We start from the raw sequence: 57,671 nt of genomic DNA, 5'->3' as shown, positions 1-57,671 counted from the left end.
ATCGACTTCAACCACAACCCGGCGTCGTCGAACTTCGATTCGACCCTGACCAAAGTGTCGGGCCGCCTGGTAAAAGTGTCGTCGTGGTATGACAACGAGTGGGGTTTCTCGAACCGCATGCTCGACACCACCGTTGCACTGATGTCGGCCAAGTAATTCCTGGCTAGCATACAAAAAACGCCCTTCGGGGCGTTTTTTTTCGTCTGTTGCCAGCTTATTCCTTGGGTTCACACTGGTTGCGCCACTGCTCGCACGACGCCTCGACGCCCTGGTCGCACATGTTGAGGATGTAGTCGCAGTTTTCCGACGGAATCCACGCGCGCACGGCGGCCGTGCTGGAGAACGAAGGTGCGGCGCCGACGGCGATGGCAAAGATAAACAGGGATTTTTTAATGGAAATCATTTTTCTCGCTTTCATCATTGGACAACGGTAGGGTGTCAAATCAAAAGGCCGCCACGGCAGGCATGGTGAACCGGCCAGACGCAGAAAAATATTAGCATTAAAATCAGTAATTTATTGTCATAAAGAAAAATATTCCTGCTAACGCCAGGCGTGCAGGCGGCGCCGGTAAAAGCGCCATAGAAGACGCAGGTCGCGCAGCACGGGCACGCCCGACAGCAGGGTCAGCGCGCCGGCGAGCAGGATGGTGGCGGCAGGAAATCCGATGTGCTTGAAGGCCAGGGCGCCGCTGACGCCGCCGATGAAGAAGCAGGCGATCAGCAGGCTGTGGGTTCTCAGCTTGCCGCGGTTGACCTTGACCATCCGGTCCGGCAGGTGACGCCGGTTGTAATACGCCATCTTGCCCAGTTCGATGCCGATGTCGGTGGACAGGCCCGTCACGTGCGTGGTGCGGATGACGGCGCCCGAAATCTTGGTGATGATGGCGTTTTGCAAACCCATCACAAAGCACAGCAGCAAGATGGTGACGGGGCCCAGCACGTCGGGCATGGTGGCCAGGTAATTGCCCGTCAAGCCGAACAGCAGCAACAAGGCCGCTTCCAGCAGCAGGCTGGCGGCAAACTGGCTGTGCAGGCGGCGCCGCTTGCCCCAGTTCACCATGATGGCCGTCACGGCCGCGCCGCTGACAAAGGCCAGCCATGCGCCCAGCGCCGCCAGGGCCAGCGTGATATTGCCCAGCGCCAAGTCATCCGCCATGCCCGAGACGATGCCCGTCATGTGCGAGGTATAGCCGCCGATGGCGAGAAAACCGCCTGCATTCACGGCGCCGGCCACCAGCGCCAGCACGCAGCCCAGCTGCAGATTGGCTTGCGTATCGCGCGCCGATCCGCTCAGGCGGGACAGGTAATGAAGCGGCATGCCCGGGCCGGCCTCAGGCGGTGGCGCCGAAGATGGCTTGCCACAGGCGCATGACGTTGTCCGCATGCACGCGCACTCTTTCCGGTTCCACGCGGGCCAGGTCCTGTCCTTGCAGGCGCAGCTGGTGCTGCAGCTTGCGCAGCGCGCGGTAGGCGTCGGCTACCAGGGCGGCCAGCTGGGCGTCGATCAACCCCAGTTCGCCGCACAGGCGCAGCAGGGCGATATTGCCCGAGTTGGCCGTCAGCTGCGGGTACTGCGCCGCATGCTGGAGCACCAGGTATTGCACCATGAACTCGATGTCGATCATGCCGCCCGGATCTTGTTTCAAATCAAAGTTGCCGGGGCGGGATGGGTGGGCGTCCAGCATCTTCTTGCGCATGGCCACCACTTCGCCCTTGAGGGGGCCGTTTTCCGGCCTTTCCTTGCGCAGGATCGTGTCGCGGATGCGCTCGAAGTGCTTGCCGATGCCGACATCGCCGGCGCAGAAGCGCGCGCGCGTCAGCGCCTGGTGTTCCCACACCCAGGCCGCGCTGCCCTGGTAGCGCTCGAACGCTTGCACGCTGGAAACCAGCATGCCCGAGGCGCCGTCGGGACGCAGGGCGATGTCGATATCGAACAAAATGCCGGCCGAGGTGTGCGAGGTCATCCAGGTAATGAAGCGCTGCGCCAGCTTGGCGTACAGGCCGGGCGCTTCCTGGTCGTCGTCGTCGAACAGGAAGATGACGTCGAGGTCCGAGACATAGCCCAGCTCCTTGCCGCCCAGCTTGCCGTACGCGATGACGGCGAATTTCGGCACCTCGCGGTGGCGCGTAGGCAAGGTTTGCCAGACGGCTTGCACGGTGGCGGCGACGATGATGTCGGCCAGCTGGGACAGGTAATCGGCCAGCTTTTCCACGCTCAGGTCGCCTGCCAGGTCTTGCGCCAGGCACTGGAACAGCTGCGCGTGGTGTGTTTCGCGCAGGATATCCATCTGCCGCTCCGTGTCGCCGGGCGCGTCGTCGAGCTGGCGTTGCAAGTCCAGCGCCAGCGCGGCCGGGTCAGGCACCGTATTGCGGATGCGCTCGTCCAGCAGCTCGTCGAGCAGGATCGGGTGCTGCGTGAGGAAGGTGGCGGCCCAGCCGCTGGCGCACACCATGCGCACGACGCGCTCGAGCGTATGCGGGTATTCCGTCAGCAGCGACAGATAGGCCGAGCGGCGCGCGATCGCCTCCAGGAAATCGAGCAGGCGGCCCAGGGTGGCCAGCTGGCTGGCGTTGCCGTTGGACACGGAGCAATCGGTGATCAGGGGCAGGGCGGAATTGACGAGGGCCACCAAACGCGTGCGGCTCGCCTCGGGCAAGGATTGCAAACGGGGCGCCTGCCACGTGGCCAGCAGGCGGCGCGCGCAGGCGGCCGGTTCATGGAAGCCGAGGGCGGCGAAGCGCGCCTCGATGGCTTCCTGCTGATCCGAGGCGGCGCAGTCGTTCGACGTTTGCGGGTCGATGCCCGTGTCGGCCGGCGGCGTGCCGCTGCTCTTGTCGCTGAACATTTCGTCAAATTGACCGGCAACAAACACGCGGTGCGCTTCCAGCTGGGCCAGCAGGGTGGGCGTGTCGGGTAAACCCATCATCTGCGCCACGGTCAGGCGGTCGGCCTCGTTCGCGGGCAAGGTATGGGTTTGCGCATCGTCAAGATACTGCAGCCGGTGTTCCAGGTTGCGCAGGAAAGTGTAGGAACCCAGCAATTGTTCCACGATGGCCGGCTCCAATAGCCCCTTGTCCGCCACCGTGCGCAGGGTGGCGCGCGTGGAACGTTCGCGCAGCTCGGCGTCGCGCCCACCCCGTATCAATTGAAACACTTGCGCGAGGAACTCGATTTCGCGGATGCCGCCACGGCCCAGCTTGACGTTATTGCTGCGGTCCGGGTGCAGCCGCTCCTGGCGGTTGACCTCGGCGCGGATCTGGCCGTGCATGGTGCGGATGGCATCGATGACGCCGAAATCGAGGTAGCGGCGGAAGACGAAGGGGCGCACGATGGCGTCGAGCGCGGCGATGTCTTCCGGCTTGCCCGTCACGGCGCGCGCCTTGACCCAGGCGTAGCGCTCCCATTCGCGCCCTTGCACGATCAGGTACTGTTCCACCATGCCCAGGCTGGCGGCCAGCGGGCCGGAATTGCCGTTCGGACGCAGGGCCATATCTACACGGAAAGTAAAACCGTCTTGCGTGATCTCCGCCAGGGCGGCGATCAGTTTCTTGCCCATGCGAATGAAAAACTCGTGGTTGGACAGGCTGCGCTGGCCCGGCAAGGTGACTTGCGTATCGCCATCTTCCGGGTAGACAAAGATCAGGTCGATGTCCGACGAGACGTTCAGCTCGCCGCCGCCCTGCTTGCCCATCGCCAGCACCATCAAGGCTTGTTCCTCGCCCGATTCCTCGCCGACGGGCATGCCGTGCAGGGCCACCATCTCGGCCATGATGGCGTCCACATGCGTGCGGATGGCGAAATCGGCAAAACCCGTCATGGCGGTCACGACTTCGTTCAAGTCGGCCTGGCCGCCAAGATCGCGCGCGATCAGGCCGCAGACGAGCAGGTTGCGCAGGCGGCGCATGGCCCGTTCGGGCGGCAGCGGCGGCGTGGCGGCGTTCGCCTGGGCGGCCAGCTCGGCGGCAAAGTCGAGCCCGTCCAGCGGCGCGCGCACCAGTTGCGCCACCTGCGCGGCGCGCTCGGGGGCGGCGTCCAGCCAGCGCTGGTAGAAACGGGAGGCGGAAATCAAAGGCTGTGTGCTCATGGTATCGGTAAGGGTCTCGTGGATGCTGCGTGCATGTTCTTGTTTAACTTGGCTGCGAACGGCGGGGGATGCGGTAAAATTGTGCCGCTGGCCGTATACCGCCGGTAGTGCGTGCTCTTCCGGACGATGGTAAGGGAGGCTTTGCTCAGACGCAAGCGCAAGGATGCAGGCGCGCACCACGAATGCAGACGATTTTTGCCATTATTTGACGCCGGGCCAGTTTATTAGCTTATTGATGCAAAAACCGCCAGAAGCAAGCGTGACAGAACATGTGCCATTGGCCCTGCGCTGGCAGAGGCTGCGTGCCGCCTATCGCATGGCCAACCTGGCCACCCACCATGTATTGGGTTTTACCATCAAACTGGTGCTGCTGGCGTATTTCGCCTTCGCCGTGCTGTTTTTATTCCTGCGCTACGCCATCTTGCCGAATATCGACTATTACAAAGGCGATATCGAGCGGGCGGCCAGCCGCGCGCTGGGCAACCCTGTCAGTATCGCGCGCATTTATGCTTCCTGGCATGGTGTGCGGCCGAACCTCTTCCTCGGCGACGTGACCCTGCGCGACCAGGCGGGGCGCCAGGCGCTGAGCCTGCCGAGCATTTCGGCGACTGTGTCATGGTGGAGCGTGCTCGGTTCCGTGCGCTTCACTACCCTGGAAATCACGCGGCCCGACCTGGACGTGCGGCGCAGCATGGATGGCAAGCTGTATGTGGCCGGCGTGCTCGTCGACAGCAGCCAGGGCAGCGACGGCAAGGGCGCCGACTGGCTGCTGTCGCAGCATGACATCATCATTCGCGACGGCAAGGTGCGCTGGACGGACGAAGCGCGCGGCACGCCGGAGCTGGCTTTAACCCAGGTCAACTTGCTGCTGCGCAACCGCTGGCGCAGCCACCGGCTGGGCTTGCAGGCCACGCCGCCCGCCAGCCTGGCCGCACCCATCGATGTGCGCGCTCACTTCACGCATCCGCCTTTCAGCACGCGCATCTCGGATGTGTCGATGTGGAAGGGCGAGCTGTATGCGGACCTGAAAAACGCCGACTTGGCCGCCTGGCGCCGCTACCTCGATTACCCGTTCGAGCTGAGCCAGGGCAAGGGGGCCTTGCGCGCCTGGTTGAGCCTGGATCACGCGCGCCTGGCCGGCTTCACGGCCGACGTGGGCTTGACGGATGTGCAGGCGCAGCTGGGCGAGCATATCGCCCCGCTCGACTTGCTGTCGGTCAGCGGGCGCATTTCGGCAAAAGAAGAGCTGTCGGCGCAGGTGCCGGACGGCAAGCCCACCTTTGGCGCGAATGGCCATCAGGTGGAGTTGACGAATTTCGCGGTAGAAACACGCGACGGCCTCAGCCTGCCACCCACGACCCTGTCCGAACGTTTCATTGCCGCCACCAAGCGCAAGCCGGCGCGCACGGAAATCACGGCCAAGTCGCTCGATTTGCAAACCCTGGCCGCGCTGGCCGACAAGCTGCCGCTGGGCGAGCAGCAGCGCCAGCGCCTCGACGCCCTGGCGCCGCGCGGGCGTTTGCAGGATTTCTCGGCACAATGGGAAGGCGAGATGGCGACACCGGCCAGCTACCGGCTGCGCGGCAAGCTCATCGACCTGGGCCTGAATGCGCAGCCAGCGCGCCTGGCCGTGGCGAAGACGGCCAGCAGCCCCGCGCAGGCAGCCGCACCGGCCATTCCCGGCTTCGACAAACTCAGCGGCACCATCGACGCCAACGACAAGGGCGGCAGCATCGCTATCGATGCGCAAGACCTGGTACTGCAGTTTCCATCGTATCTGAGCGAACCGGCCATGCCGTTCGAACAATTCGTCATGCAGGCGCGCTGGACGTTTGAAGCGGAGAATATGCTGCAAGTCGAGCTGGACAAGCTCGACTTCAATCAGCAAGGCTTGCGCGTCGCCTTGCAAGGCACGCACCGCATGCCGCTCGACGGCAAGAACCTGGGCCAGGTCGACTTGACGGGCACGATAGACAATTTCCAGATCAACACCATCGGCCGTTACCTGCCGCTGCAAACGCCCGAACACCTGCGCCACTGGCTGACGGGGGCGCTGGAAGGCGGCGTGGCGCGCGACGTCAGCCTGCGCCTGCGCGGCGAACTCGAGCATTTCCCCTTCAAGGCCGACACGCCCGCCCAGCGCAATCGGGGCGATTTCCGCGTGGCCGGCAAGCTCGAGAATGGCACCCTGAACTACGCGCCCGGCGAATTTGCGGAAAGCGGCCCGCTGGCCGGCAAGGCGCCCCTTTGGCCGCAGGCGGACAAGATCAAGGGCAGTTTCGTGTTTGAACGGGCGCGCATGGAAATCCGCGGCGACACGGCCACCACGGGCGGCGTGGCCTTGACGAATGTCAAAGCCGTGATCCCCGACCTGACCGTGTTCGACACCTTGCTCGACATTGAAGGCAACGCGGCCGGCCCCATGCAGGAATTCCTCAAGTACGTGACGGCCAGCCCCGTGCTGGGCTGGATCGAGCATTTCACGGATGAAACGACGGCGACGGGCAACGCCAGGCTGGCCCTCAAATTGCACTTGCCGATCGAGCGCATGCTCGAATCGACCGTGCAGGGCAGCTTGCAGCTGGCGGGCAACGACGTGGTGCTGTTCCACGACATGCCGCCCGTATTGGGTACGCAGGGCAAGATCGAATTCAACGAAAAGGGCGTCAACCTGAACGGCTTGAACGGCAGCCTGCTGGGCGGGCCGCTGGCCATCTCGGGCGGCACGCAGGCGGACAGTTCCATCCAGGTCAAGATTGCCGGCAACATGACCATCGACGGCTTGCGCAAGACGTATCCGGCGCCCGTGCTGCAGCGCCTGGCGAAACATTTGAACGGCGGCGCGCGCTACAGCGGCTTGATCACGGCGCGCGACCACCAGGTGGTGGTCAATGTCGAATCGCCGCTGACGGGCCTGGGCCTGGATTTCCCCGCCCCCCTGAAAAAGCCGGCCGGCGACAGCCTGCCCGTGAAATTCACCTTGACGGGCAATGCGGCCAACGGCGCGGGCCTGCGCACGGACGATATCCGCATCGCGCTGGGATCCGGCATTGCCGCGCGTTACCAGCGCCAGAAGCAGGGCAAGGACGCCTGGCGCCTGGTGCGCGGCGGCATCGGCGTGAACGTGCCGGCGCCGGAACCGGACAGCGGCATGATGTTCAACGTCAACATGAAAACCCTGGACGTGGACAGCTGGATCGCCGCCGGCAGCGAGATCGCCGGCAGCGGCTCGGCATCCGCCGACAGCGGCGCCGCCGACGATGCCCCCGATATCGCGCAATACGTGGTGCCGGACATGATGGCCGCCCGTGCCAGCGAACTGATGCTGGGCGAGCGCAAGCTGGAAAACGTGGTCGTGGGCGCCACGCACCAGAAGGATGTGTGGCAAGCTAATATTGATGCAAAACAAGTGTCAGGCTATGTGACCTGGCTGGAAACGCCGTCCGGCCTGGGCAAGATGACGGCGCGCCTGTCGTCGCTGATCATTCCGGAGTCGGCCGCCAACGATGTGAAGAATTTGCTGGAGGGAAAGAACGGCGCCCAGTCGATTCCTTCGCTCGATATCGTCGCCGAGCAATTTGAACTGTTCAACAAGAAGATCGGCCGGCTGGAGTTGCAGGCCTATAACACCATGGCGGCGGGCGGGCGCGAGTGGCGCGTGGGCAAGCTGCAACTGTCGAATCCCGATGGCGCCCTGAGCGGCAATGGCAAATGGGTCATCAAGGATGGGCAAAGCACGACCAGCCTGCGTTTCGGCCTCGATATCGTCGATGCGGGCAAGTTGCTCGACCGCTTCGGCTTTGCCGACACGGTGCGCCGCGGCAAGGGCCGCCTGAGCGGCGACATCGCCTGGAACGGCTTGCCGTATTCGCTCGACATCCCCACCTTGTCGGGGCAGATCGAGATGAACGTGGAATCGGGCCAGTTCCTCAAGCAGGATCCGGGCGCGGCCAAGCTGTTGGGCGTGCTCAGCCTGCAAGCCTTGCCCCGCTTGCTGAAACTCGATTTCCACGACGTGTTTTCCGAAGGCCTGGCCTTCGACGGCATCACGGCCAACGCCAGCATCAAGCGCGGCGTGGTGAGCACCGATAACCTCAAGATGCATGGCGTGGCGGCAACCGTGCTGATGGATGGCACGGCCGATATCGCCAATGAAACGACGAATTTGCACGTGGTGGTGATTCCGGAATTCAACCTGGGTACGGGGCCGCTCGTGTACGCGCTGGCCGTCAACCCCGTCATCGGCCTGGGTAGTTTCCTGGCGCAATTGTTCCTGCGCGCGCCCGTGATGAAGGCGCTCACTTACCATATGCAGATCGCCGGGCCGTGGAAAGCGCCCGTCGTGACCAAGCTCGATGGTGGTAAATTGGACCCTGTCGCCGTGCCTGCCGCCGCAGCGGCGGAGGCCGTGGCGAAATAGGCGCGGCGTTCGAATGGAGAAGAGGTGGCAATGATGCATACAGTCGCAGCAGTACAAATGATTTCCTCACCTTCCGTGGAAGACAACCTGGCCACGGCGCGCCGCCTGGTGGCGCAGGCCGCCGCCGGTGGCGCGCAGCTGGTGGTGTTGCCCGAGTACTGGGCCATCATGGGCAAGCAGGAAACGGACAAGCTGGCCCATGCGGAACAGCCCGGCAGCGGCCCCATCCAGGATGGCATGGCGCAGATGGCGCGCCAGCACGGCATCTGGCTGATCGGCGGCACCTTGCCCCTGATTTCCGGCGAGGAGGGCAAGGTCCTCAACACCACGCTGGTGTATGACCCGCAAGGCGAACCGGCCGGCCGCTACGACAAGATCCACCTGTTCGGTTTTACGCGCGGCGCCGAGTCGTACAATGAATCGCGCACCATCGTGCCGGGCGCGCAGGTGCGTTCGATCGAGACCCCGTTCGGCCGGGTCGGCCTGTCCATCTGCTATGACTTGCGCTTTCCCGAACTGTACCGCGCCATGGGCGATTGCGCGCTGATCGTCGTGCCGGCCGCGTTTACCCATACGACGGGCAGCGCCCACTGGGAAGTGCTGCTGCGCGCGCGCGCCATCGAAAACCAGTGCTATGTGCTGGCCTCGGCGCAGGGCGGCTTGCATCCGAACGGCCGCCGCACGTGGGGCCACAGCATGCTGATCGACCCGTGGGGCGAAGTGAAAGCCGTGTTGCCCGAAGGCGAGGGCGTGGTGAGCGGCGAGATCGACCTGGTGTTTTTGGCCGGCGTGCGCGAATCCTTGCCAGCCCTGGCGCACCGCACTATGTGAGGGTACCTGACATAAGCTACTGCGCGTCGCGCTTTGCGGCCTGCGATGCTCACCGTGCTCAAGCACGGCTGCGCTTCTCGGCCACAAATCACTGCCGCTCGCTACGCTTCTGTCAGGTACTGAGAATGAGTTGAATATAATTAGCGAGTGCAAAGTTATGAAGCCATTTGAACCCAATCTGTCCAGCCTGGCCGTGGCGCGCGAGATCCTGCTCACGCCGTTCGGCCTGGACGAAGACAAGCTGTTGAAAGCCCTGGGCACGATGTTTACGCACAAGGTCGACTATGCCGACCTGTATTTCCAGTCGACCAAGAGCGAAGGCTGGAGCTTGGAAGAGGGCATCGTCAAGACGGGGAGTTTTTCCATCGACCAAGGCGTGGGCGTGCGCGCCGTGTCCGGCGACAAGACGGCGTTTGCGTATTCCGACGACATTTCCGAGCGTGCCCTGCTGGAAGCGGCTGCGGCCACGCGCACGATTGCGCGCGCCGGCGCCGGCAGGATCAAGATCGCGGGCCAGATGCAGCCGCAGGGCGGACGGTCCTTGTACCTGCCCAACGATCCGCTCGCCTCGCTGGATGCCACGGCCAAGGTGCAATTGCTCGAACGCGTGGAAAAGATGGCGCGGGCGAAAGATCCCAGGGTCGTGCAAGTGATGGCGGGCCTGGCCGGCGAATATGACGTGGTGCTGGTGTTGCGCAGCGACGGCGTGCTGGCAGCCGACATCCGCCCGTTGGTGCGCGTCTCGCTGACGGTGATCGCGGAACAGAATGGCCGCCGCGAAACGGGCTCGGCAGGTGGCGGCGGGCGTTACAGCTATGACTATTTCAGTGATGCCGTGCTGGAACAATACGCGGCGGACGCCGTCAATTCGGCCCTGGTGAACCTGGAAGCGCGCCCGGCGCCCGCCGGCCCCATGACCATCGTGCTGGGCCCGGGCTGGCCCGGCATCCTGTTGCACGAAGCCATCGGCCATGGCCTGGAAGGCGATTTCAACCGCAAGGGTTCGTCCGCGTTTTCCGGGTGCATCGGCGAGCGCGTGGCCGCCAAGGGCGTCACCGTGGTCGACGACGGCACCCTGGCTGGCCGGCGCGGCTCGTTGAATATCGATGACGAGGGCAACCCCACGCAGTGCACGACCCTGATCGAGGATGGCATCCTGAAGGGTTACATCCAGGACACCATGAATGCGCGCCTGATGAAGATGCCCGTGACGGGCAATGCGCGCCGCGAATCGTTCGCCCACCTGCCCATGCCGCGCATGACGAATACGTACATGCTGGGCGGCGACAAGGACCCGGGCGAGATCCTCGCCTCCGTCAAAAACGGCTTATATGCCGTCAACTTCGGCGGCGGCCAGGTCGACATCACGAATGGCAAGTTCGTCTTTTCGGCCAGCGAAGCGTACATGATTGAAAATGGCAAACTCAGCTACCCGGTGAAGGGGGCGACCCTGATCGGCAATGGCCCGGACGTGCTCAACCGCGTCTCCATGATCGGCAACGACATGCGCCTGGACTCGGGCGTGGGCGTGTGCGGCAAGGAAGGGCAGAGCGTGCCCGTGGGCGTGGGGCAGCCGACCTTGCGCCTGGACGGCATTACCGTCGGCGGCACGGCTTAGATCGCCATTTCAGGAACCTACTGCGCAGCCCACTCTTGAGTTTGCGTTGCTCGCTGTACCTGAAGTACAGCTGCGCTACTCAACCCAATATTGGGCTTGCTCGCTACGGTTCCTGAAACGCCTGATACGTTGAAAATATGACGAAATTCAGAACTTGTACTTCACCCCCGCACTGATGAAGCGTCCCGCCGCGCCCGCGTAGTCGAGCGGGTTGTAGCCCGTGGCGCCATACGTGAGCGGATCGAGCGGGGCGATCTTGTCGAACAGGTTTTGTATTGTCGCAAACACTTCCAGCTTGGGCGTGGCCAGCCAGCGGGCCGTCAGGTCCACCGTGGTGAACGAGGCGATGCGGCAGCCGCGCGGCGCGTCCGTGCCGTCGGCGAAGTGCGTGGCGCAGCCGTCGGGGTCGTTCTTGAACAGCACATTGTCGAGGTGGGCGCGGTAGTTGACGTTGGCCGTGACGCGCCAGTTCTGGCGTTCCCAGGTGGCGCCCAGGTTGACGCGGTCAGCCGGCGTGCCCATGCAGTTGGATACGTCGCAATTGCCATGCGTGCCGGCAAAATCGCGCTGCGTGCCGTCCTGTTCCGTGCGCAGCCATTTGTACAGATGCGTCCACTTCAGGTCGAAGGTCAGGTTGCCATAGTCGCTGCCCAGGCTGAAGCGCTGGCGCGCGTCGATATCGATGCCGCGCACCGTCGTTTGCGCCGAATTCACATAATTGGCCAGCACGGCCGTGATGGCGCCCGGATCGCCGGCGATGCCGGTGGCCGTCGACGGGTCGCGCGCCACATGGCCTTCGGCGATGGCCGTGTCCGTTTGCTCCTGGTTGATTTCATTCTTGCGGCGGATTTGCCACAGGTCGACGGAAATGCTGGTGCGCGGCAACGGGTCCCACACGGCGCCCACGGAATAGCTGCGCGAACGTTCGGGCGACAGCTTCGGATTGGGGGAGGTGATGACGGCGATGGAAGCCGGATCGCAGGCCGCTTCCACGCCCAGTGCGCAGCGCAGCGGATCGCTGGCGGTGGAGAACGCGGCCAGGCCGCCGACGCCGTTTTCCGCCGCGCTGGGGGCGCGGAAGCCCTTGGCGAAGGTGCCGCGCAGTGCCAGTTCGCGCACGGGCGTCCATTTCACGCCCACTTTCGGCGTATAGGAGTTGCCCACGTCGGTGAAATGGTCGGCGCGCAGGGCACCCGACAGTTCCACGCTCTTCAGCACGGGCGCCAGCACCTCGGCATAGATGGCCGACGCGTTGCGGCTGCCCTTGTAGGCGGAATAGCCGAGACCAATGATATTGCCCCGTTCCGTGCCCGTGGTGGGCTTGAGTTCCGTCGATTCGTGGCGGAATTCCGCGCCTACGGCCACGCCCAGGCCGCCGCCGTCGAGCTTGGCCACCTCGCGGCTGGCCTTGAAGTCGATCTGTGCGATATGCGTCTTGGCGTCGTTCGAGATGCGCGGCGACAGGGCCGCGTACAGCTCGCACGAATTGAGGCTCGCGTTTTCCGCGATGCGCCACAGGCTGCCGGCCGGCAGGGCCGCATACGCGGGGTTCAGGCTGGCCCGCTCCACATTGGTGGCGCTCGGGTTGAGCAGGGCGAAGGCGACGTCGCGCTGCAGGTAGCCGTCCAGGTCGTTCGACACCTTGTTCTGCGAGTACAGCAGGGCGCTGTCGATATCCCAGCCCGCCACGCTGCCCTTGATGCCGGCGACAAAGCGCATGAAGGTGGATGTGACTTCCGACAGGCGCGGCCCCACGTCGGCCGCCAGGTAGCGCAGCCGCGCCGCCGTGCCGAAATACGGATTGTCCGGGTGGGCGGCGCCCAGCGACACGCCCGCATTGCTGACGGGGCCGCCCGGATAGCCGACCGAGCCGCTGACCGTCGAGGGCGTGGTGGCCGAGTGCGATTCGCTGTGATACAGATTCAGCTCGGCATACGTTTGCAGCTCCGGCGTCAGTTGCCAGGCGCCGCGGCCGAAGAAATTGATGTTCTTTTGCTTGGGCTGGATCTGGCCATATTGCTGCGCGGCATCGGTCAGGCAGCCGCCGCCCGGATCGCCCTGCGGGTGAGTCGTGAAATTGCCGCAGGCGGCGCCGGGGAAGGTGCGCGTAAAGCCCGCGCCAGCGAGGTTGCCGCGGTTGTAGTAGTCGAGCGTGTCGGGATTGCGCACATTGCCGTTGACGGCGCTGCCGGCCGCATTGTTGGTGGTGATGGCGCCCGCTCCGCTGAGGGTTTCCTGCGCGCTGAAGCCCAGGTCGCGCAAGTCGCTGCGCCCGACGGCGCCCCGACCGGCCCGGTCGCGGTTCCAGATGGCGGCCTTTTCGCTGTACTCGAGGTTCAGCAACACGTTGTAGCGGTCCGTGTCGATGTCGCCGAAGCCGTGCGTGATGGCGGCGCGCGCGTCGCGCCCGTCCCACTCCTTCGTCTTGCCGTAATTGCCCTTGATGGCCGTGCCCTGGTAGTCGCGCCGCAGGATCACGTTGACGACGCCGGCGATGGCGTCCGAACCATAGATGGCCGAGGCGCCATCCTTGAGGATTTCCACCCGTTCCACGGCTTCCAGGGGAATGATGTTCAGGTCGGCAAACACCTTCTGCCCGTCGTCGGCCAGGCCATATGGCGCGACGCGGCGGCCATTCAGCAGCACCAAGGTCGAGGCCGTACCCAGGCCCCGTAGCGACACGCCGGAGGCGCCGGCGGCAAAGCCGTTGCCGAAGGTGGTGGGGACGGAGCCCTGGTTGTCGACGGCCAGGGTCTGCAGCAGTTCGGCCACGCTGGACTTGCCCGATTTTTCAATGTCGGCCGCGCTCAGGGTTTGCACGGCCGACGCCGTTTCCGCCTGCGCGCGGCGGATGTTCGAGCCGGTGATTTCCACGCGCGCAATCGGCGCGGCGTCCTGCGCCAGGACGGGTAGGCTCAGCAGTGCACTGGCCAGTGCCAGGCCCAGTCTGGGTGGTGAAAAGGCAGCGGAATGCAAGGATGGTGTAGGGATCATGCGGTTCTCCGGAAAGGTCAGGCAGTCAAAGGTCGTCGATACGTCCTTGAGTTTTGTCCGTGCGGCGACGCCGGGACTAGACCTGGATCAAGGAGTGCCCCGCTTGTCGTCGATAGAATGGCTGGCGTGGCGTGGTTGCCACGACGGGCACAACGGTGGCGCCGGGGATGCAGAGTCGCGGCGAGATTCACAGCGCGCAACTTTTTATGCTTTTTTGCGGGTTATGCAGTGTAAAACGGCAGCGGCATGCGGCTTTGCCGACAAATATGCTTGCCAACCCTTGCAATTTAGGTTTATAGTCGTTCATCACTTACGGATGACTCGCATGTTCGCTCGCCACTTTTTTACCGCTTATTTTTACTTTAGCAATTCCAACCCAAAGGCGGTGGAGTAGCGGTCGGTTCACGTAGCAGCAAAACGAGATCCCAGCAAATTCTAAAAAACCGCCACCGATGGCGGTTTTTTTTTACCCAGATGTTTTACCCTTCCTTAAATTTTGGAGAAAATGATGCCCCGCACCGATGATTTGCGCATTCGCGAAATGAAGGAACTGACCCCGCCGTCCCACCTGATCCGCGAATTTGCCTGCTCGGAGCAAGCCGAACAGACTGCCGCCAGCGCCCGCATTGCCCTGCACCGTATCCTGCATGGCCAGGACGACCGCCTGATGGTGGTGATCGGGCCTTGCTCCATCCACGACACCAAGGCGGCGATGGAATATGCGCGCCTGCTGGTCAAGGAACGCGCGCGTTTCGCGGGCGAACTGGAAATCGTCATGCGCGTCTACTTCGAGAAGCCGCGCACCACGGTGGGCTGGAAGGGCCTGATCAACGACCCGTACATGGACAACAGCTTCCGCATCAACGACGGCTTGCGCATGGCGCGCGAACTGTTGCGCGATATCAATGAGCTGGGCTTGCCGGCCGGCACGGAGTTCCTCGACGTGATCAGCCCGCAATACATCGCCGACCTGATCAGCTGGGGCGCCATCGGCGCGCGCACGACGGAGTCGCAGGTGCACCGTGAGCTGGCGTCGGGACTGTCCTGTCCGGTCGGCTTCAAGAATGGCACGGACGGCAATGTGAAAATCGCCGTGGAAGCCATCAAGGCCGCCTCGCAGCCGCACCATTTCCTGTCCGTCACGAAAGGCGGCCACTCGGCCATCGTCTCGACCAACGGCAACGAGGATTGCCACATCATCTTGCGCGGCGGAAAAACCCCGAACTATGACGCGGCCAGCGTGGACGAGGCGTGCAAGGCGATCGCCGCGCAAGGCCTGGCGGCGCGCCTGATGATCGACGCCTCGCATGCGAACAGCTCGAAAAAACCGGAAAACCAGATTCCCGTGTGTGCCGATATCGCCAGCCAGGTGGCCGGCGGCGATGGCCGCATCGTCGGCGTGATGGTGGAATCGCACTTGGTGGCGGGCCGCCAGGATTTGATTCCGGGCAAGGAACTGATCTATGGCCAGTCCGTCACGGATGGCTGCATCGACTGGAGCGCCAGCGTGGCCGTGCTGGAAAACCTGGCGGCGGCCGTCAGGCAGCGCCGCCTGCAGGGCGACGCGGAATAAGGTGGCGCGCAGCATGAAAAAAAGCCCGGAAAGCTAAGCTTTCCGGGCTTTTTCAGTTTTCAGCCGATGCAATCAGCTTAGAACTTGTAGGAACCGCTCAGGTAGAACTGGCGGCCCAGGGCGCTCGAGTACGATGGGTTGTAGCCAATTTGATGCGAACCCGTGTTGCGCAGGGTGAACGGCGGATTGCGGTCGAACAGGTTCAGGATGCCGCCCGTGATTTCCACGTTCTTCATAGGACGGTAAGCCGTCTGGAAGTCGAAGGTGGTGTAGCTCGGCACTTCCAGCTGGATGCCATAGCATTCGCCAGGGCTGCCGGCGACGATCACGGCGCAATCGTCGACCGTCTGTTCCTTGTCCGTGTAGCCATTGCGGTAGCTGGCGCTCAGCGTATGCGTGAACTTGGCCGTCTCATACGAGGTGGTGGCGCGGATGATGTTGCGGAAGCTGACCTTGTCGTTCGAACCGTAGCGATTCAGGCTGGTTTCCCACTGATCATCGGTGCCCGGCGTCGTGTAGCGCGAACGCAGCAGGTAGGTACCCATCAGGCGGCTCGTCAGACGGCCGTCCAGCAACTTCATCTTGTGGGTGAAGTCGTAGTCGATACCGCGGTTTTCCACCTTGCCGATGTTAATCGGCAGCAGCTTGATGGCCAGCACGTCGAGGCCTGTCGAGGTGATGTGCTTGGTGGTGAACAGGTTGGCATACTTGGCTGGATTGTTGAAGATCAAGCCTTCGGAGACGGCCGTGACCTGGTCGCGGATTTCCACGTTCCACAGGTCGAACGACATCGACAGGCTGTCGATCGGCTCGAACACGGTACCGATGCTCCATTGCTTCGACGTTTCCGGCTTCAGTTCAGGATTGCCGCCCTGGAAGGCTTCGAATTGCTGGCGTCCAACGCCACTGCAATAGCTGGCCAGCGGGTGACCGCCCATGCCGTTTGCCGCCGTCAATGGGCATTGGTAGTTACCGCCCGTGACGCCCCAGTCTTCCAGCGGTCCGGCGATTTCCTGCATGCTGGCGGCGCGGAAGCCGGTGCCGGCAGCGGCGCGGAACATCAGGCTCTTGGTCGCGGAATACTTGCCGCTGATTTTCCAGGTGGTGGCGTTTTCTTTCTTGCCTACCGTCTTGCCCGTCAGCTTGTCGTCGATGGCGCCGATCTGGTCATAACGCACCGAACCGGTTACTTCCAGTTTTTTCGAAATCGGCAGCATCAGCTCGGCATAGGCGCCAGCGTTGTCGCGTGCGTATTCGCTGTCGACTTGCGCATTGTCAAACAGGATTTGCGCCTGCTTGGCGACATCCGCCTGTTGCATCTTGAACGAGGTGTTGCGGTAGTCGGCGCCCACGCCCAGCATGGCGGTGCCGCCCGGCAGCGAGAACACAGGGCGCGAAGCGCGGCCGTCGACGCCCTTCATTTCCACGGTTTGCGTGTTGTAGGTGCCGCTGAAGCCAGTACCGAGCAGGGCTTGACGCATGGTGTCCGGCATGGCGCCCACGGGGTAGGCGAACGGGTCGATAGTGCCGGCGTCGAGCAGGGCGTTGAACTTGTCGGACAGCGGGAAGCCGCTGACGTAGTCCTGCGTCTGCTTGTTTTTCGAGTACGTCACGGCCGTGTTGATATCCCAGCCGAATGCACTGCCTTCCACGCCACCGACGAGGTGGGTTGCCTTGTTGCCGTAGTCGTACACGCGGTTACCCATTTCGGACAGGCGGTACTTGGCGACGCCGCTCACGGCATTGGCCAGCTGCGACGGGCTCAACTGCGAGGCAATGTATTTGCTGAACAGGGGCGAATTCGGGGAAATGGAGAAATCGGCCGGGTACGGCGCGATGCTGGCCTTGATGCTCGCTTCGGTGTAGGCGAAGTCGTAGAAACCTTGCCAGCCGGTCTTGCCCAGCTTGACGGTACCCGAACTGAACAGCGAGTCGCGCTTCGATTCGGGATTGATTTCAATGGTCGACGGCGAGTCGAAATAGCAGTTGCCATCGCCGTAGAAGTCCATATTGCCAGGCGCGCACTTGCCGCCATGGGCCAGTGCATACGGATTGGCCAGGTTGACGGTATCGACGAACGGTTTGTTGGTTTCCGGGTTGATCACCACATTGCCGTTTGCATCGGTACGGTTGTAGGTGGCTGCGGCATTGGCTGCCGACGAACGCGAGGAACCGTTGATGAATTGCAGCGCCTTGCCGGTCTTCGGATCGTTGAAATTGATGATGCCGCTTTTCGCGAAGCTGCGCTGCGATGCTTTCAGCGATTTTTGTTCGTCATGGCTGGCCGACACGAAGATGCTGTAGCCGTCTTCGTCGATATCGCCGAAGCCCTTGCTGATTGAAATCGAATTGCTGGCGCCGCCTTTTTCTTCAGGGCGCGAGTACTTGGCGTTGATTTCCAGCGGCGATGTGCCTTTTTTCAGGATGAAGTTGACCACGCCGGCGATGGCGTCGGCGCCATACAGGGCCGAGGCGCCGTCCGTCAGCACTTCCACGCGCTCGATGGCCGACAGGGGGATCGAATTCAGGTCGATGGTGGTGCCGGAATTCGATGGCGCCAAGCGGCGGCCGTTCAGCAGCACCAGCGTGTAGGCTGCGCCGATATCGTGGATTGAGGCCGTGGTGACGCCACCGCCGCCGCCGCCCACCGAATCGGCGGCCACGGAGAAGCCCTGCATTGCAGGAATTTGCTGGATGAAATCGGTAACCGTGGTAACGCCGGTTTTCTTGATGTCTTTCTGGTTGAACGACTGCACCGGCAGCGACGCTTCGGAAGCGATGCGCTTGATGCTCGAACCCGTGACTTCCACGCGTTGCATGGTGCCATCTGTTGTTTCTTGCGCATACGCGGCGTGCATGCTCAGGGCCATGCCGCCTGCAAACATCAGGCGCAGCGACCGCGATATTACATTTTCTATCATCATCTGAAATTCCTTGTTATTGTGATAAAGATGGCATTTATTTTGAAATAACATGTTGCTTGCTGACAATTTATTTGCTTATTTCAAAATTGACCAACGAAAATTCTGTAAATTTTCTTGGGCCTCATCAAAACATTCACGATTCAGATTGTCAATTTCGTGCGGACTTTTTGGACGAAATGCAACATTTTCCTGTTTTTTTTATAATCCTTCAGCAATAAAATATCGTGAACCCTTGTCAGACTTGCTCAGATGCGTAAAATAAAACGGCGCACATCATCGCTGATGGCGCCGTCTTTGGTTCCGCTGGCAAATGCCTGCCAGCGCTGCCCGTCTGATCTCGTTTCCCGCAATTCCCCCTTAAAACGTATAGCTGCCGCGCAAGTACCAGGCGCGCCCGATCGGGTCCGTGTAGCGCGGGTCATAGCCTTTCTGGAACAAGGTGCCCTGGTTCGAGAACGGTGGTTCCTTGTCGAACAGGTTTTTCACGCCGGCCGTCAGCAGCAAGCCTTTCCATGCATAGCTGCCCGACACGTTCAGCAGGCTGTAGGACGGCACATCGTGGCGGTACTGCGGATCCACCTGGTTCTGATCCGTGTAGCCGGACTTGAACGATTGCGACACGGTGGCGCCCCAGTTGCCCATGCGCCAGTTCAGCGCCGCCGTATGCTTCCAGCGGAAGACGGGATTGTTGTCCGCGTAGCGGCCCACGTTGGCGATGAATTCGCCGCCGCGCTCGTTCTGGTAGTCATACTTGTGGGTCCAGGTGCCGTCGACCGACACGCTGAAATCGCCATACGCGCCGCGTCCCAGGCGCGCATTCAGGCTGACGTCGATGCCGTCGGTCTTCACTTCACCGAGGTTGTCGTTCAGGTCGAGGATGGCGTAGGGCGAACCGTCGGGATTGCGCAGGAACAAGGCCTTGTATTTTTCATAGTTGCCGTAGATCGATTGTTCGGGCAGGGACGAAATCTTGTCCTTCAAATGGATGTTCCAGTAATCGACGGCGACGGTGACTTCCTTGATGGGTTCGAGCACCAGGCCAAAGGCGAAGGTGGTGGATTTTTCCGGTTTCAGCTTTTCATTTCCGCCTTGCAGCTTGAATTGCTGCAAGTCGCAATCGCGCAAGGGATTGGCGCCCGGTTGCGGTACGCCTCCGGGGCACAGGATCGGGTCGTCGTAGGAATCGTTGGTATCGTTCTTCGACGGCGGCGCATTCTTTTCAAACAGCGTGGGCGCGCGGAAACCCGTGCTGGCCGAGCCGCGCAGCACCAGCGCGCTGCTGGCTTGGTAGCGCAGGGCCAGCTTCGGATTGGTGGTGCTGCCCACGTCGCTGTAATGGTCGAAGCGGGCGGCCAGCTGCACTTCCAGGTCCTTGATCAGCGGCAAGTTAACTTCGCCGAAGACGGCCTGGATCGTGCGTGAACCGCTCTTCGACAGCGAGCCGGACAGGCCTGAACTGGTGGCCTGGCCGGCGATGTCGCGGTTCACGTTGAAGTCGGCCTTTTCGCGCCGTACTTCGCCGCCGAGCGCGATCGCCAGCGGGCCGCCGGCCAGTTGCATCAGGTCGCGGCTGCCCTTGAGGTCGAAGCCCGTGGTGGTGACCTTGGCGTTCTGCACTTCGCCGCGCAGGGCGGTGCTGTCCAGATAAGTCTTGCCGGCCGCATCCTGCACGCCAAACGGGTTCAGGATGCCATTGAGCACGCCGGCGGCGAACGAGGCATCCTGCACATAGCCACCCGTAAATTTCTCCGACGATTTGCTGATCGCGTGGCTCAGCCCCGTCTTGTAATCCCAGCCCGCCAGTTCGCCTTCGAGAGCCAGCACCAGGCGGTCCGCCTTGCCGTCCGAATCGATCTGCCGCTGGCCCGCTTCCACGGGGCGCCAGTTGACGCTCAGCGGCTGGCCCGACAAGCCCGGCTGCGCCGGCACGCCGCCCGCCTTGCCCGGATAATATTTGCTGCTAATTGGCAAGATCAAGCCCGTTTGCGGCGGCGGCGCCGTGCGTGCTTTCACCTTGTTTTCCGAATGCAGATATTCCACCGTGGCCAGGTGGCCGCCACCGAGCTTGAAGGCGCCCTTGCCGAAGAAGGCCACTTGCTCCTGCGCGGGCAGATCGTCGATCTGGCGCGTGTAATCCTGGCGGCAAGTGCCGTTGGCGGCCGCCACCGACAGCGGCGGCAGACAGCCGCTGGCCGCGTACGGATTGCCGGCCAGGCCCTTGCCGCCGTTGGCCGCCGCATCGAAGTAGTTGCCGGGAAAGGTGGTGCCGCTGGTGAGCGACAGGCCCCGCTCGGGAATGATGCCGGTCTTGGAAAAATCGCGGTCCTGCGACGTGAGCACATTTTGCTTGTGGTAGTCGACCACGCCGAAAATATTGTAGCCGTCCGTGTCGAGCTTGCCGAAACCCGTCGACAGGTTGATGCGGTGCTCGCCGCCGCCCTTGTGTTCAGGCGCGACGACCTCGGCGGTGATATTCGTGACGTTGACGGAGCGCTTCGTGATGAAGTTGATGACGCCGCCGATGGCGTCCGTGCCGTAGATGGCCGAGGCGCCGTCGCGCAGCACTTCGACCCGTTCCAGGGCGGCGATGGGAATGATGTTCAGGTCGACGCTGGCGCCGTCATACGGATGGTTGGCGATGCGCCGGCCGTTGAGCAGGACCAGGGTCTTGTCGCCGCCCAGGCCGCGCAAGTCGGCACTGGCCTGGCCGCCCGTGGGCAAGCCGCTGGTATTGCCGCCGACGGCATTGCCGCTGCCCATGCTCGATGCATTCGAGGGGATCTTGCTGAGCACTTCCTGGGCCGTCGTCAAGCCCTGTTTGGCAAAATCCTCGGCCTTGAAGATGGACAAGGGCGTCGCCGTTTCCGAGACGAGGCGCTTGATGGAGGAACCGGTGACTTCGACGCGTTGCATGCTGCTGGTATCGCTGACTTCTTGCGCCAGCACCTGCTGGCTGAGCAGGCCTGCGGCAAGGCCGCTGGCGCAGATCAAACGGATGGAACGGGACAAGCGTGTTTCTCTGATCATGTTCAAGACTCCTGGAAAAGCGGTTGGCTAGAAGGGCAAGAACGGCCGCGCTGGTTGGCGCACCGAGAACATTGAAAAGTATTTATATCTTTTCAAGAGATTCACTGTAATGAGCTGCAAAAGTCCTTGTCAACGTGGCAAACAGGTTTGTGTGCCTAAACAACGCAGTGCATCAGAGGTACTGATTTAGAACAAAGAAGGTGCATTTTGTGCCGCATTTTTGACGAGGCTGCGATCCCCCCTCGTGCGCAAAATAAAAAAACGCTCGCTGCAGTGCAACGGGCGTTGGTGTGGATGGCATGGCGATAGTGACTTGTGCCTGCCGGATGTTCAGGCTGTGCGTGGCAGCCTGAGCGGACGCTTGGAATAACTTGTCGCTGGCGCCCAGTTTCGGCGTGGTCGACGAGAAACGGTCGTATTTGTCGTCACGCAAGGCGCCGGACAATTCCACCGTCTTGATCACGGGCGCCAGCACTTCCAGGAACACGGCCGACACCTTGCTGTCGCCCTTGGCGGCTACATAGCTGGAATGGATGGCGCCGTCTTCCGTGCCCGACAACGATGGATTGTCGAGCTTGTCGCGGCGGTGTTCCGCGCCCACGGCCAGGCCCAGGGCGCCGACTTGTTTTAATATTTGCAATTATTTTAATGTTGCACCGCGCCGTATATTTTCCGTACTGCCATAAAAACTGTCGTCATTCGGGGCCGTAACGGTTACTGCCAAGTCGTTTTTTCATGGTGGCGACCGGTCTTTGTTGCGCTGCGGAAGATTTCCCCTGCACGGCAGGCAGCCGTGGCTGCCCGTCACGCCAGCACTGCGGCTTTTTGCCCGGGGAACAAAATATGCGTTATCGTTACGCCTTTTTCCAGCGCGCCTGCATGCGGACGGGGCTGGCGATGAACAAGGCATAGATCTTGCGAGGATGGACTGGTTTTGGCGGTGGAATCCTGTATCCCAGGGGGAAGCCAGTACAAGCGCACCAATACGGTGCGACAGATAATCGAGATGAAGGGTATTACATGAAGTCACCATGGATGCGGCGCGTGGCGCTGCTCGCCTGCCTGGCCACCCTGCCGCTGGCGGCCGTTGCCGCCGATGCTCCCAGCGCCGCGGCCGCGCCGGTCAAAACCTTGCGCTATATCTTGCCGGCCGCCGAGACGGGCTTCGATCCGGCCACCGCGCGCGACCTGTATTCGAACCACATCACGCAGGCCGTCTTCGACACCCTGTACACCTATGATTATCTGGCGCGCCCCGTCAAGGTGGTGCCCGGCGCGGCCGCCGCCATGCCGGAAGTGTCCGCCGACGGCAAGACCTACACCATCCGCCTGAAAAAAGGCATCCTGTTCACGCCCGATGCGGCGTTTGGCGGCAAGCGCCGCGAACTGACGATGGCCGATTACGTGTATTCGTGGAAACGATTGTTCGACCCGCGCCTCGCTTCGCCGCACAGCTGGCTGTTCGAAGGCAAGGTAGTGGGGCTGGACGACCTGGCCAAGGAAGCGGCCAAGGCGAACAAGCTGGACTTCAACAAGAAGGTGGCCGGCCTGGAAATTCTCGATCCGTACACCTTGCGCATCACGCTGACCAAGACGGATTTCAACTTCCCCATGATCCTCGCCTACGTGCCGACGGCCGCCGTGGCGCGCGAAGTGGTGGAAAAATACGGCGACGTGAAGGGCGAAGTGGGCTCGAATCCCGTCGGCACCGGCTACTACACGCTCGGTGAATGGACGCGCGGCAACCGCATCGTCCTGAACCGCAACCCGCAGCACTTGCCGGAAACGTGGAATTTCATGGCCGGCGACGATCCGGACGACCAGCGCATCGTGCGCCAGATGCAGGGCAAGCGCATTCCCGCCATCGACCGCATCGAAATTTCCGTGATGATCGAAGACCAGTCGCGCTGGCTGTCCTTCCAGAGCGGCGGCACGGACGTGTTCTGGCTCGACGGCCCGCTGGCGCCGAAAGCATTGCTGAACGGCAAGCTGCGTCCCGAACTGGCGGAGAAGGGCGTGCAACTGTCGCGCTTGCTGGACCCGGAGATCAGCTATTACTACTGGAACATGGAAGACCCCACCCTCGGCGGCTTCAGCAAGGAAAAGATCGCGCTGCGCCGTGCCATTGCCATGGCGCACAATATCGATGAAGAAATCCGCATCATCTGGAATGGCCAGGCCAAGCGTCTCGACTATCCGATCCCGCCGGGCGTCGTCGGCTACGATCCGCACTACAAGAGCCTGCTGCAATACGATCCCGTGCTGGCCAATAAATTGCTGGATAAATTCGGCTACAAGAAGGGCGCCGATGGCTGGCGCACCTTACCGGACGGCAAGCCGCTCCTGATCCGCTACGCTTCGCGCAACGAAGCCAATGGCGTGCTGCAGGCGGAAATGTGGCGCAAGACCTACAACTCGCTGGGCATCCGCATGGAAAACGACCGCATGATCTTTTCCGACATTTTGAAGACGGAAAAGCAGTGCAAGATGCAGACGCGCACGGCGCCATGGCTGGCCGACTATCCGGACGGCGACAACTTCATGCAGTTGTTCTACGGCCCGAACACGCACCAGAACAACAATGGCTGCTACCAGGACCCCGAGTACGATAAATGGTACGCCGCCAGCCAGGCCATGCCGGCCAGCCCCGAGCGCGACGAGCTGTTCCACAAGATGGCGCGCCGCCTGGAAGTCAATGCGGGCGCCTTGATCGGCTACGCGCGCTACCGCAACATGCTGGCGCAAAAGTCGGTGCAGGGCTACAAGAAGCACCCGATCCTGTTCCAGGAGTGGGCGTACATGGATATCGACAGCACGGGCACGCCAGTGGCGCCCGTTGCCGATTCCGCTAAAAAATAAGCGCGGCTTATAACAACAAGGAATCATTATGTTTGCTTATATCCTGCGCCGCTTGTGGCAGATGCTGCCTACCATGCTGGGCGTCGTCCTGCTGGTGTTTATCCTGTTCAACTGGGTGGGCGGCGACCCCGCCTACATCCTGGCCGGCAAGATGTCGAGTGCGGAAAGCATCGCCAACATCCGCCGCCAGCTGGGCGTCGACCAGCCGTACTACGTGCAACTGTGGATCTTCATCAAGCAGATCGTCACGTTTGACTTCGGCCAGAGCTGGGCGACGGGGGAATCCGTGTCGCACATCATCACGTCGCGCCTGGGGCCGTCGATGATGGTGCTGATCCCGCTGACCGTGCTGGAAACGTTTTTTGGCGTGGCGCTGGCGCTGGCCATCGCGTTTGTGCGCGGTTCGCTGACGGACCGCGCCGTCATGATCGCCTGCACGGTGGGCATGTCGATTTCCATCCTCGTCTACATCATCGTCTTCCAGTACGGCTTTGCCTACAAGCTGGGCCTGTTCCCCGTGCAAGGCTGGGGCGACAGCTTCTGGGAAAACCTGCTGCGCTATTCCACCTTGCCCATCCTGATCGGCCTGGCCGTGTCGATTGCGCCCACCCTGCGCCTGTTCCGCACCTTCGTGCTGGACGAGGCCAACCAGGATTACGTGCGCACGGCGCGCGCCAAGGGCTTGAAGGAAGGCCGCATCATGTGGGTGCACGTGCTGCGCAATGCCGGCATCCCCATCATTACCTATGTGATGTCGAACTTGCCGGCCCTGCTGATCGGCGCTTTCCTGCTCGAGCGCTTCTTCGGCATCCCCGGCATCGGGCGTGAAGTGATTTTGGCTGTCGAGCGCAGCGACTTTCCGGTGATCAAGGCGATCACCGTGTATGTCGCCGCCGCCACCATGCTCTTCAACCTGCTCACCGACCTGCTGTACCAGGCGGTCGATCCTCGCGTACAACTGAAGTAGAAAGAGACGATGTCGAAACCTCATACATCGCCCGGCCTGTGGGCCCTGGCGTGGCGCCGTTTGCGCGGCGACAAGATTGCAATGGTATCGCTGGCCGTGGTCGGCGCCTTTTTCCTGCTGGTACTGGCTTCCGCCAGCGGCCTGGTCGCTTCGAACTGGGAAGACGAAGTGGCCGTCAGCTACGCGCCGCCCACGTTTGTCGGTGCCGACAAGGATGTCGCCGCGGCCGGCGACGGGGCCATTCCCCTGGCCGACGAGCGCAGCTCACCCACACCCGTCAACGTGCTCGACCCGCTGGCCGATGATATCGCCGAACTGCGCGCCCAGATGGGCAGCAACCCATCGGCTGGCGTGGAAATGTACGGCGTCGCGGACCCGCTGGCCGACGACTTGACGGCCTTGCGCGCCGGCATGGGCAAGGCCAAGAAACTCGTCACGCACAAGGCGGCAACCTTGCCGTTCGGCGCCGACAAGTGGGGCCACGACATCCTGCAGAAAACCGTCAAGGGCGGCGAGACGTCGATCGTCGTGGGCCTGGTGGCCGCCTTGCTGGCCGTCGTGCTGGGCACCATCTTTGGCGCCGTGTCCGGCTACTTCGGCGGCATCGTCGATGACTTCTTCAACTGGTTCTACAGCATCTTCACGTCGATTCCTTCGATCCTGATGATCTTGACGGTGGCGGCGGTGCTGCAACAGAAGGGCGTGCTGACCATCGTGCTGATCCTGGGGTTGACGGGCTGGACGGGGCCGTACCGCTTGATCCGCGCCGAATACATCAAGCACAAGGCGCGCGAATACGTGATGGCGGCCGACGCCATCGGCGCCTCGCACTGGCGCAAGATGTTCTCGCACATCTTCCCCAACGTCAGCCACGTGGCGCTGGTGCAGATGTCCATCCTCGTGGTGGGCTTCATCAAGGCGGAAGTGATCCTGAGTTTCCTCGGCTTTGGCGTGCCGGTGGGCACCGTCTCGTGGGGCAGCATGCTCAACGAGGCACAAAATGAACTGATCCTGGGCAAATGGTGGCAGCTGACAGCCGCCGCCACGGCGATGGCCGTGCTGGTGACGGCGTTCTCGCTGTTTACCGATGCCTTGCGCGATGCGCTCGACCCCAAAGTGAAATAGGAGTTGCTCATGGACCAGAATAACCTGTTGGAAGTGCGCGACCTGCGCGTCACCTTCCGCCTGGACAAGAAGACCACGTTCGAAGCCGTCAAGGGCATCTCGTTCAACGTGCCGCGTAACAGCACCGTCGCGCTGGTGGGCGAATCGGGCAGCGGCAAGTCCGTCAGCTCCCTGGCCGTGATGGGCTTGTTGCCGCCGGATAACACCATCATCGATCCCGCTTCCAGCATCCACTTCGGCGGGCGCGACTTGCTGCAACTGTCGATCGCCGAGCGGCGCACCATGTGCGGCAAGGATATCTCGATGATCTTCCAGGAACCGATGTCGTCCCTGAACCCCGTCTTCACGGTCGGGTTCCAGATCGCCGAAGTGTTGCGCCAGCACATGGGCATGAACCGCAAGCAGGCGCGGGCGCGCACCCTGGAATTGCTCGAGGAAGTGGGCATACCCGACCCTGCCACGAAAATCGACGCCTACCCGAGCCAGATGTCGGGCGGCCAGCAGCAGCGCGTGATGATCGCCATGGCCATCGCCTGCGAACCGAAGCTCTTGATCGCGGACGAGCCGACGACGGCGCTGGACGTGACGATCCAGAAGCAGATCATGGACCTCATCGCGGCGCTGCAAAAGAAACACCAGATGTCCGTGCTCTTCATTACCCATGACCTGGGCCTGGTGGGAGAGATCGCCGACCAGGTGATCGTCATGCGCCACGGCGAAGTGCGCGAGACGGGGGACGTGCGGCAAGTGTTTGAAGCGCCGCAAGACAGTTATACCAAGGCGCTGCTGCATTGCCGTCCGTCCCTGGACGAGCGCCCTTGGCGCCTGCCCGTCATCGCCGATTATATGGATGGCAAGGCGGGCCCCGGCATCGAGGTGAAGCAGCGCACGCGCGGCTACACGCCGGGCGACGAGCCCGTGCTGGTGGTGAATAATCTGAGCAAAAGCTTTTATACGCGTGTAGGCTTGTTCGGCAAGCGCGAATTCCAGGCCGTCAAGGACGTGTCGTTCACTTTGCCACGCGGAAAAACGCTGGGCGTGGTGGGCGAGTCCGGTTCCGGCAAGACGACGGTGGGCTTGACCCTGCTGCGCCTGCACCAAGCGACGGGCGGCACGGCCATGTTCCACGGCAAGGATCTGATCGCCATGCCGAACAAGGAGTATTTGCCGTATAAACGCCGCATCCAGATCATCTTCCAGAATCCATATGCCTCGCTGAACCCGCGCTTCACGGTAGGGCAGATCCTGCTGGAACCCATGCGCATCCACAAGATCGGCGCGACGGACCAGGAACGCATCGCCAAGGCCTACTGGCTGCTCGATAAAGTGGGCTTGCCGGAGCAGGCTTTCCACCGCTATCCGCACGAGTTTTCCGGCGGACAACGCCAGCGCATCGCCATTGCCCGCTGCCTGACGATGCAGCCGGAAATTCTCGTCTGCGACGAATCCGTGTCGGCGCTGGACGTGTCGGTGCAGGCGCAGGTATTGAACTTGCTGCAGGATTTGCAGGATGAATTCGGATTGTCGTACATCTTCATCTCGCACGATTTGTCCGTCGTCAAATACATCGCCGACCAGGTGATGGTGATGCACAAGGGGCAAGTGGTGGAACTGGCCGATTCGGATGAGCTGTACCGCAATCCCGTGCATCCGTACACGCGCACGTTACTAAGCGCCATACCGAAGGGCGTGCAAATATAAACACGCTTTTACGGTAAGATAGCGGCCATGCCCAACCTCATTTACCTGCTCGAACATTACGGTGTCCTGATTGTCTTTGGCATCGTGCTGGTGGAGCAGCTCGGCCTGCCGATTCCCGCCTTTCCCATCCTCGTGGTGGCGGGGGCGCTGGCCGTCGATGGCGACATGAATGGGGGGCTGGTGCTGGCCGCCGCGCTCAGCGCCTGCCTGATCAGCGACTTCACGTGGTTCCGCGCGGGCCGCCATTTCGGCAAGCGCATCCTGCGGCTGCTGTGCCGTATCTCGCTGTCGCCCGATTACTGCGTCAGCCAGACGGAAGACAAATTCAAGCGCTGGGGCCCGAAGGCCCTGATCGTCTCCAAGTTCGTGCCGGGATTCAATACCGTGGCCGCGCCCATGTCGGGCGCGCTGGGCACGCCGCCGGGTTTGTTCTTCCTGTACGCGGGCCTGGGCGCCTTGCTGTGGACGGGCACGGGCATCGTCGTCGGCGTGATTTTCCATGCCAGCGTGCAGCAGGTGCTCGACTTGCTCAGCACCATGGGCAGCACGGCCTTGCTGATGCTGGCCACCTTGCTGGGCTTGTTCCTGCTGTACAAATTCCTCGAACGCCGGCGTTTCCGCCAGGCCTTGCAGATCGAGCGCATCGGCATCGATGAATTGCTTGAACTCATAGAGCAGGGCGAAGAGCCGCTGATGGTCGACGCGCGCAGCGCCACGGCGCAGGCGCTGGAACCGGCCGTGCCGGGCGCTTTGTTCTTCAATGGCAAGGAACCGGTGCCCGCCATGATCGCCATGGACAAGGATCGCCACATCATCGTGTATTGCAGCTGCCCCAACGACGTGACGGCCGCGCAAGTGGCCAAGCTGCTGCACCAGCACGGCTTCCACCGGGCCAAGCCCCTGCATGGCGGCCTCGATGCGTGGAACGCCGCCTACCGCTCGGACCAGCCGGCGCCCGCCAGCCTGCTGGGCGAAGGCTTGCCCTCCTGATCCGGGTTGCCGCCGGCACGCCAGGCTGGCAATAAAACCCGCAGTAAAAACCGGTAGTAATAATACGAAAACACCTTTGCGGCGCGCCCAGGAAGGCAGCGCCGCACCAGCGCCGCCGCGTACCAAGCGGCTTTGCGCAAACTCCGGCATACTCTGTTTTCAAGGTGCTTCCTGCTGCTGTGCAGCATGCTTTTCGCGTGCCTGACGAGTGCAAGTACTTACTATAAATCATTGTTTCTAAGCAATTTTGGCGCTGCCTGTTGCATTTGGAGTGGAACTACCAATAAAGGCTTGTTTTGATGTACTTAAACTACAAACTTTACTTGCCTCCGGGCGCATTCATCCTTTAAGCTTGGCGTCCCATGCGTCCCACTTCATCATTTAAAATCATGAGCGCTTCGTCTTCTCCCGTACTGCCGACTTCCGCCTTCGCCGATGGACCGCGCCTGCTGGCCGACGTGGGCGGCACCAATGCCCGTTTCGCCCTGGAAGTGGCCGCCGGCCACATCACCCTGGTGGAAGTGTTGCCCTGTGCCGATTACCCGAGCCTGTCCGCCGCCCTGCAAGCCTACCTGGCCCTGCCGCACATCGCCGCGGCCGGCGGGCAAGCCGTGCGCCATGCCGTGATCGCCATCGCCAATCCCGTCGACGGCGATTTCCTCAGCATGACGAACCACCACTGGTCGTTCTCGATCCGCGCCATGCGCGAAGAGTGCGGTTTCACGACGCTGGACGTGGTCAACGATTTCACGGCCCTGGCGCGCGCCTTGCCGCAGTTGTCCAACGAGCAAAAGCACCAGGTGGGCGCGGGCACGGCCCGTCCGAACACGGCCATCGGCCTGATCGGCGCCGGCACGGGCCTGGGCGTATCGGGCCTGATTCCTTCGCATGGCGGCTGGATCGCCCTGCAAAGCGAAGGCGGCCACGTCAGCTTCGCGCCGTTCAATGAAACGGAAGTGAGCATTCTGCAATTTGCCTGGCGCGAATACGAGCATGTCTCGGCCGAGCGCCTGATTTCCGGCGATGGCCTGGAATTGATCTACCGCGCCCTGGCCGACCGCGCGGGCGTGCCGGCGGAAGACTTGCAGGCGGCGGAAATCACGCGCCGCGCGCTGGCTGGCGAATCCCAGCTGTGCGACGACGTCATCGAAGCGTTCTGCTGCATGCTGGGCACCGTGGCGGGCAACGTCGCCGTCACCCTGGGCGCGCTGGGCGGCATTTATATCGGCGGCGGCATCGTGCCGCGCCTGGGCGCGCGTTTCGACCGCTCCGGCTTCCGCGCCCGCTTCGAGCGCAAGGGCCGCTTCGCCAATTATGTCTCGCAAGTGCCGACCTTCGTCATCACGGCGCAGTACCCAGCTTTCCTGGGCGCATCGGCCATTCTCTCGGAGAAACTCGCCTCCCTGTGATGCGGGCAGCGGGCGGGATGTCGCGCCAGAGCCGGGTAAAACGCGTGTTTTACCCGGTTTTGCGCTTTTCCGCTTTTTATCAGGTACAATTGGCATCGTTGGATGAAACGACGACTGTCGCTTTCCCGTCTGGCTGCATCGTCGCCACGGGAAAAGCAGCTGCTCCGGAGTTCGTTTCATTGCTGGTTATTTAAGGCCAGCACCATGGATGGCAGGACTTTCACTGCATCCGCTTTAGTCCCGCTTTGCGCGCATCGGCCAAGGCGTCGGAAAAACAGCCTCAGTCGGAAAAACAGCCTCAACTAGTAACCCAGCACGGCGTCATCATCGATGTCTGCCCTCTGTTACGTTGAAATGAACGTTTTTGATTTCTTTCTCTGCATACGAATTGCAACACACATCCGCACAGAATTGCTATGAATACAATTGAGGCTAAAAAAGTCCTCGAAACCGCGTTGCTGTGCGCTCGTGAATCGCTGACGATCCACAGCTTGAAGAAGCTGTTCGTCGATGCGGACGAGAATGGTCGCGTGCGTGGCGTCGGCGTCGGTGCCGACACGATCAAGCAATTGCTGGAAGAGTTGCGCGATGAGTGGGAAGGGCGCGGCATCGAGATCGTCAGTCTCGCTTCGGGCTGGCGCTTTCAAAGCCGCCCGGAAATGAAGATGTATCTCGATCGCCTGACGCCCGAGCGGCCGCCCAAGTATTCGCGGGCGACCCTGGAAACCCTGGCCATCATCGCCTACCGCCAGCCGGTGACGCGCGGCGATATCGAGGAGATTCGCGGCGTTGCCGTCAATTCGCAGACGATCAAGATGCTGGAAGACCGTGGCTGGGTCGATGCCATCGGTTACCGCGATGTGGTGGGACGGCCGGCCTTGCTGGCCACCACCAAGCAGTTTTTGGACGACCTGGGTTTGCATTCGCTGTCCCAGCTGCCGCCGTTGCAGCAAATCAGTGAAATGCAGGGCAATGGGCTGGAAGCCCTGGAAGCGGCCCTGCAAGAGAATTTTGACAAGGCAAGCAATGAGCTTGTCCCCCAGCTTGGTGCAGGTAGCAATACGGCTGTGACAGATGTAGATGTGACAGCAAGCCTTGATGCCGGCCCCGATGCTTCGCCCACGGACGAAGCCTACACTCACGACCCTGCGCCAGAACTAACGGTTGACGCTGCGCCAGGTCAGCACAGCCAAGAAACGAAGAATGAATAATCCGAACACACCCGAGACAGTAACCGCCAGCGACGAAGCCATCGTTGCCAAGCCCAAGCGCCGCACCAAGGCTCAGATCGAAGCCGATACGGCCGCTGCCGCCGCTGCAGGCGACACCGCCGCTGCCAAGCCGAAGCGCCGCACGAAAGCCGACGTGGCTGCCGATGCGCCCGTCGTCGTCGCCGCTGCTGAAGCGGCGCCAGCCGCCAAGAAAACCCGCGCCAAGCCAGCCCTGAAGGCTGTGGCCGACGCCGCCGAAGCGGCTGCCGAGGCGGTTGCCGCCCCGGCACCGCGTCCGCCGCGCGCCCGCGCCGCCGCCAAGGCCGCTGCCGCCGTCGCTGAAACGGCGCCGGAAGCCGTCGCCGACAAGCCGGCCGACGCGCGCCCGACGCGCGGTCCGCGCCAAATGCGTGGCGTGCAGGCGGAGCGCGCGCTGCGCCAGCCGCCGCGCGCCGAAGCGCCGCAGGCAGCCGAAGTCGCCCCTGCCGCCGAGCAAGCTGCCGCGCCTGTCGCCGATGTGTTCGATGCCGAAGGCAACCTCGTCTCCGGCCCGCGCCTGCCGCGCGGTCCGCGCAACGACGTGCCGGGCGCCGGCAAGAATGCCGGCAAGAGCCGCAAGAAGGGCAAGGGCCGCCAGGCTGCGCCGGGCAAGCTCAGCGACGCTGATGCTGTCTTCTCGTTCGTCACCTCCGACGCGTTCGACAGCGAAGAAGGCGGCACGGGCCGCGTACAGAAAGCCGTCGTGCGCCGCGACCTGACGTCCGACGACGATGCGCCGAAGCTGCACAAGGTGCTGGCCGAAGCCGGTCTCGGTTCGCGCCGCGACATGGAAGACCTGATCATTTCGGGGCGCGTATCCGTCAATGGCGAGCCAGCCCACATCGGCCAGCGCATCCTGCCGAGCGATCACGTGCGCATCAATGGCAAGTTGATCCAGCGTCGCGTCAGCAAGAAGCCGCCACGCGTATTGGTCTACCACAAGCCGGCCGGCGAAATCGTCAGCCATAATGACCCGGACGGCCGTCCATCCGTATTCGACCGCTTGCCGACCATGAAAGCCGGCAAGTGGCTGGCCGTTGGCCGTCTCGACTTCAACACGGAAGGCTTGCTGCTGTTTACCACCTCCGGTGACCTGGCCAACCGCCTGATGCACCCGCGCTACGGCATCGACCGCGAGTACGCCGTGCGTACCCTGGGCGAGCTGGAAGAGGGCATGCGCCAGAAACTGCTGGCCGGCGTCGAGCTGGAAGACGGCCTGGCGCAGTTCTCGAAGATCGCCGATGGCGGCGGCGAAGGCATCAACAAGTGGTACCGTGTGGTGATCGGCGAAGGCCGTAACCGCGAAGTGCGCCGCATGTTCGAAGCCATCGGCCTGACCGTTTCGCGCCTGATCCGTACCCGCTACGGCGCCATGACCCTGCCGAGCGGCCTGAAGCGCGGCCGCTGGGAAGAGATGGATGAAAACACCGTGCGTGACCTGTTGACGGCCTACGGCATCGAAAAGAAAATGCCAGCATCGGGCGACCCCCGCGCCGCTGGCGCCGCCAAGGGCCGCGAAGCGCGCAAGGCGAGCCGCGATGACGAGCCGAATGGCAACCGCATCGATGTGAGCAACCGCAACGCCGATCCTTTCCCGGTCGCGCCGCGCCGTGGCCAGCCGCAAGGCCAGTTTGCTCGTCCGCAAGGCCAGGGTCGCCCAGGCGGCGCCGGCCGTCCAGGCGACGCGCGTGGTCCTGGCCGTGGTCAGCCGCAAGGTCCGTTCCAGGGTGGTCAGCCCCGCTCGTCGGCATCGTTCGAAGGCGCGCCGCAAGGCCAGGGTCGTCCGCCGCGTGCGGCAGGCCAGGGTCAAGGCCGTCCAGGTGGCGAAGGCCGCGCGCCGCAGCGCGGTCCGCGCCAGCCCGATCCGCTGCAAACGGCCTTCGGCTTCGCCAACACGGGTCCGCGCCGCAATACGGGTGGTGGTGCCGGTGGGCAACGTTCCGGTGGCCAGCCGCGTGGCGGCATGGATCGTGGCGGCATGGATGGCATGCCGCGCCGCCGCAGCAAAGGTTAATCGGGAAGAGTTTCTTCTTGCGCGCCCGCCGATCTGCCGCGGGTGCGCGCTCTTGTAACTGTTGTAAGCCGGGCCGCTCCGCGTGTGCGGCATTGCGGCGAAGTTAATAAGAGGTTATAATCTGCAGCCTAATAAAAGTTCTCCGCAGGGTTGTTTGGTGGGGAGTGCTTTCATCTGGTTGGGGAAATACAAGAAGATGGGCAGATGCCCATTTTTTTTTTGTTGAACCGTTTGTAATGGCTCCGCAAGGGGCCATATATGACTTGAATGCGTGTTTTTGCATGTTGTAGGCGCCCGATGTGGCGCTGTCATGCCGAAAACGGGCCTTATTTCTGGAGAATTTCTTGCAGCAGTTGGGATTAATTGAAAAGACAGTTACAGGTCTGGGCTATGAGCTCGTTGATGTCGAACGTGCCGAGCGCGGACTGCTGCGCGTCTTTATTGATTTCAGCGCCGCCGATGCCGCTGAAAAAGGTCCGATCACGGTCGAAGACTGTGCCACGGTGAGTCACCAGTTATCGCATGTGTTGACGGTAGAGAACGTTCCTTACGAGCGCCTCGAGATTTCTTCCCCGGGTCTGGATCGTCCGGTGCGCAAGCTGGAAGACTTTGTCCGTTTCGCAGGTCAGGAAATCATCGTCAAGCTGATGGTGGCGATGCCGGGTACGAACAACCGGAAATCGTTCCAGGGGATCTTGCAAGAACCCGTGGGCGATAAATTGTCGTTGGAATTTGAAGGTAAGGATGGTCCGGCGATGTTGGAGTTTACGCTCGCGGATGTGGATAAGGCACGCTTGGTGCCGCAGGTGGTTTTTAAGGGACGCAAAGCATGAGCCGCGAAGTTTTATTATTGGTTGACGCGCTGGCGCGCGAAAAAAACGTCGATAAAGATGTCGTCTTCGGCGCCCTCGAATTCGCGTTGGCGCAAGCCACGAAGAAACGGTATGAGGGTGAGGTAGACATCCGCGTTTCGATCGACCGCGAAACGGGCGAATTCGAATCGTTCCGCCGCTGGCACGTGGTGCCCGATGAAGCGGGCCTGCAATTGCCGGATCAGGAGATCCTGCATTTCGAGGCAAAAGAACAGATTCCGGATATCGAAGTCGATGACCACATCGAAGAACCGATCGAATCCGTCGAATTCGGCCGCCGTTTCGCCCAGGATACCAAACAGGTCGTCCTGCAGCGCGTGCGTGACGCCGAGCGCGAACAGATCCTGGTCGACTTCCTGGAACGCGGCGACTCGCTCGTCACCGGCACCATCAAGCGCATGGAACGCGGCGACGCCATCGTCGAATCGGGCAAGATCGAAGCGCGTCTGCCACGCGACCAGATGATCCCGAAAGAGAATCTGCGTATCGGCGACCGCGTGCGTGCTTTCATCTTGCGCATCGACCGCAATATGCGCGGCCCGCAAGTGATTCTGTCGCGTACCGCGCCAGACTTCATCATGAAGCTGTTTGAACTGGAAGTGCCGGAAATCGAGCAAGGCATGCTGGAAATCAAATCCGCAGCCCGCGATGCCGGCGTCCGCGCCAAGATCGCCGTCTACACGGCCGACAAGCGCATCGACCCGATCGGTACTTGCGTCGGCATGCGCGGTTCGCGCGTGCAGGCCGTGACCGGCGAACTCGGCGGCGAACGTGTCGACATCGTGCTGTGGTCGGAAGATCCGGCGCAGTTCGTCATCGGCGCCCTGGCGCCGGCGAACGTGTCGTCGATCATGGTCGACGAAGAAAAACACGCGATGGATGTCGTCGTGGACGAAGAAAACCTGGCAATCGCGATCGGCCGTTCCGGCCAGAACGTGCGCCTGGCCTCGGACCTGACCGGCTGGAAGATCAACATCATGACGGCCGAAGAATCGGCTGACAAAGCTGCCCAGGAAACGGCTGCCGTGCGCATCCTGTTCATGGAAAAGCTCGATGTCGACCAGGAAGTGGCCGATATTCTGGTGGAAGAAGGTTTCGCCAGTCTGGAAGAAATCGCTTACGTGCCAATTTCCGAAATGCTGGAAATCGAATCGTTTGACGAAGATACCGTCAATGAACTCCGTACCCGTGCGCGTGATGCGCTCGTGACCGAAGCGATTGCTTCGGAAGAGGGTCTGGAAGGCATGGACGAGGCGTTGGTCGGTCTGGAAGGCATGGACCGCATTACCGCCGGCAAGCTGGGTCTGGCTGGTATCAAGACCGTTGAAGCATTTGCAGCACTGGCATACGACGAATTTGGCGCAATCCTGGCCTTGTCTGCGGACCGTGCGCGTGAACTGATTACAAGTGAATTTAAAGATGTGACCGACGATGAGATGAAGTTGGTTGACTCGAAATATGACGATCGTGCCAAGGCGTTGCAAGCCAAGGCATGGAGTCTGGCCGAATCCGCAAAGGCTTAATTTGAGTATCTTTATCATCTCCGCGACACATAGAAAAGAGGACTGAATGGCGAGTAACAACGTAGCCCAATTTGCCACCGAACTGAAGATGCCTGCAGATTTGCTGCTGACGCAGCTGCGTTCTGCCGGCGTCGAGAAAAGTTCGACGTCAGATCCATTGTCGAAAGATGATAAGGACAAGCTTTTGGATCATCTGCGCCGCACACACGGCGCAGCGGCTGACACAGAAAAGAAGAAAATCACCGTGACCCGCAAGGAAACGACTGAAATCAAGCAAGCTGACGCCACCGGCAAATCGCGCACCATCCAGGTGGAAGTGCGCAAGAAACGCACTTTCGTCCAGCGTGACGAAGCTGCGCCGGTCGCAGCTGAACCGGTCGCGCCTGCCGCACCGGTGATCGATCCCGTCGACGTGGCGCGCCGTGAAGAAGAAGCCCGTAAACAGGCTGAACTGATCGCCCGCCAGGAAGCCGATCTGCGCGAAAAGCAAGAACGTCTGGCCAAGCTCGACGCGGAAAAAGAAGCCCAGGCGAAAGCCACGCAACAGGCTGAATTGGCTGCGAAGAAAGAAGCTGAAGCGGAAGCGAAGAAAGCGGCCGCCAAGGCTGCCGCCGCGCCTGCCGCCAGCGCCGCTGCGCCTGTCGTTGACGACGCCGCCGCCGAAGCGAAAAAAGCTGCTGCCGCTGAAGAAGCGAAGAAGAAAGCCGCCGCCGCTGCTGTTGCCGCCAAGGAAGCCGCTGATAAAGCGGAAGCCACCGAGCGTGCACGCAAGGCCGTGGCCGACGAAGTCGCCCAGATCAAGGCCATGATGAACGCGCCACGCCGCGCCATCAAGGCTCCTGAGCCTGCACCGGTACCGGTCAAGCCGAAGGCGCCGGAAGGCACGCTGCACAAGCCTGCTGACAAGAAACCTGGCGACAAGCCGGGCGACAAGAAGCCTGCTGTTGCAGATAAGAAATCCATCAAGTCGGCGAATGTGTCGTCCACCTGGTCCGATGACGCGAAAAAACGCGGCACCACCGGTGGTCCCAAGCCACGCGGCAACAGCGGCCCAGGCGGCCGTGACAGCTGGCGCGGTGGCGCGAAGGGCCGTCGCCCGACGCACCATGACGACCGTGAATCGAACTTCCAGGCGCCTACGGAAGCCGTCGTCAAGGACGTGCACGTACCGGAAACGATCACCGTGGCCGAATTGGCGCACAAAATGTCCGTCAAGGCATCCGAAGTCATCAAGCATTTGATGAAATTGGGCCAGATGTGCACGATCAACCAGGTGCTGGACCAGGAAACCGCCATGATTTTGGTGGAAGAAATGGGCCACAAGGCGTTCGCCGCCGAACTGGACGATCCGGAAGCGCTGCTGGCCGATGTGGGCGAACACGCGCACTTCGAAACCAAGCCACGCGCACCGGTGGTCACCGTCATGGGTCACGTCGACCACGGCAAGACCTCGCTGCTGGACTATATTCGTCGCGCCAAGGTTGCTTCCGGCGAAGCGGGTGGCATTACGCAGCATATCGGCGCTTACCACGTCGATACGCCACGCGGCATGATCACCTTCCTCGACACCCCGGGTCACGAAGCGTTTACCGCCATGCGTGCCCGTGGCGCCAAGGCAACCGACATCGTCATTCTGGTGGTTGCCGCCGACGATGGCGTGATGCCGCAAACGAAAGAAGCAATTGCCCATGCGAAAGCAGCCGGCGTACCGCTGGTGGTGGCGATCAACAAGGTCGACAAACCAGGCGGCAACGTTGACCGCGTGACGCAGGAACTGGTCGCCGAACAAGTCGTGCCGGAAGAATACGGTGGCGAATCGCCATTCGTGCCGGTGTCGGCCAAAACGGGTCAGGGTATCGACGACCTGCTGGAACAAGTGCTGTTGCAAGCCGAAGTGCTGGAACTGACGGCACCGGTCGAAGCGCCTGCGCGCGGCCTGGTAGTCGAGGCGCGTCTGGACAAGGGCCGTGGTCCTGTCGCGACGATCCTGGTGCAGTCCGGTACCTTGCGCCGCGGCGACGTGATCCTGGCTGGCTCTTCGTATGGCCGTGTTCGCGCCATGCTGGACGAGAACGGCAAAGCCATCGCTGAAGCGGGTCCTTCGATTCCGGTCGAAATCCAGGGTCTGACGGAAGTGCCGGTTGCCGGTGAAGAAGTCGTCGTCATGGCTGACGAGCGCAAGGCGCGTGAAATCGGTCTGTTCCGTCAAGGTAAGTTCCGCGACGTGAAACTGGCGAAACAGCAAGCTGCGAAACTGGAAAACATGTTCGACCAGATGGCCGAAGGCGAGGTGAAAAACTTGCCACTGATCATCAAAACCGACGTGCAAGGTTCGCAAGAAGCGCTGGTCGGTTCGCTGCAGAAACTGTCGACCTCCGAAGTGCGCGTACAAGTGGTCCACGCTGCCGTCGGCGGCATCACGGAATCGGACGTCAACCTGGCAGTCGCCTCGAAAGCGGTCATCATCGGCTTCAACGCCCGTGCTGATGCCCAGGCACGCAAGCTGGCCGAGTCGAATGGCGTGGACATTCGCTACTACAACATCATTTACGATGCGATCGACGAGATCAAATCGGCGTTGTCGGGCATGTTGGCACCAGAGAAACGCGAAACGGTCATCGGCCAGGTCGAGATCCGCCAGGTTATCCTGGTCTCGAAAGTGGGCGCGATTGCCGGTTGCCTGGTCACCGATGGCGTGGTCAAGCGTGCTTCTTCCGTCCGCCTGTTGCGCAACAACATCGTGGTGTGGAGCGGCGAGATCGACTCCCTGAAACGCTTCAAGGACGATGCGAAAGAAGTTCGCGCCGGTCTGGAGTGCGGCCTGTCGCTGAAGAACTACAACGACATTCAGGTTGGCGACACGCTGGAAGTGTTCGAAGTCCAGGAAATCGCTCGTACCCTGTAATCACAGCAGTAATGGCGCGGACATATCTTTGTCCGCGCAAACACGTGGGGCGCATTGGTCAACGGGCAACCGTTTGACCCATGCGCCCTGCGGCACTTAGGACAGCATAAAATCATGGCTAAACATAGCAAAACCATGCCAGCGCGCGGCTTGCGCGTGGCCGACCAGATCCAGCGCGATCTGGCAGAAATCGTCGCCTACGAATTGAAGGACCCGCGCGTCGGCACGATGATCACCATCACCGAAGTGCAGATCACGCCCGATTACGCGCACGCCAAGGTGTTTTTCACGATGTTGAAAGACAGCAAGGAAGCCATCAAGAACACCACCGAAGGCCTGATGGCCGCGGCCGGCTTCATCCGTGGCTTGCTGGGCAAGCGCCTGCACATCCACACCTTGCCGATGTTGCATTTCGTGCACGACAGCTCGACGTCGCGCGGCATGGAAATGTCCTTGCTGATCGACAAGGCCAACGCCACGCGCGCGGCTGACGCCGAGCCGGACGCGAAACCCGAGACGGACGAGCAATAACAGTGGCGGGTCCGAAGAAACCACCGGGCATCAAGCGGGTGCGCGACCTGGTCGATGGCGTCTTGCTGCTGGATAAGCCTGTCGGCTGGTCCAGCAACGACGCCCTGATCAAGGCCAAGCGCGTGCTGAACGCGAAGAAGGCGGGCCATACGGGCACGCTGGATCCGTTCGCCACGGGTCTGTTGCCGCTGTGCTTTGGCGAGGCGACGAAATTCTCGCAGGACTTGCTGGAAGCGGATAAAACCTACGAAACCCTGGTGCACCTGGGGCAGACGACGGATACGGGCGATACCGAGGGCGAAGTGCTGGAAACGCGCGACGTCAACGTTACCGAAGAGCAGATCGAAGCCGTGCTGGCGCAGTTCCGCGGGCCTATCCTGCAGACGCCGCCCATGTACTCGGCCTTGAAAAGAGACGGCAAGCCCTTATATGAGTATGCAAGGGCCGGCATCACCCTGGAGCGCGAAGCGCGCCCGGTGACCATCCACAAGCTTGAGTTCCTCGGCTACGAAGCCCCGTTCCTGAAATTGTCCGTGATGTGCAGCAAGGGCACGTATATCCGCGTGCTGGGCGAAGACATCGGCCATGCCTTGGGTTGCGGCGGCCATTTGAACGCCTTGCGCCGCACCCACGTGGGCAACCTGACCCTTGACGGCGTCGTCACGCTCGACGAGTTGACGGCGCATGCCGCGCCGTTGAGCTTGCTGGCGCCCGTCGATGCATTATTGTCGAGCTTTCCCGCCGTCCAGTTGACGGAAGAATTGGCCAAGCGTTTCCTGCACGGCCAGCGCATCGCGCTGGGCAAGGAAGACGTCACCGTGCCAGCCGAGCCGGGCAGGGTGCGCGTGTATCACGACAGCAAGCTGCTGGGCACGGGCCAGTTGCAGGAATACAGCATCCTGGCGCCAGAACGCTTGATTGCCACGGCGCATCAATAAGTCACAGCAACGTCATATTACCCAGCGACACTCGTTAAACAGTGTCGCTTTTTTAAACAAACCGTCCCCGACTGCGGGAGCCGCCAGCATTTTTAGATAGCGTTGCAACGCAACATGCTATACTACGCGGTTCCGGAAATAGATTAGCATTCGGGTATCTCGTACATCTTGTACGCACTCCGCAGTTTTTCAGTAACTACTACGACCATGTCAAATACAAAACGCGCAATTCGTAATATCGCCATTATCGCCCACGTTGACCACGGCAAAACCACGCTGGTGGATCAGCTGCTGCGCCAGTCCGGCACCTTCCGTGAAAACCAAGCGGTCGACACCCGAGTCATGGACTCGAACGACCTGGAAAAGGAGCGCGGCATTACGATTCTGTCGAAGAACTGCGCCGTTGAGTACGAAGGCACCCACATCAACATCGTCGACACCCCAGGCCACGCCGACTTCGGCGGCGAAGTGGAACGTGTTCTGTCGATGGTGGACTCGGTTCTGCTGCTGATCGATGCACAAGAAGGCCCGATGCCGCAAACCCGTTTCGTCACGCGCAAGGCGCTGGCACTGGGTCTGAAGCCTATCGTTATCGTCAACAAGATCGACCGTCCAGGCGCACGTCCGGACTGGGCCATCAACCAGACGTTCGAACTGTTCGACAAGCTGGGCGCTACCGATGAACAACTGGACTTCCCTATCGTTTACGCTTCGGGCTTGAACGGCTATGCCGGCCTGACCGAAGACGTGCGCGGCGGCGACATGAAGCCGATGTTCGACGCCATCCTGGAACACGTTCCAGTACGTGACGACAATCCGGAAGGCCCGCTGCAAATGCAGATCACCTCGCTGGACTACTCGTCGTACGTCGGCAAGATCGGCATTGGCCGCGTCAACCGCGGTACCGTCAAAGTCGGCCAGGACGTGCTGGTCATCAATGGCCCAGGCGCTACCCCGATCAAGGGCCGCATCAACCAGGTGCTGAACTTCAAGGGCCTGGAGCGCGTGCTGGTGGACGAAGCCGTCGCCGGCGACATCTGCCTGATCAACGGTATCGACGAAATCGGCATCGGTTCGACCCTGTGCGCAGTGGACACCCCAGAAGCGCTGCCTATGCTGACCGTCGACGAGCCGACCCTGACCATGAACTTCATGGTCAACAACTCGCCACTGGCTGGCCGCGAAGGCAAGTTCGTTACCTCGCGTCAACTGCGTGACCGTCTGGAAAAAGAATTGAAAGCCAACGTTGCTCTGCGCGTGGCACCAACCGACGACGACACGATCTTTGAAGTATCGGGCCGCGGCGAGCTGCACCTGACGATTCTGATCGAAAACATGCGTCGCGAAGGCTTCGAGCTGGCCGTTTCGCGTCCACGCGTGGTCTTCAAAATGGTCGATGGCGTGCGCCACGAGCCGTTTGAAAACCTGTCGGTCGACGTGGAAGAAGCCAACCAGGGCGGCGTCATGGAAGAACTGGGCCGTCGTCGTGGCGACCTGCAAAACATGGAATCGGATGGCAAGGGCCGCGTGCGTCTCGAGTACCTGATCCCGGCGCGTGGCCTGATCGGCTTCCAGGGCGAATTCATGACCCTGACCCGCGGCACCGGCCTGATGAGCCACGTATTCCATGAATACGCACCAGTCGACAACACCCGTGGCGAAATGGCTGGCCGTCGCAACGGCGTGCTGATCTCGCAAGACGACGGCGCCGCTGTTGCTTACGCCATCTGGAAACTGCAAGACCGCGGCCGCATGTTCGTGTCGCACAATGACCCGGTCTACGAAGGCATGGTCATCGGTATCCACTCGCGCGACAACGATCTGGTCGTCAACCCGATCAAGGGCAAGCAGCTGACCAACGTGCGTTCGTCGGGTACCGACGAAGCGGTGCGCCTGGTACCGCCAATTCAGATGTCGCTGGAATACGCAGTCGAATTCATCGAGGACGACGAACTGGTGGAAATCACCCCTAAATCGATCCGTCTGCGCAAGCGCTTCCTGAAAGAGCACGAGCGTAAAAAAGCGTCGCGTGATTCGTAATTTGTTGTAGAGCATGGCCTGCGGGCCATGCCGCTCCGGCCCGCTGCGCCGCGTCACCGTCACTGGTGAGGCGCGCAGCGGGTTTGTCATTTGCAGCTCCTGTTTTTTGTAGACACCATGACTTCCTCTTCTTTGCCTTCCCGCCGCCTGTCCGTTGCCCCGATGATGGACTGGACCGACCGCCATTGCCGCAAGTTCCACCGCGAAATCACGCGCCACACCTGGCTCTATACCGAGATGGTGACGACGGGCGCGCTCGTGTACGGCGACGTGGAGCGCCATCTGCGCTTCAACGAGGAAGAGCATCCGGTGGCGCTGCAGCTGGGCGGCAGCGACCCGACGGATCTGGCAACCAGCGCCAAGCTGGGCCAGCAGTGGGGTTACGACGAAGTCAACCTGAACTGCGGCTGCCCGTCCGAGCGCGTGCAAAAGGGCGCGTTCGGCGCCTGCCTGATGGCCGAACCGCAACTGGTGGCCGATTGCGTGAAAGCCATGCGCGACGTGGTCGATATCGACGTCACGGTGAAACACCGCATCGGCATCGACGACAGCGAGTCGTACGACTTCGTGCGCGATTTCGTCGGCACCGTGGCCGACGCCGGCTGCAAGACGTTTATCGTGCATGCGCGTAACGCCATCCTGAAAGGGCTGAGTCCGAAGGAAAACCGTGAAGTGCCGCCCCTTAAGTATGACTATGCCTACCGTTTGAAGCGTGATTTTCCGCAATTCGAGTTCATTATCAACGGCGGCATCAAGACGCTCGAGGAAATCGACCTGCACCTGCAGCACCTCGACGGCGTGATGCTGGGTCGCGAGGCGTATCACAATCCGTACGTGATGGCGCAGTTCGACCAGCGCTATTACGGCGACGACGCTCCCGTCAAGACGCGCGAACAGGTGCTCGAAGCGATGATTCCTTATATTAGTGCGCAGCTGGAGAAAGAAGCGGGGCGCTTGAAGCTGAACAGCGTCACGCGCCACATGCTGGGCCTGATGCAAAACCTGCCCGGCGCGCGCGGCTTCCGCCAGACCCTGTCCGATTCGAAGAAGCTGGCCTCGGGCGACCCGCGTTTGCTGCTGGAAGCGGCGGCGCGCCTGTCGTTGCCTGCCTGATGAGCGGCGATTGCCACGGCCTTGCGCGCCAGATTGACGGCTACCTGCAAGCCGTCAGCGCGCTGAAGGACGATGGCAGCCTTTTCGCATGCTCCTGTCTGGGCTCCGTGGCACCGCAGGCGGCGTTCGACGCGCTGTGCCGCGCGCTGGAGATCGCGCCGGACGGCTTGAGTCTGCAGCCGATCGAGAGCGTGGTGTGCAGCGGCGTCCTGTGCACGCCGCGCCAGTGGCTGCTCGAACGCTTGAACCCGTCGAGCGAGGTTGACCGCCAGCCGCTCGACGCGCGCCTGTTCGATGGTTTCGAGAACGAACTGGCCGAACTGCTGGGCAGTGCGCCCCGCTGGTATCAACTGGTATCATCGGGTCAGCGCAGCCTGGCCAGTCAATTGGGCGCCGTCTGGAGCGTCTTTGTCTTTGGCACAGAGCGTCACGCCTATGTGATGCATTGCAGCTGGGACCGCTGAGCAAACTTGTCTATACCGGTGCCCCGGCGCACTGGTATTGTCCGCACCACCCCCTCCTCTGAATACCACTTCCGAAACGATGTCATATGGCTATGCCATGTGTTGTAAATGCGCTGTTTCGGCGCACGGCCGCACTGTCGTGGGGCATTTCTATGGGGCAAGAAACGGCGTTGTTGCCATTTCCCCGAAGAAAGTTAATCAGCCATTTATTCAGGTACTTATTGCTTGCTTTGAGGCAAAATTTACACCTATAATTGATTATAGACAAATATTTCTCATATGAATGTTTGATGTTGATCTCACATCATCGGTGTCAAAAATTCAGTCCGTGGAACAAATTTGCATTCGCAGTCACTGGTGGTTTTCAGGGCTGTTGTAGACCAGGAAGTACCCCAGGCTGCGTGCGGCCGGATACCGCCAGCATACCAATGGGTAAGGGCGGATGCCGGTGTTGCGCAGCCTTCGTCTTGTCGTGCCGGGCAAAAATCCTTATCAATAGTTTCATTTACGAAGAGCCGAAATGAATTTAGCAAAAATGAAGGTTGGTACCCGCCTGGGCCTGGGTTTCGCCCTGGTACTGGTTCTGCTGGTGGCCGTGACCGTCCTCGGCATCGCGCGCATGGCGCAAATCCAGGAACGTCTCGATCACGTGATCAATGTCAACAACGTCGTCACCCGCCTGGTGATCGACATGCGTGGCAACGTCAGCGACCGCATCACCTCGCTGCGCATCCTGACCCTGATGACCGACGCGAGCGATATGGAGCCGGAAATGGCGCGTATCAAGACGCAAACGACCACCTATCAGGAAACGCAGAAGAAGCTCGAAGAGAAATTCGCCGTCGAGTCGACTTCTGAAGAAAAAGCCCTGCTGACCTCGATCAAGGAATACGAAGCCGCCGCCATGCCGGCCATCGCCAAGGCGTCCGCGCTGTGGATGGCCAACGATGCGGAAGGCGCCACGCGCGTGATGATCAAGGAAATCCGCCCGGTACAGAAAAAATGGATGGAAGCGCTGGAGCAACTGGCTGTGCTGGAAGACAAGCTCAATGAGCAGATGCAGTCGGACGCCCGCAAGGCATTCGACAGCGCGCGCCTGTTCATGATCATCCTCGGCGTACTGGCCGTGGCGATGGGCGTGGCGGCGGCACTGGTGATCACCCGCGGCTTGCTGAAACAGCTGGGCGGAGAGCCTGACTACACGGCATCGATCGCCGGCAGCATCGCCAATGGCGACCTGTCGATCGGCATCCACACGCAGCCATCGGACAATTCCAGCCTGCTGGCGGAAATGAAGGAAATGCGCAACAGCCTGGTGGGCATCGTCGGCCAGGTACGTGTCGGTACGGAAACCATCGGCACGGCGTCGCGTGAAATTGCCGACGGCAATATCGACCTGTCGTCACGTACGGAAATGCAGGCCAGCGCGCTGGAGAAAACGGCGTCGGCCATGGAAGAGCTGACCTCGACCGTGAAACAGAATGCGGACAATGCGCGGGAAGCCAACAAGCTGGCTGCCACCGCCTCGGACGTGGCCCTGAAGGGCGGCTCCGTGGTGTCGCAAGTGGTTGACACCATGAGTTCGATCAATGAATCGGCGAAGAAAATTGTCGACATCATCGGCGTGATCGATGGCATCGCCTTCCAGACCAACATCCTGGCGCTGAACGCGGCCGTGGAAGCGGCACGCGCCGGCGAACAAGGCCGCGGCTTTGCCGTGGTGGCGTCGGAAGTGCGCAACCTGGCCCAGCGCTCCGCTGGCGCCGCGAAAGAAATCAAGATCCTCATCGACGATTCGGCCGAGAAGACGGAACGCGGTACGCGTCTGGTGGGCCAGGCTGGCGTGACGATGGGCGAAGTGGTCGACAGCGTGCGCCGCGTCACCGACATCATGAGCGAGATCGCCAGTGCCAGCCAGGAACAAAGCGCCGGCATCGAACAGGTCAACCTGTCGATCATCGAGATGGATGGCATGACGCAGCAAAATGCGGCCCTGGTGGAGCAGGCAGCCGCCGCGGCGCAAAGCTTGCAAGACCAGGCGGCCGAACTGGCCCACGTGGTCAGCATCTTCAAACTGGTCGAAGGCGAAGAAAAGCCGGCAGCGTATGTACCGGCCCCCGTGGCGGCTGTGGCTGCCCCCGTTGCCGCGCGCAAGCCGGCGCCGGCATTGCGTCCGGTGAAATCGCTGGCACGCAAGGCGGAAGCGGCAGCTCCCGTGGCTGCTCCGGCGCCGCGCAAGGCGGCAAGCGCCGGCAACAATGACGAGTGGGAAGAGTTTTAAGCGCGGCCAACAGCGCACAGGAAGTTGTAATTACCGTATCTGATAATCATGGGGAAGCACATGTTTGAGAATAAGCGTTTGATGAGTGTTGCAGCAGCCTTGCTGGTGTCCGTTTCTTCCGCAGCCTTCGCTGCCGAGGTGCCGGCGTCGTTCGATGCCAAGAACTGCAAGGCCGACTATCCGAAAGCTTCGTTGATGAACGAAGAGCAGGGCACCGTGACGATGTCCTTCCTGGTCAATGCCGATGGTAGCGTTGCCGATTCGAAAGTCGAGAAGAGCAGCGGCTTCAAGAACCTGGACAAGGCCGCCATCAAGGCCCTGTCCGCGTGCAAGTTCAAGCCGGGCACCAAGGATGGCGCCGCAGCGCAGACCTGGACCAAGGTCGACTACGCCTGGAAGCTGGACTGATCCACCTATCGCCGGGAGCCTGGCTCCCGGCATGAGTTTTCCGCTACGGGCGGCGCCTGCAAGGGTGCCGCCCGTAGTGTTATGTGCGCCAGCCAACGGCACTGTCGCCGCCGATTCTGTTACCCTCGAAACATACCTTCGGGATCTCCCACCACAAGAGGCCTACCATGCAGCGCATCCTGACACTTTCCCTTCTCGCCGCCAGCGGCATGCTGCTTTCCGCCTGCGCCTCGCTGGGCACGCCCGTGGGCTTGCAGGCGGGGCAGACCGTGGCCGTCGTCAATAGCCTGAGCTGGGACAATCCCCTGACGGGCAAGCGCGACGGCGTGCGCACCAGCTGGCCCATCAAGGATGGCAAGATTGCCCCTGAGTATTTTCCGCTGGCGCAGCTGAAGCAATGCGAGGCGGGCGGCAAGCCTTGCGCTTGGGGCGTGATGCGGGCGCTGCGCGGCGCGCCCGCTTTGCAGTATGCGGACGGCGGCGTCGACCTGGTCGTGAGCGTGGCTATCGACGTGGCGCGGCGCCAGGATGCGCGCCTGGGAGAGACGCAGACGGCGATGGCGATTCCGCAGGATGTGGCCGCGCTGGCTGGTAGGCAACAGGTGCAGCCCAGCTGGAAATTGAAGTATGGAAAGGTCGAGCAGGTCGAGCTCGATTATGGCGTGCGCTACCAGGTGTGCGTGCAGCGCTACGATGCGGCCGGCAAGGCCATCGATACCTGCGCGATACCGTTTATTTGAGGAAACATGCCGCGCGGGCCGTTTGTGGCGGCTTTGCGACACTTCATGTTGCGGCGTGCGTCGGGGTGTAACAATCGGTAAAAGCACAGCAAAGCGCGGCGTAATTTCTTATAGTACTTAATTAAGGTAGTACACCAGTATTGGTACCCGAGGAGAATTGCAATGAAAACCCTGTTGGCAGTAATTTCGCTGGCCGCCCTGGGGGGCTGCGTCGTGGCGCCACCCGGTCCCGCGTATTACGGTTCGCGCGCGCCTCAGGGGGCTTACAATCCCTATGAATGGCATACGGTCTCGTCCGAGCCGGTGCAGTCATCGCGCGTGGTGAGCGCGCCGCGCGTGGAATACACGAATGAACCCGTGTATGTGCAGCAGCAACCGGTGTACGTGCAGCAGCCCGTGTATGTGCCGGCACCCGTGTACGCGCCGCAACCGTATTATTACAATCCGCCCGTATCGATCGGGCTGGACTTCGTGTTTGGCTTTGGGCGCTACGGTGGACACCGCGGTGGCTGGGGTGGGCACGGACGTTATTACGGCCGCCGCTAGTCAACATCCCACCAAATTTACTGCGCGTCGCGATTCGCGGGCTGCGATGCTCGCTGTACTAAAGTACAGCTGCGCTTCTCCCCCACGACTCACTGCCGCTCGCTACAATTTGGTGAGAGTTGTGACGTAATATGAACTCAGTGGAAATACACGGAACTCTGGTGCAGCACGTCCGCCGAGCACAGGATGTACATCGCCGCCGCTGCCAGACCTATTTGCAAGGCGCCAAAGCTGATCGGGATGAGGCGGGACATGTCGTACTCCTGAGTAGTGTGAGGTGTGGTCAGGCTTTCATCATAGGATGACTCGATGCCTTTGGGCATCGGATGAACGTCCGCCACGATGTAGGACAACACCTCGTGCCTGGCGCCCCGCCTCGCTCTCCGACCGCCTGAGTAACCCCCAATCAATTATTCCGATTTCTGACTTCCATAACCGGCGCTCTGCGGTGTTGCCCACTGCTAGCAGTGCTCGCACTGCGTCGCAGCGGGCGCCTTGCATAGCATCCGGTTCTGTTCGTCATAAATTCACAATAATTTCCTGAGGATTACTTAGCGGTTTTTCCAGCGCACTACAGGCTCTTCCGGCGCCGTGTCCGGCACGTTCGAGATCGCCAGCCAGTGCGTCAGGCGTTCCGGATGCTTGAGATTGATGCCCATGCCATCGATGATGCCGACCTGTTCCAGCATGCGCGCATCGATTTTCGCCTTCGACACCGTGGGCGCGCCCATGACCATGCGGTCATATGCCTTGCGCGCCTTGTGTTCCCACTTGTGCAGATTGCTTTCGTCGAAACGGTTCGCTTCGAAATACACGGTCAGGGTGCCATCGAGGTTGCCGAAGCCGACAATGCCCGCGCCCTTGCGGATGGTGGTGGTGTTGTCGATGTCAAATTCCGCCGTGGGCACGAAAATGCCGGCGCGGCCATCGATGTCGGGACGTCCCACGGGCGTTTCCTTGCCGTAGGAACTCGTTTCGGTAATGGTTTTTTCTGCAGACATGGTGCGTGTGGTGGCCGTGCCGGGAGCGCGATCGGGCCCGGCAGCGCCAGTCATCCTGTTCAAAAAATGCGTGCTGATGATCAGGGCGGGGTAGTGGCCCTGGCGGAGCGATGCTTGGCATTGCTTGATACCCCACTATTGTAGCGTCAATTTAATTCTTTTTGGCAACATTTCCTGGGAATTATGCTTCCGTTTGGGCCATAAAAAAAGCCGCCCGGCCTGATGGCGGAGCGGCTGTTGCACGACGACTTCAGACTCAGGCGGCAGTCTTGCGGCGTGCCATGAAACCCAGCAAGCCCAGGCCCAGCAGCATCATGGCGTAGCTTTCCGGTTCCGGCACGGCCGTCGTCACCGACACGTTGTCCAGGTAGGAACCATAGGTTGGCGCGGAGGCCGGGCCGATCGATTCGAAGCGCAGCAAGGTGGACGAACCGAGCGCGGTGACGTTCTGGCTGTAGGTTTGCCACACGCCGGTGGTATTGCCGACCAGGGCCGTTGGCGTCAGCAGGGTCGAACCCCAGTAGACGTTCATCAGGCTGCTTGCGCCGCCTGGCGTATTCGGGCGGCCCGAGTAGGCAAACGACAGCGCATACGTGCCGCCGGCCGTGGTGGCGAGCGATTGCGACACGGACGTCAGGCGCTCGGCGTTGAGTTCCAGGTATTGCGTGCCGGCGGCAGCGACGGGGTTGAAGCCGCTCTGGCCGCCTTGCGTGGCGCCCTTCTGGATTTCAAAGGCCGTATTGCCGCTGACGGATGAGGTCCAGCCCGTCACGGCGCTCAATTGTGCGAATGGGGTGGTGATGGCGTTGCTTTCGAAGCTGCCGTTGACGACCAGTTCGGTCGCGGCGTTGGCGCCGCCGGCAGTGATCAGGGAGGCCAGCGCGGCGATCTTGAAGAGGGTAGCAGGCATTTTCATGTGGGTCCGTTCTATTATTTAAAAGTTAATTTCATTTCCTAAATGACATTTAAAGAATATCACTAAAACTCACGAAAAAAACTGCTGCACGATAAAAATATTTGTAATTGTGAAATCATTTATGTTCAAAATTGCATTAATTTCCATGGTGAACCAATTGCAGTGCTGGCGCAGGGTGAGCGCGGCCCTGAGGCTGCTTGCCCCGGAGTATTTTTGTGACATCGGGACGTAAAAAAACCTGCATCGAAACAACAACGATGCAGGTTTTTTGCGTGCCGCCCGCGTGCGCGCCCGGCTATGGATGCCATAGCCGGGACGTGCGCGGGACTAGAACGCCAGCCGTCCTTGCAGGTAAACCATGCGCGGCGCGCCCACCAGCTTGCCCAGGTTGCCGTCCGAGGTGCGCGTGAAGTAGCGCTTGTCGGCAAGGTTGTTGACGCCGGCAACCAGTTCCAGGCCGTTCTGGCCCGGTACTTTCCATTTCACTTGCGTGTTCCACGTACGGAAGCCGGGAATGACGCCCACGCTGCCGGCCAGGTTTTCCGCCACGGTGTTGGCCTCGTCGGCGAACTGGCGGCTCTGGTGGCTGCTCGACAGGTCGAAGCCCCAGGCGCCCAGCTGGTAGTGGGCGCCGACGGTGTCCGTGGTGCGCGAATAGAAGGGCACGTCATTGCCCGCGTTCACGCCATCCTGCAAGGTGGCCTTGGTGTAGGTGTAGGTGGCGTAGGCGTTCAAGCCGGCCAGCGGGCCGGACTGGTCGAAGTGGTAGTCGACGGCCGATTCCAGGCCCCGGTGATGCGTGGCGCCCACGTTGTAGAAAATAGCGTTCTTGCCGCTGCCGACGGACTGGATCTGGTTGTCGAACTTGATGTTGAACAAGGTCGCCTCGGCCGACAGCCGGCCGCTCTTCCAGCGCGCGCCCAGCTCGGCGGTTTTCGCCAGTTCCGGCTGCAGCGCGTTCTTGCTTGATTGCGCATTGAGCTGCGTATTTTGCACGGCGCCAAACGAGCTGTTGTAGTTGCCGAACAGGGTGACGTTGTTGTTGAGCAAATAGGCCACGTTCAGCGAGGGCAGGGCTTTGTTGTTGAGCAACTCGATCTTTTGGTCGGTCGGCAAGTGGTTGAAGCGCACCGTCTTGATGTGCTCGTAGCGCACGCCCGGCGTGATGCGCCAGGCGTCGATGGCGATCTTGTCGTCGATATACACGGCTTGCGCATCGGTGGAGTTGTTGGCGAAGTTCGTCGTTTGTTGCACGCCGCTGGCGATGGCGACGCTGTAGATGCTTTCATCGGCCCGTTCAACCAGGTAGCGGTAGCCGACGGTGACGTCCTGCGACACCTTGCCGGTCGTGAAGCGCTGCGTGTAGCGCGGTTCGATGGCCGTCGTTTCATAGTTGCGCGGCTGGTGGCCCAGGTTGTTTCCGCTGATCAGCGTGCTTTCGCGCGAGCTCTTGTTGTAATAGGCGCGCACCTCGAATTCTTGCGTGCCGGAAATGGCATTCAGGTAGCCGATGTCGAAGGCCTTGCGCTCGCCGCTCCAGAAGTCGGTGGGGCGCGTGTTCTGGAACGGGTCCTGCTTGTATTGCGCGGCAGTCAGGCCGCCCGGCGTGCGCGACGTCACGTCATAGTAGGACAGCTTGCCGTACACCTCGGCCGTCGGGCTCAGGTCGTAGCGGAATTTGAGGGCGAAGTCGTTGACCTTTTCATCGCTGCCCACGCGCCAGTCGCTGCCGCGGATGCCGGAATACAGCACCGCCAGGCCCAGGCCGCTGTCGAGCTGGGTGCCGGCAAACACGCTGGCCTGCGTGTTGTGGCCCACTTCGCTGTACGAGTTGTAGCGTACGGTGGCGTCGCCCGTGATGCCGGGTGTGGTGGGCACGCGGCGCGTCTTGAAGTTGATGATGCCGCCCACGTTTTGCGGGCCGAAGCGCACGGCGCCGCCGCCGCGCACCACGTCGACCGTCTCGACATTGGCCAGGCTGACGGGCGCGAACGACAGTTGCGGCTGGCCATACGGTGCGACCGACATCGGGATGCCATCAAGCAAGACCGTGCTGCGCGGCGAATAGCGTCCGGCCAGGCCGCGCACGCCGATATTCAGGGAAATGGCGCTGCCGGCGCTGCCCGAGTTGTCGCTGATCTGCACGCCGGGAATGCGGCGCATCACGTCGCTGAGGCTGGTCGCGCCCGAGTTTTCGATGTCATCCTTTTGCACTACCGTGCGGGCGCCCGCGAAATTCTTCGTGCTGGCGGCCATGCTGGTGCCCAGCAGGTTGCTGCTGACCTGGATGGATTCCAGGATGGGACCGGCGTCGTTGGCGGTACTGGCCGTATTGGCGTCCTGTGCCTGCGCGACAAGCGACGTGCCCAGGCAAGCGAGGGCGATGGCCAGCGCGCACGGGCGCAGCGAAAAAGGCAGTGGGGAAAGTGTGGCGGCCATGCATGGATCTCCGTAGGGACAATGGTTGCGCGGGCATTTTTGGCGGCGCGACAACATCGTGGCGTGGGCATCCTGCGCAAGGGGATAAGAATGATAATGATTCTCATTTTATCCGTCAATTGCGAATATTGCGTAGTGGCGGTATGCCTGCCCGCAGGGTGGGGAAGTGTTGCTGGCGCGGTACAGCGGGCGGCCTTGATTGCCGCTTGGCACCAGTGCTCGGGTGCGGCGGCATTGTGCGCGCTTCTTGTATACTCCCGTTTTTGCAGCCGTCAGACGTGAACGTACAATGAGCCAGACAACTGAAACGACACCAGGCAATCCCCCCGTGGAACGCCGCCAGGGCGACCAGCCGGCAAGTGCTGCGCGCAAATTGAATCTGCTGGTGGTCGACGACAACCAGGAAGTGGGCGAATCGCTGGCCATGCTGCTCGAAGCGCTGGGCCACCACGCGGTGGTGGTGCGCAACTGGCAGATGGCCGTCGAGCAAGTCAAGCTGTGCGTGCCCGACGCCGTCTACCTCGACATCGAAATGCCCGGCATCAGCGGCATCGAAATCGGCCGCCGCCTGCACCACAACCCCGAAACGGCCAATGCCGTGCTGATCGCCGTCACCGGCCACAGCCTGCCCATGTACATGGACGACGCGCTGGCGGTGGGCTTCCGGCACTTTCTCGTGAAACCCGTACGCCTGGAAGACCTGGCGACGACGGTGCAGTCGGTGCTGGCGGGCTGAAATGTGTGCTATGGTTTGCGGCCCATCCCCGGGCATCCGGATACAGGCACGCAATGACCATGCATTCCCCGCAGCAAGCTGCAAGCACCGACCTGGCCAGCCGCTATCTGGGCGTACTGGCCGATTTTGATACGGCCTTGCTGGACCGCCATGCGCCGCATGCCGATGCGGAAAAGCTCTCGGGTCTCTTTCTCCCCAGCGTGCCGCCCAACTGGCTTGGCGCCCGGCAGCGCATCATGATCGTGGGCTGCGAAACGCGGCAATGGAATGTGTTGCCGGTAGGGGAGCGTTTTAGTTCCCTGGAGTACTATGTCGAGCGGTCGATGGCCGTGCATCAGGCTTATTTTGCGCAGCAATTGTCACGCGCGGATATAAAGGGCCGCGCCTTTCATAATTTCACGCGCGCGGTGGCCCGGCGTTCCGGCAGCGATGGCTTGATCTATGCCAATCTGCTGTGCATGGCGTGGAATAAAGGTAGTCCCGTCAAATGTCGGCATTTTGAGGTCATCAAGAAGTACTCCAAACTGCTGCTGGATGTACAAATCGCTTTCTTTCAGCCCGAGATCATCATCTTTGCCAATGGCAGCGCCACGGCCGGGCACCGGCGCGATTTCTTTCCGCTGGCCCGCGATGCGCAGGGCAAGGCGCTGGGCTGCGATTACGTCGAGGATGGCATACCGAATGCGCAATTGTGGCAGTTCCCGCTGCACCACAGGGATTGCTACCGCATCCAGCATCCTTCGTCGCGCTCGCCAAGTGCGGCGCGGGCGCGCGAGTTTTTGCTGGGCCTGCTCCCCGCCCACTGAGAGGACGCCCCGGCAGTGCCATGCCGCCGGGATATCGCTCGTCTGTTAGGGCCGGCTCAGCGACCACTGCTGATTATTCGCATTGGTCAGGTTCCACTGGATGATTTGCGCGTTTTCCAACGTGCTCAAGTTGAGCACGTCCAGGGTCAGGTTGCTGTAGCGGTTGCTGATCGTTTGGTAGCCGGACGCGGGGCTGGCGAAGCGCCATTGCTGGCCCAGTCCGCCCCAGTAGCTCCATTGGGCGATATTCGTGCCCGCCGTGGTCGAGTTGTTGTAGTCGTCCAGGCCCAGCAGGCTGTTCGCATTGATCAGGCTATAGTACCCGTCGCCATGCCCCACCACATACCATTGCTGGTGTTTCCCTCCCGTATAGGTTTGCTGCTGCACCAGCGCGCCATTCGCCGTGCCGGCGCCGGCCACGGCCAGCGCCTTGCCGCTCAGGCGCGAGCGCAGCACCGTGGGGCCGTCCGAGATGCCGCCGCAGCTGGCGACCGTAAAATTGCGCGTCAGGCTGGGCCAGCCATCGCTGTATGTCATCTTTAATATGTCGAGTTTGGCCGCGCCATTGTCGTTGACGTCGTAGTAGTGGACCGAGGTGTAATTGCAGCCATCCTGCTTGAGCACGCCGATATGGCCCGGTCCCTTGTATTTGCCGTCAAGGTTGGGCAGCACCGTGCGCGTGCCGCTGTACGGCCCCGTGACGCTGCTGGCGCGCTGCACTTCCACATAGTATGTGCTGGCGGCGCCCTGGCAGCATTTGCCGCGGTTGACGAACAGATAGTAATACTCGCCGTCGCGCGTGATGTAGGGCGCTTCGATATCCTTGCCGCCGCCACCGAGGATGGTGGTGACGTTGCCGCTCGTCTTGCCTGTCGCCTGGTTGATTTCCGTCACGCCGATGCCGCCGAAAAACGAGCCGTAGGACATATAGACCTTGCCGTCGTAGTCGCGGAACAGGGCGGGGTCGATGGCATTGATTTCCGCACCACCCCCATACGATTGCACGATGATGCCCAGGTCCGTCCAGCTGGGATTTTTCAGCGAGGCCGAGCGGGCCACGCCGATGGCCGAAACGGAGGTGCCGAAGGTGGACACCGAGTAATACAGATAATAGTAGCCATTCATGTGGATCACGTCCGGCGCCCAGTACGAGCCGCTGAAGTTGGGGATTTTATTGGCGATCCAGGCCGGCGGCGTGCTGAACACGGGCGCAGGGCCGGCCGACCATTTCAGCAGGTCCGTCGAGGTGGAATACCAGATGCCGTCGCCCGTGGTGAAATTGAAATACGTGTCGCCGTCTTTTGTCAGGGTACCGGGGTCGTGCGCATTCGGTACGCCCGTCAGGTTGATCGCCTGCGCATGGGCGCAGAACATCAGGCAGAGTGCTGCCAGGATTTGCTTCATCGTTGTCTCCGTACTGTTTTTATGGGGCGGTCCAGGCCGCACCCCAGAGTAGGGCGATGGTCAAATTTGCACTAATGAATTTTTTGCAGGAAGCGATACCGGGGCCGGTATCGGAGAATGAAGAAAAGCGGCGCCGGAATAGAAAAAGCCCGGTTCGAAAACCGGGCTCTTCATTATTCTGTGGGGTGGCTGATGGGGCTCGAACCCACGACAACAGGAATCACAATCCTGGACTCTACCAACTGAGCTACAGCCACCACTGTCTTACTTACCTGTTTAGCTGTTTTGCTGAACAGGTGCCGAATTATACAAAGAACTCGGCAAAGTGGCAAATCTAAATGCAGTCTTTTTTAAAGAATCGAAAGATTGCATGAAAACGGTCGCTTTTGCTCACCCAGCTCACACGGACAGGTGTTCGACGGGCGGGTGCAAGTCCAGCAAACCGGCGAAGGCTTTCGCCAGGGACTCGACCTTGGCCGTCGTGTAGCCTTGCAGTCGTGGCGCGTCGTTGTTGATGCGGCGCAAGCTTGCCGCATCGAGCAGGCGGGCCAGCTGGCGCGCCACGGCGTCGCCCGTGTCGACCAGGGTGATCTGTTCCTGTGTATGCGCGCGCACCGTGCGTTCGATGGCGTCCTGCACGAACAGGTAGTGCGTGCAGCCCAGCACCAGCGTGTCGACGCCTTGTTCCAGCATGGGGGCGATGTAGCGTTCCAGCATGGCGCTGGTGGCGTCCAGCGGATCGGTGCCCAGCTCGCATTGCTCGATGCGGTCGGCCAGGCCGATGCAGGGCTGCAAGATGAACGTGGCGCCCGTGGCGGCGCTCACCTGCTCGCGCAAGGCCAGCAGTTTGTCGCCGCGCAAGGCGCGTTCCGTGGCCAGCACGGCGATCTTGCCGTTGCGGCTGATGCCTGCCGCCGGTTTCAAGCCCGGTTCGACGCCGACGATGGGCAGGTCGGGGTAGCGCGCGCGCAGCGCCTTGATGGCGGCGATGGTGGCCGTGTTGCAGGCCACGACCAGCGCCTTCGCGCCTTGCTGCAATAAAAAGGCGGTGATCGCCAGCGAACGGTCGATCACTTGCTGTTCCGTCTTGTCGCCATACGGGGCATAGCCGGAATCGGCAAAGTAAATCAGGTCTTCCTGCGGCAGCTGCGCGCGGATATGGCGCAGTACCGACAGGCCGCCCACGCCGGAGTCAAAAATGCCGATGGGGGCGTCCGGGCGGGCATTGCTTGCAATAGAAGTCATATAAAGCCGAAGAAGATAAAAAAACGCCGCGCTGTGTTGCCGCGCGGCGTTAATGGTAGTGCTTGTTTAAGCGACCGTCACGGGAATCTTGCTGACGCTATTGAGTTGCTCGATCTTTGCCTGCCACTCTTTCGGGCCCGTGTTGTGCACGGAGGTGCCTTTCGAGTCCACGGCCACCGTCACCGGCATGTCGACGACGTCGAATTCGTAGATGGCTTCCATGCCCATGTCGGCAAAGCCCAGCACTTTCGCGCCCTTGATGGCTTTCGACACCAGGTAGGCGGAACCGCCCACGGCCATCAGGTAGGCCGACTGGTGTTTCTGGATCGATTCGATGGCGACCGGACCGCGTTCGGCCTTGCCGATCATCGCGATCAAGCCCGTCTTTTCCAGCATCATGTCGGTGAACTTGTCCATGCGCGTGGCGGTCGTCGGGCCGGCCGGGCCGACCACTTCGTCGCGCACCGGGTCGACCGGGCCGACGTAGTAAATTACGCGGTTCTTGAAGTCGACCGGCAATTCTTCGCCCTTCGCCAGCATGTCCTGGATGCGCTTGTGCGCGGCGTCGCGGCCCGTCAGCATCTTGCCGTTCAACAGCAAGGTCTGGCCCGGCGTCCACGAAGCGACTTCTTCCTTCGTCAGGGTGTTCAGGTCGACGCGCTTGGATTTTTCCGTGTCCGGCGTCCAGTGCACTTCCGGCCACGACGACAGCGATGGCGGTTCCATGTAGGCAGGGCCCGAGCCGTCCAGCACGAAGTGGCCGTGGCGCGTGGCGGCGCAGTTCGGGATCATGGCGACGGGCTTCGACGCGGCATGCGTCGGGTGCATCATGATCTTGACGTCGAGCACGGTCGTCAGGCCGCCCAGGCCTTGCGCGCCGATGCCCAGCGAGTTGATCTTGTCGCACAGCTCGATACGCAATTCTTCCAGTTTATTTTGCGGGCCGCGTTGTTTCAGCTCAAACATGTCGATGTCT

At 61.6% G+C, this 57,671-nt stretch carries 40 protein-coding genes and 1 tRNA gene (2 of these 41 cut by a window edge); 27 read left to right on the top strand and 14 right to left on the bottom strand.

Annotated elements, in window-relative coordinates:
* Positions 1–156: the final stretch of a type I glyceraldehyde-3-phosphate dehydrogenase gene (gene gap / locus VPH40_RS18630; protein ID WP_046685413.1), read on the top strand. 855 nt of this gene lie to the left of the window's left edge; only the last 156 of its 1,011 coding nucleotides appear in the window; its start codon lies off the left edge, out of view; it ends in the stop codon at positions 154–156.
* A gap of 58 nt (positions 157–214) precedes the next feature.
* Here the strand turns inward: gap and VPH40_RS18625 are convergent, their stop codons facing one another.
* The 3 genes from VPH40_RS18625 to glnE form a co-directional block, all read right to left on the bottom strand.
* Complete coding sequence (locus tag VPH40_RS18625; protein ID WP_328574175.1) at positions 215–403, bottom strand: hypothetical protein; 189 nt, start codon at positions 401–403, stop codon at positions 215–217.
* A gap of 138 nt (positions 404–541) precedes the next feature.
* Positions 542–1,318, bottom strand: a complete 777-nt coding sequence (locus VPH40_RS18620; protein ID WP_328574174.1) for a YoaK family protein — start codon at positions 1,316–1,318, stop codon at positions 542–544.
* A 13-nt stretch (positions 1,319–1,331) separates the two neighbouring features.
* Positions 1,332–4,085 (bottom strand): bifunctional [glutamate--ammonia ligase]-adenylyl-L-tyrosine phosphorylase/[glutamate--ammonia-ligase] adenylyltransferase, encoded by a 2,754-nt coding sequence (glnE, locus tag VPH40_RS18615; RefSeq protein ID WP_442906660.1) that lies wholly within the window; start codon positions 4,083–4,085, stop codon positions 1,332–1,334.
* A 259-nt stretch (positions 4,086–4,344) separates the two neighbouring features.
* Here glnE and VPH40_RS18610 point away from each other — a divergent pair, with 259 nt between their 5' ends.
* The 3 genes from VPH40_RS18610 (at position 4,345) to tldD (ending at position 10,954) form a co-directional block, all read left to right on the top strand.
* Positions 4,345–8,505, top strand: a complete 4,161-nt coding sequence (locus tag VPH40_RS18610) for a YhdP family protein (RefSeq protein ID WP_328574172.1) — start codon at positions 4,345–4,347, stop codon at positions 8,503–8,505.
* Between the two features lie 30 nt (positions 8,506–8,535).
* Entirely contained in the window at positions 8,536–9,336 is an 801-nt protein-coding gene (locus VPH40_RS18605) for a carbon-nitrogen hydrolase family protein (protein ID WP_285817117.1), read from the top strand.
* A gap of 157 nt (positions 9,337–9,493) precedes the next feature.
* A complete protein-coding gene (tldD, locus tag VPH40_RS18600; RefSeq protein WP_289899860.1) occupies positions 9,494–10,954 on the top strand; it encodes a metalloprotease TldD in 1,461 nt (486 codons plus the stop codon).
* Positions 10,955–11,101: 147 nt separating this feature from the next.
* On the opposite strand, the gene VPH40_RS18595 is transcribed toward tldD, so the two are convergent.
* Positions 11,102–13,948, bottom strand: a complete 2,847-nt coding sequence (locus VPH40_RS18595) for a TonB-dependent receptor (protein ID WP_328574171.1) — start codon at positions 13,946–13,948, stop codon at positions 11,102–11,104.
* 508 nt (positions 13,949–14,456) lie between these two features.
* On the opposite strand from VPH40_RS18595, the gene aroG reads away from it, so the two are divergent.
* On the top strand, positions 14,457–15,521 hold the full coding sequence (aroG, locus tag VPH40_RS18590; RefSeq protein ID WP_099665300.1) for a 3-deoxy-7-phosphoheptulonate synthase AroG: 1,065 nt from the start codon (positions 14,457–14,459) through the stop codon (positions 15,519–15,521).
* Positions 15,522–15,598: 77 nt separating this feature from the next.
* Here aroG and VPH40_RS18585 read toward each other — a convergent pair whose 3' ends face one another.
* The 3 genes from VPH40_RS18585 to VPH40_RS18575 form a co-directional block, all read right to left on the bottom strand.
* Positions 15,599–18,445, bottom strand: coding sequence for a TonB-dependent receptor (locus VPH40_RS18585; RefSeq protein ID WP_305063219.1), 2,847 nt, complete (start codon positions 18,443–18,445; stop codon positions 15,599–15,601).
* Positions 18,446–18,802: 357 nt separating this feature from the next.
* Positions 18,803–21,472 carry a TonB-dependent receptor gene (locus VPH40_RS18580; RefSeq protein WP_099665298.1) on the bottom strand — a complete coding sequence of 890 codons (2,670 nt, stop codon included), beginning with the start codon at positions 21,470–21,472 and terminating at the stop codon, positions 18,803–18,805.
* Positions 21,473–21,644: 172 nt separating this feature from the next.
* The gene (locus VPH40_RS18575; protein ID WP_328574170.1) at positions 21,645–22,112 is read right to left on the bottom strand and encodes a hypothetical protein; all 468 of its coding nucleotides are present in this window, start codon (positions 22,110–22,112) and stop codon (positions 21,645–21,647) included.
* 380 nt (positions 22,113–22,492) lie between these two features.
* Here VPH40_RS18575 and VPH40_RS18570 point away from each other — a divergent pair, with 380 nt between their 5' ends.
* The 20 genes from VPH40_RS18570 (at position 22,493) to VPH40_RS18475 (ending at position 48,148) form a co-directional block, all read left to right on the top strand.
* On the top strand, positions 22,493–24,331 hold the full coding sequence (locus tag VPH40_RS18570) for an ABC transporter substrate-binding protein (protein ID WP_328574169.1): 1,839 nt from the start codon (positions 22,493–22,495) through the stop codon (positions 24,329–24,331).
* 28 nt (positions 24,332–24,359) lie between these two features.
* Positions 24,360–25,298, top strand: coding sequence for an ABC transporter permease (locus tag VPH40_RS18565; protein ID WP_034782513.1), 939 nt, complete (start codon positions 24,360–24,362; stop codon positions 25,296–25,298).
* Positions 25,299–25,307: 9 nt separating this feature from the next.
* Positions 25,308–26,423: an ABC transporter permease gene (locus tag VPH40_RS18560; RefSeq protein WP_305054329.1), complete on the top strand. Its 1,116-nt coding sequence runs from the start codon at positions 25,308–25,310 to the stop codon at positions 26,421–26,423.
* Between the two features lie 9 nt (positions 26,424–26,432).
* On the top strand, positions 26,433–28,124 hold the full coding sequence (locus tag VPH40_RS18555; RefSeq protein WP_328574168.1) for an ABC transporter ATP-binding protein: 1,692 nt from the start codon (positions 26,433–26,435) through the stop codon (positions 28,122–28,124).
* A 27-nt stretch (positions 28,125–28,151) separates the two neighbouring features.
* Positions 28,152–29,114: a VTT domain-containing protein gene (locus tag VPH40_RS18550; RefSeq protein ID WP_251349817.1), complete on the top strand. Its 963-nt coding sequence runs from the start codon at positions 28,152–28,154 to the stop codon at positions 29,112–29,114.
* Between the two features lie 389 nt (positions 29,115–29,503).
* Positions 29,504–30,523 carry a glucokinase gene (locus VPH40_RS18545; protein ID WP_328574167.1) on the top strand — a complete coding sequence of 340 codons (1,020 nt, stop codon included), beginning with the start codon at positions 29,504–29,506 and terminating at the stop codon, positions 30,521–30,523.
* Positions 30,524–30,939: 416 nt separating this feature from the next.
* Entirely contained in the window at positions 30,940–31,734 is a 795-nt protein-coding gene (gene scpB / locus VPH40_RS18540; protein WP_077400306.1) for an SMC-Scp complex subunit ScpB, read from the top strand.
* Positions 31,727–33,787, top strand: a complete 2,061-nt coding sequence (gene rluB, locus VPH40_RS18535; protein WP_328574166.1) for a 23S rRNA pseudouridine(2605) synthase RluB — start codon at positions 31,727–31,729, stop codon at positions 33,785–33,787. The genes scpB and rluB overlap by 8 nt, the downstream gene beginning before the upstream one ends.
* A gap of 344 nt (positions 33,788–34,131) precedes the next feature.
* On the top strand, positions 34,132–34,620 hold the full coding sequence (rimP, locus tag VPH40_RS18530; protein ID WP_035828693.1) for a ribosome maturation factor RimP: 489 nt from the start codon (positions 34,132–34,134) through the stop codon (positions 34,618–34,620).
* Positions 34,617–36,182: a transcription termination factor NusA gene (gene nusA / locus VPH40_RS18525; protein ID WP_077400312.1), complete on the top strand. Its 1,566-nt coding sequence runs from the start codon at positions 34,617–34,619 to the stop codon at positions 36,180–36,182. Before rimP ends, nusA begins: the two co-directional genes overlap by 4 nt.
* Positions 36,183–36,228: 46 nt before the next feature.
* Entirely contained in the window at positions 36,229–39,087 is a 2,859-nt protein-coding gene (gene infB / locus VPH40_RS18520; protein ID WP_328574165.1) for a translation initiation factor IF-2, read from the top strand.
* Positions 39,088–39,201: 114 nt separating this feature from the next.
* Positions 39,202–39,618, top strand: a complete 417-nt coding sequence (gene rbfA / locus VPH40_RS18515) for a 30S ribosome-binding factor RbfA (RefSeq protein ID WP_099665290.1) — start codon at positions 39,202–39,204, stop codon at positions 39,616–39,618.
* A gap of 2 nt (positions 39,619–39,620) precedes the next feature.
* The gene (truB, locus tag VPH40_RS18510; RefSeq protein ID WP_328574164.1) at positions 39,621–40,556 is read left to right on the top strand and encodes a tRNA pseudouridine(55) synthase TruB; all 936 of its coding nucleotides are present in this window, start codon (positions 39,621–39,623) and stop codon (positions 40,554–40,556) included.
* A 207-nt stretch (positions 40,557–40,763) separates the two neighbouring features.
* Entirely contained in the window at positions 40,764–42,596 is a 1,833-nt protein-coding gene (gene typA / locus VPH40_RS18505; protein ID WP_076569139.1) for a translational GTPase TypA, read from the top strand.
* A 117-nt stretch (positions 42,597–42,713) separates the two neighbouring features.
* Positions 42,714–43,709 carry a tRNA dihydrouridine(20/20a) synthase DusA gene (gene dusA, locus VPH40_RS18500; RefSeq protein ID WP_251349820.1) on the top strand — a complete coding sequence of 332 codons (996 nt, stop codon included), beginning with the start codon at positions 42,714–42,716 and terminating at the stop codon, positions 43,707–43,709.
* Positions 43,709–44,173 (top strand): hypothetical protein, encoded by a 465-nt coding sequence (locus VPH40_RS18495; RefSeq protein WP_328574163.1) that lies wholly within the window; start codon positions 43,709–43,711, stop codon positions 44,171–44,173. The genes dusA and VPH40_RS18495 overlap by 1 nt, the downstream gene beginning before the upstream one ends.
* Positions 44,174–44,693: 520 nt before the next feature.
* Positions 44,694–46,454: a methyl-accepting chemotaxis protein gene (locus VPH40_RS18490; RefSeq protein WP_328574162.1), complete on the top strand. Its 1,761-nt coding sequence runs from the start codon at positions 44,694–44,696 to the stop codon at positions 46,452–46,454.
* A 60-nt stretch (positions 46,455–46,514) separates the two neighbouring features.
* Positions 46,515–46,862 carry an energy transducer TonB gene (locus VPH40_RS18485; protein ID WP_077408994.1) on the top strand — a complete coding sequence of 116 codons (348 nt, stop codon included), beginning with the start codon at positions 46,515–46,517 and terminating at the stop codon, positions 46,860–46,862.
* A gap of 167 nt (positions 46,863–47,029) precedes the next feature.
* A complete protein-coding gene (locus VPH40_RS18480) occupies positions 47,030–47,602 on the top strand; it encodes a hypothetical protein (protein WP_328574161.1) in 573 nt (190 codons plus the stop codon).
* Positions 47,603–47,764: 162 nt separating this feature from the next.
* Positions 47,765–48,148 (top strand): hypothetical protein, encoded by a 384-nt coding sequence (locus VPH40_RS18475; protein WP_077400334.1) that lies wholly within the window; start codon positions 47,765–47,767, stop codon positions 48,146–48,148.
* Positions 48,149–48,699: 551 nt separating this feature from the next.
* On the opposite strand, the gene VPH40_RS18470 is transcribed toward VPH40_RS18475, so the two are convergent.
* The 3 genes from VPH40_RS18470 to VPH40_RS18460 all read right to left on the bottom strand — a co-directional run bounded on the left by VPH40_RS18470 (position 48,700) and on the right by VPH40_RS18460 (position 52,504).
* Positions 48,700–49,149: a hypothetical protein gene (locus tag VPH40_RS18470; protein WP_035825219.1), complete on the bottom strand. Its 450-nt coding sequence runs from the start codon at positions 49,147–49,149 to the stop codon at positions 48,700–48,702.
* A 256-nt stretch (positions 49,150–49,405) separates the two neighbouring features.
* A complete protein-coding gene (locus VPH40_RS18465) occupies positions 49,406–50,065 on the bottom strand; it encodes a PEP-CTERM sorting domain-containing protein (protein WP_099665284.1) in 660 nt (219 codons plus the stop codon).
* Between the two features lie 327 nt (positions 50,066–50,392).
* Entirely contained in the window at positions 50,393–52,504 is a 2,112-nt protein-coding gene (locus VPH40_RS18460) for a TonB-dependent receptor family protein (RefSeq protein ID WP_328574160.1), read from the bottom strand.
* A gap of 289 nt (positions 52,505–52,793) precedes the next feature.
* On the opposite strand from VPH40_RS18460, the gene VPH40_RS18455 reads away from it, so the two are divergent.
* Both VPH40_RS18455 and VPH40_RS18450 read left to right on the top strand, forming a co-directional pair.
* On the top strand, positions 52,794–53,240 hold the full coding sequence (locus VPH40_RS18455; protein WP_099665282.1) for a response regulator: 447 nt from the start codon (positions 52,794–52,796) through the stop codon (positions 53,238–53,240).
* Positions 53,241–53,245: 5 nt separating this feature from the next.
* Entirely contained in the window at positions 53,246–54,046 is an 801-nt protein-coding gene (locus VPH40_RS18450; RefSeq protein ID WP_328574159.1) for a hypothetical protein, read from the top strand.
* A 45-nt stretch (positions 54,047–54,091) separates the two neighbouring features.
* Here VPH40_RS18450 and VPH40_RS18445 read toward each other — a convergent pair whose 3' ends face one another.
* The 4 genes from VPH40_RS18445 to VPH40_RS18430 form a co-directional block, all read right to left on the bottom strand.
* A complete protein-coding gene (locus tag VPH40_RS18445) occupies positions 54,092–55,450 on the bottom strand; it encodes a family 43 glycosylhydrolase (protein ID WP_328574158.1) in 1,359 nt (452 codons plus the stop codon).
* A gap of 181 nt (positions 55,451–55,631) precedes the next feature.
* Positions 55,632–55,707 (bottom strand) — tRNA-His (locus VPH40_RS18440).
* A 142-nt stretch (positions 55,708–55,849) separates the two neighbouring features.
* Entirely contained in the window at positions 55,850–56,695 is an 846-nt protein-coding gene (gene murI / locus VPH40_RS18435) for a glutamate racemase (RefSeq protein WP_099665279.1), read from the bottom strand.
* 66 nt (positions 56,696–56,761) lie between these two features.
* Positions 56,762–57,671, bottom strand: partial view of a fumarate hydratase gene (locus VPH40_RS18430; protein ID WP_166449574.1) — the 3' portion only. 632 nt of this gene lie beyond the right edge of the window; only the last 910 of its 1,542 coding nucleotides appear in the window; the start codon falls outside the window, past its right edge; the stop codon is at positions 56,762–56,764.

The organism is Janthinobacterium sp. P210005 (assembly GCF_036231865.1).
GTDB classification, from domain to species: domain Bacteria; phylum Pseudomonadota; class Gammaproteobacteria; order Burkholderiales; family Burkholderiaceae_D; genus Janthinobacterium; species Janthinobacterium kumbetense.
The sequence above is the reverse complement of the archived record's forward strand: the minus strand, read 5'-3'. Positions and strand labels throughout refer to the sequence as shown.

Bases quoted from the DNA above. Each gene is read 5' to 3' on its own strand.
- VPH40_RS18625 (WP_328574175.1), bottom strand. From the start codon at position 403: ATGATTTCCATTAAAAAATCCCTGTTTATCTTTGCCATCGCCGTCGGC.
- VPH40_RS18620 (WP_328574174.1), bottom strand. From the start codon at position 1,318: ATGCCGCTTCATTACCTGTCCCGCCTGAGCGGATCGGCGCGCGATACG.
- glnE (WP_442906660.1), bottom strand. From the start codon at position 4,085: ATGAGCACACAGCCTTTGATTTCCGCCTCCCGTTTCTACCAGCGCTGG.
- VPH40_RS18605 (WP_285817117.1), top strand. From the start codon at position 8,536: ATGATGCATACAGTCGCAGCAGTACAAATGATTTCCTCACCTTCCGTG.
- tldD (WP_289899860.1), top strand. From the start codon at position 9,494: ATGAAGCCATTTGAACCCAATCTGTCCAGCCTGGCCGTGGCGCGCGAG.
- VPH40_RS18595 (WP_328574171.1), bottom strand. From the start codon at position 13,948: ATGATCCCTACACCATCCTTGCATTCCGCTGCCTTTTCACCACCCAGA.
- aroG (WP_099665300.1), top strand. From the start codon at position 14,457: ATGCCCCGCACCGATGATTTGCGCATTCGCGAAATGAAGGAACTGACC.
- VPH40_RS18585 (WP_305063219.1), bottom strand. From the start codon at position 18,445: ATGATGATAGAAAATGTAATATCGCGGTCGCTGCGCCTGATGTTTGCA.
- VPH40_RS18580 (WP_099665298.1), bottom strand. From the start codon at position 21,472: ATGATCAGAGAAACACGCTTGTCCCGTTCCATCCGTTTGATCTGCGCC.
- VPH40_RS18570 (WP_328574169.1), top strand. From the start codon at position 22,493: ATGAAGTCACCATGGATGCGGCGCGTGGCGCTGCTCGCCTGCCTGGCC.
- VPH40_RS18565 (WP_034782513.1), top strand. From the start codon at position 24,360: ATGTTTGCTTATATCCTGCGCCGCTTGTGGCAGATGCTGCCTACCATG.
- VPH40_RS18560 (WP_305054329.1), top strand. From the start codon at position 25,308: ATGTCGAAACCTCATACATCGCCCGGCCTGTGGGCCCTGGCGTGGCGC.
- VPH40_RS18555 (WP_328574168.1), top strand. From the start codon at position 26,433: ATGGACCAGAATAACCTGTTGGAAGTGCGCGACCTGCGCGTCACCTTC.
- VPH40_RS18550 (WP_251349817.1), top strand. From the start codon at position 28,152: ATGCCCAACCTCATTTACCTGCTCGAACATTACGGTGTCCTGATTGTC.
- VPH40_RS18545 (WP_328574167.1), top strand. From the start codon at position 29,504: ATGAGCGCTTCGTCTTCTCCCGTACTGCCGACTTCCGCCTTCGCCGAT.
- scpB (WP_077400306.1), top strand. From the start codon at position 30,940: ATGAATACAATTGAGGCTAAAAAAGTCCTCGAAACCGCGTTGCTGTGC.
- rluB (WP_328574166.1), top strand. From the start codon at position 31,727: ATGAATAATCCGAACACACCCGAGACAGTAACCGCCAGCGACGAAGCC.
- nusA (WP_077400312.1), top strand. From the start codon at position 34,617: ATGAGCCGCGAAGTTTTATTATTGGTTGACGCGCTGGCGCGCGAAAAA.
- infB (WP_328574165.1), top strand. From the start codon at position 36,229: ATGGCGAGTAACAACGTAGCCCAATTTGCCACCGAACTGAAGATGCCT.
- rbfA (WP_099665290.1), top strand. From the start codon at position 39,202: ATGGCTAAACATAGCAAAACCATGCCAGCGCGCGGCTTGCGCGTGGCC.
- typA (WP_076569139.1), top strand. From the start codon at position 40,764: ATGTCAAATACAAAACGCGCAATTCGTAATATCGCCATTATCGCCCAC.
- dusA (WP_251349820.1), top strand. From the start codon at position 42,714: ATGACTTCCTCTTCTTTGCCTTCCCGCCGCCTGTCCGTTGCCCCGATG.
- VPH40_RS18495 (WP_328574163.1), top strand. From the start codon at position 43,709: ATGAGCGGCGATTGCCACGGCCTTGCGCGCCAGATTGACGGCTACCTG.
- VPH40_RS18490 (WP_328574162.1), top strand. From the start codon at position 44,694: ATGAATTTAGCAAAAATGAAGGTTGGTACCCGCCTGGGCCTGGGTTTC.
- VPH40_RS18485 (WP_077408994.1), top strand. From the start codon at position 46,515: ATGTTTGAGAATAAGCGTTTGATGAGTGTTGCAGCAGCCTTGCTGGTG.
- VPH40_RS18480 (WP_328574161.1), top strand. From the start codon at position 47,030: ATGCAGCGCATCCTGACACTTTCCCTTCTCGCCGCCAGCGGCATGCTG.
- VPH40_RS18475 (WP_077400334.1), top strand. From the start codon at position 47,765: ATGAAAACCCTGTTGGCAGTAATTTCGCTGGCCGCCCTGGGGGGCTGC.
- VPH40_RS18470 (WP_035825219.1), bottom strand. From the start codon at position 49,149: ATGTCTGCAGAAAAAACCATTACCGAAACGAGTTCCTACGGCAAGGAA.
- VPH40_RS18465 (WP_099665284.1), bottom strand. From the start codon at position 50,065: ATGAAAATGCCTGCTACCCTCTTCAAGATCGCCGCGCTGGCCTCCCTG.
- VPH40_RS18460 (WP_328574160.1), bottom strand. From the start codon at position 52,504: ATGGCCGCCACACTTTCCCCACTGCCTTTTTCGCTGCGCCCGTGCGCG.
- VPH40_RS18455 (WP_099665282.1), top strand. From the start codon at position 52,794: ATGAGCCAGACAACTGAAACGACACCAGGCAATCCCCCCGTGGAACGC.
- VPH40_RS18445 (WP_328574158.1), bottom strand. From the start codon at position 55,450: ATGAAGCAAATCCTGGCAGCACTCTGCCTGATGTTCTGCGCCCATGCG.
- murI (WP_099665279.1), bottom strand. From the start codon at position 56,695: ATGACTTCTATTGCAAGCAATGCCCGCCCGGACGCCCCCATCGGCATT.